The organism is Rhizobium sp. P1_C7 (genome assembly GCF_056406295.1).
In genome coordinates, this window is the sequence record NZ_JBFUAL010000024.1 from 1 (window position 1) to 57,671 (window position 57,671).

Annotated in this window: 46 protein-coding genes and 3 pseudogenes (1 of these 49 running past the window's edge); 33 read left to right on the forward strand and 16 right to left on the reverse strand. The window is 58.6% G+C overall.

The window, feature by feature from the left end; genetic code table 11:
• The 7 genes and pseudogenes from AC1D2R_RS26920 to AC1D2R_RS26950 all read left to right on the forward strand — a co-directional run.
• Positions 1 to 263 (forward strand): annotated as a pseudogene (locus AC1D2R_RS26920) (bifunctional methylenetetrahydrofolate dehydrogenase/methenyltetrahydrofolate cyclohydrolase); the annotation flags it as partial.
• Positions 264 to 376: 113 nt separating this feature from the next.
• On the forward strand, positions 377 to 1,510 hold the full coding sequence (locus tag AC1D2R_RS26925; RefSeq protein WP_477972172.1) for an aminomethyl transferase family protein: 1,134 nt from the start codon (positions 377 to 379) through the stop codon (positions 1,508 to 1,510).
• An 11-nt stretch (positions 1,511 to 1,521) separates the two neighbouring features.
• On the forward strand, positions 1,522 to 2,127 hold the full coding sequence (locus tag AC1D2R_RS26930; protein ID WP_477972174.1) for a dimethylamine monooxygenase subunit DmmA family protein: 606 nt from the start codon (positions 1,522 to 1,524) through the stop codon (positions 2,125 to 2,127).
• Complete coding sequence (locus AC1D2R_RS26935; RefSeq protein WP_477972176.1) at positions 2,124 to 3,089, forward strand: PDR/VanB family oxidoreductase; 966 nt, start codon at positions 2,124 to 2,126, stop codon at positions 3,087 to 3,089. Before AC1D2R_RS26930 ends, AC1D2R_RS26935 begins: the two co-directional genes overlap by 4 nt.
• A 20-nt stretch (positions 3,090 to 3,109) precedes the next feature.
• Positions 3,110 to 4,150: a heme-dependent oxidative N-demethylase family protein gene (locus tag AC1D2R_RS26940; protein ID WP_477972178.1), complete on the forward strand. Its 1,041-nt coding sequence runs from the start codon at positions 3,110 to 3,112 to the stop codon at positions 4,148 to 4,150.
• A 60-nt stretch (positions 4,151 to 4,210) separates the two neighbouring features.
• Positions 4,211 to 5,548, forward strand: coding sequence for an NAD(P)-binding domain-containing protein (locus tag AC1D2R_RS26945; protein WP_477972180.1), 1,338 nt, complete (start codon positions 4,211 to 4,213; stop codon positions 5,546 to 5,548).
• Positions 5,549 to 5,653: 105 nt separating this feature from the next.
• On the forward strand, positions 5,654 to 6,253 hold the full coding sequence (locus AC1D2R_RS26950; protein ID WP_477972182.1) for a PAS domain-containing protein: 600 nt from the start codon (positions 5,654 to 5,656) through the stop codon (positions 6,251 to 6,253).
• 3 nt (positions 6,254 to 6,256) lie between these two features.
• On the opposite strand, the gene AC1D2R_RS26955 is transcribed toward AC1D2R_RS26950, so the two are convergent.
• Positions 6,257 to 8,626, reverse strand: a complete 2,370-nt coding sequence (locus AC1D2R_RS26955; protein WP_477972184.1) for a DUF1989 domain-containing protein — start codon at positions 8,624 to 8,626, stop codon at positions 6,257 to 6,259.
• Positions 8,627 to 8,859: 233 nt separating this feature from the next.
• On the opposite strand from AC1D2R_RS26955, the gene AC1D2R_RS26960 reads away from it, so the two are divergent.
• Both AC1D2R_RS26960 and AC1D2R_RS26965 read left to right on the forward strand, forming a co-directional pair.
• On the forward strand, positions 8,860 to 10,644 hold the full coding sequence (locus tag AC1D2R_RS26960) for an APC family permease (RefSeq protein ID WP_477972186.1): 1,785 nt from the start codon (positions 8,860 to 8,862) through the stop codon (positions 10,642 to 10,644).
• 384 nt (positions 10,645 to 11,028) lie between these two features.
• On the forward strand, positions 11,029 to 11,952 hold the full coding sequence (locus AC1D2R_RS26965; protein ID WP_477972188.1) for a fatty acid desaturase: 924 nt from the start codon (positions 11,029 to 11,031) through the stop codon (positions 11,950 to 11,952).
• Positions 11,953 to 12,125: 173 nt separating this feature from the next.
• Here AC1D2R_RS26965 and AC1D2R_RS26970 read toward each other — a convergent pair whose 3' ends face one another.
• Positions 12,126 to 13,103, reverse strand: coding sequence for a putative bifunctional diguanylate cyclase/phosphodiesterase (locus tag AC1D2R_RS26970; RefSeq protein WP_477972190.1), 978 nt, complete (start codon positions 13,101 to 13,103; stop codon positions 12,126 to 12,128).
• Positions 13,075 to 14,364: pseudogene (locus AC1D2R_RS26975) on the reverse strand (diguanylate cyclase domain-containing protein); the annotation flags it as partial. The pseudogene AC1D2R_RS26975 and the gene AC1D2R_RS26970, both read right to left, overlap by 29 nt.
• Positions 14,365 to 14,792: 428 nt before the next feature.
• On the opposite strand from AC1D2R_RS26975, the gene AC1D2R_RS26980 reads away from it, so the two are divergent.
• Entirely contained in the window at positions 14,793 to 16,259 is a 1,467-nt protein-coding gene (locus tag AC1D2R_RS26980; RefSeq protein ID WP_477972192.1) for a hypothetical protein, read from the forward strand.
• On the opposite strand, the gene AC1D2R_RS26985 is transcribed toward AC1D2R_RS26980, so the two are convergent.
• Together AC1D2R_RS26985 and AC1D2R_RS26990 are read right to left on the reverse strand one after the other, a co-directional pair.
• Positions 16,253 to 17,185 carry a glycoside hydrolase family 16 protein gene (locus AC1D2R_RS26985; protein WP_477972194.1) on the reverse strand — a complete coding sequence of 311 codons (933 nt, stop codon included), beginning with the start codon at positions 17,183 to 17,185 and terminating at the stop codon, positions 16,253 to 16,255. The genes AC1D2R_RS26980 and AC1D2R_RS26985 overlap by 7 nt on opposite strands.
• A gap of 24 nt (positions 17,186 to 17,209) precedes the next feature.
• Positions 17,210 to 18,349 carry a glycosyltransferase gene (locus tag AC1D2R_RS26990; RefSeq protein WP_477972196.1) on the reverse strand — a complete coding sequence of 380 codons (1,140 nt, stop codon included), beginning with the start codon at positions 18,347 to 18,349 and terminating at the stop codon, positions 17,210 to 17,212.
• Positions 18,350 to 18,607: 258 nt separating this feature from the next.
• Between AC1D2R_RS26990 and AC1D2R_RS26995 the strand changes: the two genes are divergently transcribed.
• Both AC1D2R_RS26995 and AC1D2R_RS27000 read left to right on the forward strand, forming a co-directional pair.
• Positions 18,608 to 20,176, forward strand: a complete 1,569-nt coding sequence (locus tag AC1D2R_RS26995) for a GMC oxidoreductase (RefSeq protein WP_477972198.1) — start codon at positions 18,608 to 18,610, stop codon at positions 20,174 to 20,176.
• Positions 20,166 to 21,191, forward strand: a complete 1,026-nt coding sequence (locus AC1D2R_RS27000; RefSeq protein ID WP_477972200.1) for an NAD-dependent epimerase/dehydratase family protein — start codon at positions 20,166 to 20,168, stop codon at positions 21,189 to 21,191. The genes AC1D2R_RS26995 and AC1D2R_RS27000 overlap by 11 nt, the downstream gene beginning before the upstream one ends.
• 445 nt (positions 21,192 to 21,636) lie before the next feature.
• On the opposite strand, the gene AC1D2R_RS27005 is transcribed toward AC1D2R_RS27000, so the two are convergent.
• Together AC1D2R_RS27005 and AC1D2R_RS27010 are read right to left on the reverse strand one after the other, a co-directional pair.
• Positions 21,637 to 22,908, reverse strand: coding sequence for a polysaccharide biosynthesis/export family protein (locus AC1D2R_RS27005; protein WP_477972202.1), 1,272 nt, complete (start codon positions 22,906 to 22,908; stop codon positions 21,637 to 21,639).
• Between the two features lie 123 nt (positions 22,909 to 23,031).
• Complete coding sequence (locus tag AC1D2R_RS27010; protein WP_477972275.1) at positions 23,032 to 24,102, reverse strand: glycosyltransferase; 1,071 nt, start codon at positions 24,100 to 24,102, stop codon at positions 23,032 to 23,034.
• Between the two features lie 322 nt (positions 24,103 to 24,424).
• Here AC1D2R_RS27010 and AC1D2R_RS27015 point away from each other — a divergent pair, with 322 nt between their 5' ends.
• The 4 genes from AC1D2R_RS27015 to AC1D2R_RS27030 all read left to right on the forward strand — a co-directional run bounded on the left by AC1D2R_RS27015 (position 24,425) and on the right by AC1D2R_RS27030 (position 29,990).
• Complete coding sequence (locus AC1D2R_RS27015; RefSeq protein WP_477972204.1) at positions 24,425 to 25,150, forward strand: sugar transferase; 726 nt, start codon at positions 24,425 to 24,427, stop codon at positions 25,148 to 25,150.
• A 115-nt stretch (positions 25,151 to 25,265) separates the two neighbouring features.
• Positions 25,266 to 27,299, forward strand: a complete 2,034-nt coding sequence (locus AC1D2R_RS27020) for a glycosyltransferase (RefSeq protein ID WP_477972206.1) — start codon at positions 25,266 to 25,268, stop codon at positions 27,297 to 27,299.
• Positions 27,289 to 28,947, forward strand: coding sequence for a Wzz/FepE/Etk N-terminal domain-containing protein (locus AC1D2R_RS27025; protein WP_477972208.1), 1,659 nt, complete (start codon positions 27,289 to 27,291; stop codon positions 28,945 to 28,947). The genes AC1D2R_RS27020 and AC1D2R_RS27025 overlap by 11 nt, the downstream gene beginning before the upstream one ends.
• Positions 28,947 to 29,990, forward strand: coding sequence for a glycosyltransferase family 2 protein (locus AC1D2R_RS27030; RefSeq protein ID WP_477972210.1), 1,044 nt, complete (start codon positions 28,947 to 28,949; stop codon positions 29,988 to 29,990). Before AC1D2R_RS27025 ends, AC1D2R_RS27030 begins: the two co-directional genes overlap by 1 nt.
• A 10-nt stretch (positions 29,991 to 30,000) precedes the next feature.
• Here AC1D2R_RS27030 and AC1D2R_RS27035 read toward each other — a convergent pair whose 3' ends face one another.
• Positions 30,001 to 31,440, reverse strand: coding sequence for a lipopolysaccharide biosynthesis protein (locus AC1D2R_RS27035; RefSeq protein ID WP_477972212.1), 1,440 nt, complete (start codon positions 31,438 to 31,440; stop codon positions 30,001 to 30,003).
• A 435-nt stretch (positions 31,441 to 31,875) separates the two neighbouring features.
• On the opposite strand from AC1D2R_RS27035, the gene AC1D2R_RS27040 reads away from it, so the two are divergent.
• A complete protein-coding gene (locus AC1D2R_RS27040) occupies positions 31,876 to 33,198 on the forward strand; it encodes an NAD(P)-binding protein (protein WP_477972214.1) in 1,323 nt (440 codons plus the stop codon).
• A gap of 93 nt (positions 33,199 to 33,291) precedes the next feature.
• The gene (locus AC1D2R_RS27045) at positions 33,292 to 34,371 is read left to right on the forward strand and encodes a glycosyltransferase family 4 protein (protein WP_477972216.1); all 1,080 of its coding nucleotides are present in this window, start codon (positions 33,292 to 33,294) and stop codon (positions 34,369 to 34,371) included.
• A 267-nt stretch (positions 34,372 to 34,638) separates the two neighbouring features.
• Here AC1D2R_RS27045 and AC1D2R_RS27050 read toward each other — a convergent pair whose 3' ends face one another.
• Positions 34,639 to 35,115, reverse strand: coding sequence for a MarR family winged helix-turn-helix transcriptional regulator (locus tag AC1D2R_RS27050; RefSeq protein WP_477972218.1), 477 nt, complete (start codon positions 35,113 to 35,115; stop codon positions 34,639 to 34,641).
• Between the two features lie 284 nt (positions 35,116 to 35,399).
• Between AC1D2R_RS27050 and AC1D2R_RS27055 the strand changes: the two genes are divergently transcribed.
• From AC1D2R_RS27055 to AC1D2R_RS27065, 3 genes are all read left to right on the forward strand, one after another.
• Entirely contained in the window at positions 35,400 to 36,233 is an 834-nt protein-coding gene (locus tag AC1D2R_RS27055) for an alpha/beta fold hydrolase (protein ID WP_477972277.1), read from the forward strand.
• A gap of 243 nt (positions 36,234 to 36,476) precedes the next feature.
• Entirely contained in the window at positions 36,477 to 37,067 is a 591-nt protein-coding gene (locus AC1D2R_RS27060; RefSeq protein WP_477972220.1) for an ankyrin repeat domain-containing protein, read from the forward strand.
• Positions 37,068 to 37,145: 78 nt separating this feature from the next.
• A complete protein-coding gene (locus tag AC1D2R_RS27065; protein ID WP_477972222.1) occupies positions 37,146 to 37,637 on the forward strand; it encodes a YHS domain-containing (seleno)protein in 492 nt (163 codons plus the stop codon).
• Positions 37,638 to 37,657: 20 nt separating this feature from the next.
• Here AC1D2R_RS27065 and AC1D2R_RS27070 read toward each other — a convergent pair whose 3' ends face one another.
• Both AC1D2R_RS27070 and AC1D2R_RS27075 read right to left on the reverse strand, forming a co-directional pair.
• A complete protein-coding gene (locus tag AC1D2R_RS27070) occupies positions 37,658 to 39,874 on the reverse strand; it encodes an adenylate/guanylate cyclase domain-containing protein (protein ID WP_477972279.1) in 2,217 nt (738 codons plus the stop codon).
• An 84-nt stretch (positions 39,875 to 39,958) separates the two neighbouring features.
• Positions 39,959 to 40,235, reverse strand: a pseudogene (locus AC1D2R_RS27075) (non-homologous end-joining DNA ligase); the annotation flags it as partial.
• A gap of 37 nt (positions 40,236 to 40,272) precedes the next feature.
• Here AC1D2R_RS27075 and AC1D2R_RS27080 point away from each other — a divergent pair.
• From AC1D2R_RS27080 to msrA (AC1D2R_RS27100), 5 genes are all read left to right on the forward strand, one after another.
• Entirely contained in the window at positions 40,273 to 40,482 is a 210-nt protein-coding gene (locus tag AC1D2R_RS27080) for a hypothetical protein (protein ID WP_477972224.1), read from the forward strand.
• 154 nt (positions 40,483 to 40,636) lie between these two features.
• Positions 40,637 to 40,888: a hypothetical protein gene (locus AC1D2R_RS27085; RefSeq protein ID WP_477972226.1), complete on the forward strand. Its 252-nt coding sequence runs from the start codon at positions 40,637 to 40,639 to the stop codon at positions 40,886 to 40,888.
• A 563-nt stretch (positions 40,889 to 41,451) separates the two neighbouring features.
• Entirely contained in the window at positions 41,452 to 41,943 is a 492-nt protein-coding gene (gene msrB, locus AC1D2R_RS27090; protein WP_477972228.1) for a peptide-methionine (R)-S-oxide reductase MsrB, read from the forward strand.
• 149 nt (positions 41,944 to 42,092) lie between these two features.
• Entirely contained in the window at positions 42,093 to 42,827 is a 735-nt protein-coding gene (gene msrA / locus AC1D2R_RS27095; RefSeq protein ID WP_477972230.1) for a peptide-methionine (S)-S-oxide reductase MsrA, read from the forward strand.
• A gap of 60 nt (positions 42,828 to 42,887) precedes the next feature.
• Complete coding sequence (gene msrA, locus AC1D2R_RS27100) at positions 42,888 to 43,415, forward strand: peptide-methionine (S)-S-oxide reductase MsrA (protein WP_477972231.1); 528 nt, start codon at positions 42,888 to 42,890, stop codon at positions 43,413 to 43,415.
• A 771-nt stretch (positions 43,416 to 44,186) separates the two neighbouring features.
• Here msrA (AC1D2R_RS27100) and AC1D2R_RS27105 read toward each other — a convergent pair.
• Positions 44,187 to 45,263, reverse strand: coding sequence for a nucleotidyltransferase family protein (locus AC1D2R_RS27105; protein ID WP_477972233.1), 1,077 nt, complete (start codon positions 45,261 to 45,263; stop codon positions 44,187 to 44,189).
• 525 nt (positions 45,264 to 45,788) lie between these two features.
• Positions 45,789 to 46,505, reverse strand: coding sequence for a FadR/GntR family transcriptional regulator (locus AC1D2R_RS27110; RefSeq protein WP_477972235.1), 717 nt, complete (start codon positions 46,503 to 46,505; stop codon positions 45,789 to 45,791).
• Positions 46,506 to 46,821: 316 nt separating this feature from the next.
• On the opposite strand from AC1D2R_RS27110, the gene AC1D2R_RS27115 reads away from it, so the two are divergent.
• The 4 genes from AC1D2R_RS27115 (at position 46,822) to AC1D2R_RS27130 (ending at position 51,450) form a co-directional block, all read left to right on the forward strand.
• Complete coding sequence (locus tag AC1D2R_RS27115) at positions 46,822 to 47,805, forward strand: arabinose ABC transporter substrate-binding protein (RefSeq protein WP_477972237.1); 984 nt, start codon at positions 46,822 to 46,824, stop codon at positions 47,803 to 47,805.
• A 66-nt stretch (positions 47,806 to 47,871) separates the two neighbouring features.
• On the forward strand, positions 47,872 to 49,377 hold the full coding sequence (araG, locus tag AC1D2R_RS27120) for an L-arabinose ABC transporter ATP-binding protein AraG (RefSeq protein WP_477972239.1): 1,506 nt from the start codon (positions 47,872 to 47,874) through the stop codon (positions 49,375 to 49,377).
• A gap of 16 nt (positions 49,378 to 49,393) precedes the next feature.
• Entirely contained in the window at positions 49,394 to 50,344 is a 951-nt protein-coding gene (gene araH, locus AC1D2R_RS27125) for an L-arabinose ABC transporter permease AraH (RefSeq protein ID WP_477972241.1), read from the forward strand.
• Positions 50,345 to 50,673: 329 nt separating this feature from the next.
• The gene (locus AC1D2R_RS27130) at positions 50,674 to 51,450 is read left to right on the forward strand and encodes an SDR family oxidoreductase (RefSeq protein WP_477972243.1); all 777 of its coding nucleotides are present in this window, start codon (positions 50,674 to 50,676) and stop codon (positions 51,448 to 51,450) included.
• Positions 51,451 to 51,583: 133 nt separating this feature from the next.
• On the opposite strand, the gene AC1D2R_RS27135 is transcribed toward AC1D2R_RS27130, so the two are convergent.
• Together AC1D2R_RS27135 and AC1D2R_RS27140 are read right to left on the reverse strand one after the other, a co-directional pair.
• A complete protein-coding gene (locus tag AC1D2R_RS27135; protein ID WP_477972245.1) occupies positions 51,584 to 52,588 on the reverse strand; it encodes a porin in 1,005 nt (334 codons plus the stop codon).
• 502 nt (positions 52,589 to 53,090) lie between these two features.
• Positions 53,091 to 53,783 carry a FadR/GntR family transcriptional regulator gene (locus AC1D2R_RS27140; protein WP_477972247.1) on the reverse strand — a complete coding sequence of 231 codons (693 nt, stop codon included), beginning with the start codon at positions 53,781 to 53,783 and terminating at the stop codon, positions 53,091 to 53,093.
• A 160-nt stretch (positions 53,784 to 53,943) separates the two neighbouring features.
• Here AC1D2R_RS27140 and AC1D2R_RS27145 point away from each other — a divergent pair, with 160 nt between their 5' ends.
• The gene (locus AC1D2R_RS27145) at positions 53,944 to 55,242 is read left to right on the forward strand and encodes an MFS transporter (RefSeq protein ID WP_477972249.1); all 1,299 of its coding nucleotides are present in this window, start codon (positions 53,944 to 53,946) and stop codon (positions 55,240 to 55,242) included.
• A gap of 14 nt (positions 55,243 to 55,256) precedes the next feature.
• The gene (locus AC1D2R_RS27150) at positions 55,257 to 56,159 is read left to right on the forward strand and encodes a dihydrodipicolinate synthase family protein (protein WP_477972251.1); all 903 of its coding nucleotides are present in this window, start codon (positions 55,257 to 55,259) and stop codon (positions 56,157 to 56,159) included.
• A gap of 11 nt (positions 56,160 to 56,170) precedes the next feature.
• On the opposite strand, the gene AC1D2R_RS27155 is transcribed toward AC1D2R_RS27150, so the two are convergent.
• The gene (locus AC1D2R_RS27155) at positions 56,171 to 56,935 is read right to left on the reverse strand and encodes a FadR/GntR family transcriptional regulator (protein WP_477972253.1); all 765 of its coding nucleotides are present in this window, start codon (positions 56,933 to 56,935) and stop codon (positions 56,171 to 56,173) included.
• A 135-nt stretch (positions 56,936 to 57,070) separates the two neighbouring features.
• Here AC1D2R_RS27155 and AC1D2R_RS27160 point away from each other — a divergent pair, with 135 nt between their 5' ends.
• On the forward strand, positions 57,071 to 57,671 hold the start of the coding sequence (locus AC1D2R_RS27160) for an IlvD/Edd family dehydratase (RefSeq protein WP_477972255.1). 1,127 nt of this gene lie beyond the right edge of the window; the window shows 601 of its 1,728 coding nt (coding positions 1-601); it begins with the start codon at positions 57,071 to 57,073; its stop codon lies beyond the right edge, outside the window.

Here is a 57,671-nt window from a genome sequence, read left to right on the forward strand (position 1 = left end):
TCGTTCCCGAGATGGTGAGGGCAGGCTGGGTGAAGCCCGGTGCGACCGTCATCGATGTCGGGATAAATCGCATTCCGGCACCGGAAAAGGGTGAAGGAAAGACACGTCTGGTCGGCGATGTCGCCTTCGCGGAAGCGGCTGAGGTCGCCGAGGTGATCACGCCCGTCCCCGGTGGTGTCGGGCCGATGACCATCGCCATGCTCATGGCCAACACCATGATTGCCGCGCACCGGTCAGCGGGGGAGCGCGCCCTGAAAATCTGAAAATCGCGCTGCCGGGTCGGTGGAAAATTGACCTCGTCCCGCTTGCCACATGCAAAAACGCGATTATAGTCAAGAAACAAATATTCCATACAGTAAAACAAAGGGAACGGAATATGACTGTCACATGGCGTTTTTCAGCTCTTGCAGACCGGCACCGTGCGCTGGGTTCGAAACTGGAAGACTGGAGCGGAATGGGAACCGCTTGGACGTACGACAAGGACATCTCTGAAGAGCATATCGCCGTGAGAACCAAGGCTGGCCTCATGGACGTGTCGGGCCTGAAGAAGGTTCATCTGGTTGGACCGCATGCCATCACGGTACTGGACTACATTACAACCCGCGACATGAACAAGCTCTATCCGGGCAAGTCCGTTTATGCCTGCATGCTGAACGATCGCGGTCATTTCACCGATGACTGTATCGTCTACCGCACGGGTCCGAACTCCTGGATGCTGGTGCACGGCTCCGGTTCGGGGCACGAGGAGATCGTAAAGCAGGCGGCGGGGCGCAATTGCGCCGTTCTTTTTGACGACGACCTGCATGATCTTTCGCTCCAGGGTCCGCTGGCCGTCGACTATCTTGCCAGGCACGTCCCCGGCATTCGCGATCTGAAATATTTTCATCACATGCAGACAACGCTGTTTGGCGTTCCGGTGATGATCTCGCGCACCGGCTATACAGGCGAGCGCGGCTATGAGATTTTCGTGCGCGGACAGGATGCGCCGCTGGTCTGGGACCGCATTGTCGAGGAAGGCAAGGAGATGGGCATTGTTCCCGTCTGCTTCAGTGTTCTCGATATGCTCCGGGTCGAGAGCTATCTTCTCTTTTATCCCTACGACAATTCCCAGATGTATCCGTTTGCTGACCAGCCGCCGGGTGATAGTCTGTGGGAGCTTGGCCTGGCCTTTACCGTTAGCCCGGGAAAAACCGGTTTCCGTGGGGCTGAGGAACATGCGCGGCTCAAGGGCAAGGAGAGGTTCAAGATCTTCGGCCTGCTGGTCGATGCGGACGGTCCGACTAACCTTGGTGACGAGGTCTGGGCCGACGGCAAGAAGGTCGGTGTCATCACTTGCCCGAGCTATTCGAAACTGACGAACCGCTCCATGGCAATCGCGCGCCTGGACGTGGACAAGGCGGTGCAAGGCGTTCCGCTTGACGTGCGTGGAAAGTCGATGACTGCCAAGGCCATTGCTCACACGATCACATTTGACGATCCGGAGAAGAAGAAGAGAACGGCGGTCGGCTGAGGGAACTGGCCATGCTTGTTGAAGGTATCAAGAGCCGCCCGGTCTATGGGGGCATCAAAATCGATCCGTTTGCGCGCCGGCACATCTTTGCTCTGGAAGGGGAAGGGGCACACGCACTTCTCGAGCAGGCGCCGGCGCTCGACGCCACCTTGCTCGGTAGATGCGAAGTTCTCTATGTCGCCGCGGGGTCGAAAGGCCACGATCACGATCTGTCCCTTCAAGCGCTTGGGCCCTACGCATTCTGGCAGGGGCCAACCGTTGAAACGCTGCTCTTTCGGCTGAAGTCTTCGCTGGCCTCGGCGACGATGAGCACGCGTCTCTACATTGCCGGGCGTGAAGGCTTTATCGGTCAATGCATGCAGATCGCCCTTGATCTTGGCATGGACTTCCATTCGATCCCCACCGAGCATCGTGGGTCGCTTGCCCGGCGCGTCCAGTGCGTTCACTGCAAAGGCACCACGGACAACGTCACCGTCAGCCCGTTCAGTTGCAGCCACTGCGGCCTGAGCCTGTTGGTGCGCGACCACTATTCCCGCCGTCTCGCCGCATTCCAGGGGGTCAACATCGATGCCGAGGAACCCGGCACGGCACCGGCCTCACAGGAGCTGTTCTCATGAGCAAAGGTTCCGCAATCCCGGTCCGCGTCAGCAAGATTGATCGCGTCGCCAATGATATCAAGCGCTTTCGGTTCGAGCGGTTCGATGGTCAGCCGCTGCCGGTTTTCTCCGCCGGCGCACATGTCATCGTATCCATGCGTGATCAGGGCGTTGTCCGTCGCAACCCCTATTCCTTGATGTCGCCCCCGCATCAAACGTCTGCCTACGAAATCTCGGTGCTGCGCGTGACGGATTCGCGAGGCGGGTCGCGCTTTCTGCATGACAACGTCGCCGAAGGGGATGAACTCGCGATCAGCCAACCCGTCAATCTCTTTCATGTGGATCAGCGTGGCCGAAAGCACATCCTCTTTGCAGGCGGCATCGGCATCACGCCTTTCCTTGCGATGATGGCACAGTTTGATCGCGACAACGTCGCCTTCGAACTTCACTACGGGCTTCGTTCAAGGGAGCACGGCGCCTACTTCAAGGAACTGACCGAGCGATATGGTGCGCACCGTATCAAGCTCTATTTCAACTCCGACGACCAGATCATTCCTGCAGCTTCCGTTCTGGATAACCAGCCGCTCGGCACGCATGTCTACGTATGCGGTCCCGAGGGGATGATGAACTTCCTCCTCAGGACCGCGAAGGAATCCGGCTGGCCCAAGGAAAACATCCATTCGGAGCGGTTCCTCGCGCCGATACCGGGCAAGCCCTTCGACGTGGAGCTGGTGCGCTCGGGCGCCGTCGTCCATGTCGACGACCATCAAAGCATCCTTGAAGCGATAGAGGCGGCGGGCATAGACCCTCCCTATCTGTGCCGCGGCGGCGCATGCGGGCAGTGCGAGACGCCTGTGCTCGGCTGCAACGGCGCGCTGTCCCATCACGATGTCTATCTGTCGGAGGACGAAAAGGCCTCCGGCCGGAAAATAATGATCTGCGTATCGCGCATCGAAGGGGCGAGACTTTCCCTTGATCTCTAATCACGCCGAGGAGCCGACCTATGGCAATCGTGTTCAAGCAAGAAACATTCCGCGACGATTTTACCTACAAGAACAGCCCGGATAATATTCGCCGTTTTCCCTTTCCGTTCGATAGGGACGAGTACATGTACTCCGTCAACATGGAGCCCCATGTCCACGGCCAGAAGGGAACGATCTACGAAAGCCTCATCGATGTCGATGAGCACTACGTCGCCGAGATGCAGGATCGTGCGTTGGTCCTCAGGGAAGATCCGCTTCGCTGCCAGGCCTTGCCGCACATGATGACAGCGCAATGGGACGTGCTGGAACTTCTGATGGAAGAGCAGGCTGCCGGCTATCCCGAGCATTTCACCCTGATCAAGAATGGTGATCAGTGGCGCTGGATCAACCGCCCGCTCGAGATCGATGATACGTTCACGTTCGGAGACCGCTCCACCCTTGCCTACGAGCCGATGGAATATATTACCCGCCAGGCTCAGGGTGATTTCTGCATCGTCGATCAACGCAACGACAATCTCTGGATGGACGCGGGGATGGTGACGACGCAGGCAGACTGGTCACTCGATTTCGACATCGGCATGAACTTCATGGAGTGGCACGGTCCCGTCCCGCTCGCCCACCAGATCGGCATATTCGATCGGGCCCTCAACTTCCTCCTCAACCTCCAGCTCGGCAAGCCGACGCGCCGATTCAACTGGACGATGACCATCAATCCCCGGCTCGATACGAGCCCCGAGAAGTTTCACCTATGGGGGCCCGACCGGACAACGGTCACTCCCCAGAACGTTGGCGGTAAAGTGCATCTTCGTGTCGAGTTGCAGACGCTTTGGCGCCTTCCGCGTTCCAACGCGATCCTGTTTGTCATTCGTTGCTATCTGATCAGCATGGACGAGCTTGTAACCGTTCCCAAATGGGCGCGCAGGCTTCACCGCGTTCTTCAGACGTTGCCAGCCGAACTCGTCGATTACAAAGGGCTGACGCGGTATCGCGACGACACGATCAACTGGCTTTCCCGGTTTGACGACGGCGCGCCAACGAGCCCGGGAATATTCCCGGATTGAACGGCCCTGCAAGGCAAAGACACACGGCTGCATAACGACGCTTATAAAGGGGAATGCTATATGACACGAGTTGCCGTCATCGGTGCCGGGCCCTCGGGCCTTGCTCAGTTACGTGCGTTTCAATCCGCCGCCCAGAAGGGTGCCGAGATCCCTGAGATTGTCTGCTACGAGAAGCAGTCCGACTGGGGAGGCCTGTGGAATTACACCTGGCGTACAGGGCTCGACGAATACGGCGAGGCTGTTCATGGAAGCATGTATCGTTACCTCTGGTCGAATGGACCCAAGGAGTGCCTCGAATTCGCGGACTATTCCTTCGAGGAGCATTTCGGCAAGCCAATTGCCTCCTACCCGCCACGCGCGGTTCTGTGGGACTATATCAAGGGCCGCGTGGAGAAGGCCGATGTGCGCCATTGGGTGCGCTTCAATACGCCCGTGCGGATGGTCCGATTCGACGAAACAACGAAGAAATTCACCGTGACCGCTCATAACAGGGTCGAAGACCGGATGTATGACGAGGAATTCGATTATGTGGTCGTAGCAAGCGGCCACTTCTCGACGCCGAACGTACCCTACTTCGAGGGCGTAAAGACGTTTAACGGGCGCGTTTTGCATGCACATGATTTCCGCGACGCTGTTGAGTTCAAGGGCAAGGACATCCTCATCGTCGGACGCAGCTATTCTGCCGAGGATATCGGTTCGCAATGCTGGAAGTACGGGGCAAAATCGGTGACGACGAGCTATCGCTCCAAGCCGATGGGTTTCAAATGGCCGGAAAATTTCGAAGAGCGCCCGCTGCTTGTCAGGCTCGAGAACCGCACGGCGCATTTCCTCGACGGATCGAAAAAGGACGTTGACGCGCTGATCCTGTGCACCGGCTATCAGCACCATTTCCCGTTCCTGCCGGACGAGCTCCGCCTGAAGACGGCCAATCGGCTCTGGGCCGACAGCCTCTACAAGGGCGTGATCTTCGACCGCAATCCGCAACTGTTCTACATCGGCATGCAGGATCAGTTCTACACCTTCAACATGTTCGACGTTCAGGCATGGTGGGCTCGCGACGTGATGATGGGGCGCATAAAGCTGCCTTCCGAAGACGAGCTGAAGGCGAATTTCGACATGTGGCGCGCCCGCGAGGAGACGCTCGAAGATGCCGAGCAGATGATCTGGTATCAGGGCGACTATGTGAAGGAACTGCTTGCCGAAACCGACTATCCGAACTTCGACATAGAGGGCACCAACAAGACGTTCATGGAGTGGGAGCACCACAAGGCGGAAAATGTCATGGGCTTTCGCGATCACGCCTACAGGTCACTGATGACGGGCAACATGTCGCCGAAGCACCACACGCCCTGGGTAGAGGCGCTTGATGATTCCATGGAGGAATACCTGCGCAACTGATCTTGCCGCACGGAACCGGAAGGGTCGACGCCAGCGGCCCTCCCGATGTCCTTGGAACGATGCGAAGCAATCTCTCTGGAACCTCTTTCTTTGAACGTGATCGTCATGGATTTTCAAACAAGCATTCTCGGTCGAATGAGCGGTTTTCTCTATCGTTGCCGCGCCGACGAAAACTACACGATGCTGGAAATGACTGACGGGATCGAGCGGATATTCGGCTATCGCGCCGACGAGATCATCGGCAACAGCAAGCGAACCTTCACATCCACCATGTGCGAGGAAGACATTCCACTCATGGACGAGGTCGTCGGGCTTGCGCTCAATCAGCGAAGCGATTGGACGATGGAATACCGGATTCGCCATAGCGAAGGCCATTTGGTCTGGGTCACAGAGACCGGAGGTGGCGTTTGGGATGGCAATGGCGAACTGCTTTATCTCGAGGGCAGTATCATCAACATTGAATCGCTCTACCAGCGCATCGATGAACAGACCGCGGATATGCGTGTCACCGCTTCAAAGACCAACGAGATTTTGCAGTCTCTCCGGTACCTGAAGCTTTTGGCCGTCAACGCTGGTATAGAAGCTGCACGCGCCGGGACGGCCGGCTCAGGATTTGCCGTCCTTGCCGCCGAGATGCGGACGCTTGCCAACTCCTCGGAAGAGGCCGCGCGGGCCATCTCCAATGCCCAGCGCAGGGCTGATTGACGATCACGTCCGCGGCCGGGTCTTTTGCGGGTCGTAGTGCGAAAGCGGCACGATGACGGCCGGCAGTCGTTTCTGCTGACCGTCGAGCTTGCCGATCTCAAGTTCCGTGCCCGCTCCTGCGTGTGTCACATCAATACGTGCAAGGGCGATGGTCTTGCCAAGGATCGGCGAGCGCGTCGCGCTGGTGATGACGCCCACCTGAGCTCGACCGAGGTGTACACAATCTCCGTGACCGACAGCTTCGCTCGAGCGAACATCCAGCCCGACCATGATATGGCGCGGGTTTTCCTTGCGGCGGATGAGGGCATCGCGGCCGATGAAGTCGTCGGCCTTCGATTTCAGCGGCACGGTAAACCCGATGCCCGCCTCGAAGGGATCGGTCTGATCGGTGAATTCGTGATGGGCAAAGATCAGTCCGGCCTCGATGCGCACCATGTCCAGCGCCTCCAGACCCATGGGCCTCAGTCCATGCGGTTGACCGGCCTCCCACACCGCGTCGAATACGGTCAATGCATCTTTCGGGTGGCAGAAGATTTCGTAGCCAAGCTCACCAGTATAGCCTGTCCGCGATACAACGACGGGCGCGCCTTCGAAACCGCCGATGCGGCCTACCGTGAAACGGAACCATTCGAGTTCGCCGATCGTCGGCTGGCGTGGCGCGGTCCATATCATGTCCTTGAGGATGTCGCGGCTTCTCGGACCTTGAAGCGCGATATTGTGCATCTGGTCGGTGGAAGAGCGGACCCAGGCCCTGAAACCTTTCTTCTGCGCTTGCTCGCGTAGCCAGATTCCACTCAGATCGTCCCCGCCGATCCATCGAAAGTTCTTGTCGCCGAGCCGGAACAGCGTGCCATCATCGATCATGCCACCATGGTCGTAGCACATGGCTGAATAGACCACCTGCCCGGTGGAAAGCTTGCGCACGTCGCGCGTCAAGCAATACTGAAGCAATTCCTCGGCGTCCGGACCGGTCACTTCGAACTTGCGCAGCGGCGAAAGATCGATGACAACAGCCTTTTCCCGGCAAGCCCAATACTCTTCTACCGGACCGTCGGACGAAAAGCGGTTGGGCAGCCAATAGCCGCGATACTCGGTATAGTCCCGGGTCAGTGCCGAGAGGCGAGGATGGAACGCCGTTTCGCGTGTGAGTTCTACATCGGCATCAGGTGTCATGCGATAGGCCACCGCTCTTGAGAATTTTTCTTTACCGGAGAATGTCCGGACGTGGATATCTGTTGGATCCCAGCCATTTGCCGCGTCGATATCATCGGGGCACGAGGATGAAACGCAGACAAGGTCGGTCAGTGCCCGCATCAACACATAATCGCCGGGCCGTGACCACGGCTCGTCGAGATAGAGCTGGTTGTTGTGGTCTATGTTCGTGTTGTAGAAATAATTCAGCGCTTCCCAACCCTTGCGAGGAGCGATCCCGTAGGAAGACAGCACGGCATTGAAATTGTCCGTGCAGTTGACGTGGCCGGGATAGCCCATGTCGTCGTAGTAGCGTGAGTTACAGGCGGTGGCGAAGGCATCGTGGCGACCTACCGTATCCTGGACGACCTCCACCAGAGGTTCGAAGTCGCGATCGAAGGCCTTTGATGGCAGGCCAGGGATCGGATAACTACGGCTGAGCAATGTACGGGTGACTGTTGAGTCCAGTCCGAGGTCAAGTCCCTTGTCGATCTTTCGGGCAGAGAAGGCCTGGAAGTCCGTACATTGCCTGCCAAAGACGTCAATGATCTGGATGTACTCGCCCGCTCTGACGAAATAGGCGGACGCCGTCGCGGCCCTTATGCGAATATCTTGAAGGGGATCGGCAATGGGTTCGGGAAGGGCCGACGAATAGTCGCGGCTGAACTGGCTACGCCCTAACCTGATCTCGATCGGTGTTGCCGTATTCTGCGCGTCCGGCGTCATGGCGCTTGCTGGCGCGGCCGCGATCAACAGCCCCTTCAGCTTTATGGTGATCTCTGCCTGGCTTCCTGCTGTCGAGGTTTCGCCAAAGATGCGCAGGGATCCAGCTTGAGACAGATCGACGCTGCGTCGCTCAAGGGCGGCGCGTGTTCGCCTCGCGCTATCGTCGCCCGAAGCCAGAACGGACTTCAGCCCATCGGCCGCGTTGGTGAAGCCCGTACCCAATCCTGCAGCCTGAAACTTCGCGTGGTCGTCGATGAACGAAAGCTCGCAAGGCTGACCGCCCTCGAGATCGGTGACGGTCACGCGGTCACCCGGTTCGACACGCACCACCAGCGAACCGCCACCTCTAACCCGGTATCGTTCGGTGCCCGGTGGCAGCGCGAGAGTACCAGGGTAGCGTATGACGCTTGCTGATACAGGTCGTACCGCGCTGTGGATCGGACTGAACTCGCGCATGGTGTCCTCGCTCTATGCTCAAATCTGAGCCTACAAACTGCCAAAAAAAAGTAAAGCCAGATTGACTGCAAAGAAAAATAATTCACTATGCATAAACACTGGAGCGCTGACCGACCCGTGCGGGAACACGGGGCAGAAGGGCGGATGCCCCAGTGAAGCATGCCATGGGAGGCACACTGTAGGGAGACGTACAAAGAGACGTCCGATACGAATTATTGTGGGGAACTTCACCGATGACAGATGTAGTGAACGCCGGAGTCACATCCGGCACTGAAGGCAAGCTTATCCGTGCCCTGGACTGGAAGGGCGCTTTCTGGGTGGCGGCGGGCGTACCGCCGCTTGTACTTTTCTCGATCGGCGGCATTGCCGGGGCAACGGGCAAGCTCGCCTTCGCCGTCTGGATCATTTCGATGATCATGGGCTTTCTGCAATCCTTTACCTACGCGGAAATTGCCGGCATGTTCGGCAACAAATCCGGCGGCGCTTCGGTCTATGGCGCGACGGCATGGCTGCGCTATTCAAAGTTCATCGCGCCGCTTTCCGTTTGGTGCAACTGGTTTGCATGGTCTCCGGTGCTTTCGCTCGGATGCGCAATTGCTGCTGGTTACATCCTCAACGCCTTCTTTCCGATACCGGCGGCGGACTCGCAGGCTGTTCTCGATTGGATCAGCGCGCACGCCACATCGATTGCCGCCGACAGTCCTCGTGTGGCCGAATACATCGCGGCGCACGCCGGCACTGCACCGGCAGACGCCGTCAACGCGTTGCTCGGCGCCGATGGTGTCGCAGCCCTGACCCCTGCGATCCGCAACTGGTCGCTCTTCAGCTTCAGCATTCCCTTCCTCGCAACCGCCAACATCAATGCCACCTTCTTCATCGGAGGCATCCTGATGCTGATCATCTTCGCGATCCAGCATCGTGGTATCTCCGAGACCGCAAGCGTCCAGAAGTGGCTGGCGATTATTGTTCTGGTGCCGCTTCTCCTGATCGGCGTCTATCCGCTTGTCAGCGGGCAGATCAACTGGGCAAACGTCACGGGCCTGGTGCCGCCGACAGCTGCCTACTCCGGCGCTGATGGCACGTGGAGCAACGGCGGTTGGACGCTGTTCCTCGGTGGCCTCTACATCGCGGCGTGGTCGACCTACGGCTTCGAAACGGCGGTTTGCTATACACGTGAACTCAAGAACCCGAAGGCTGACACGTTCAAGGCGATTTTCTATTCTGGTCTTGTCTGCTGCCTGTTCTTCTTCCTCGTGCCGTTTGCCTTTCAAGGCGTTCTTGGTCACGCAGGAATGCTGGCACCGGGCATTGTTGACGGGACGGGCGTCGCTGAAGCGCTTGGGGGCCTGATCGGCGCCGGCCGGATTATTACCCAGCTGCTCGTTATTCTGATGATCCTGGCGCTCTTCCTGGCCATCATGACAGCGATGGCCGGCTCTTCTCGCACGCTCTATCAGGGATCGAAAGATGGCTGGCTGCCCAAATATCTCGATCATACCAACGAGAACGGTGCGCCAACCCGGGCAATGTGGACGGACTTCGCCTTCAACCTCTTTCTCCTGGCAATTGCGTCGGACGCCGGCGGATACTTCTTTGTCCTTGCGGTATCAAACGTCGGCTACATCATCTTCAACTTCCTCAATCTGAACTCCGGCTGGATACATCGCATGGATTCCGGTCACATCGAACGGCCTTGGAAAGCACCTAGCTGGCTCATTGGTATCAATACCGCCCTGGCTTTCGTAAACGCACTCTTCCTCGGGGCAGGCGCGAAAGTCTGGGGATATTCAAACGCTCTTTGGGTCGGGTTCTTTTTTGCAGCCCTGATCCTACCGGTATTTGCCTACCGTCATTACGTACGCGATGGCGGCAAATTTCCTGCAGGAGCAATGGAGGATCTCGGTCTCGTCGGACAAGATCTTGGCAAGAAGAAAGCCGGTATACTACCGTATCTGGCTCTTGTCGCCGGCCTGGCTATCGTCCTGATCGCCAACTACGTGTTCCAGCTGCCCTCTTAAGTTCGCAACATCCACGACACGAACGTGGCGTCGACCTGGTGTCGGCGCCACGCATGATGTGGTCACCACACCGATTTCAGATTTCTTCCGCCGCAGTGAAACCTATTCTTGTCGCCGCCGGACAATCAGCGATCAACGCGGGTTAGGCACCGAGAGCGGGCGCAAGGTCACCCAGCGACTTCATGGGGAGGATCTGACCTTCGATCCGCTCAACGTGGCCTCGGTGTCGTCTCCATGATGTTTCTCCTCTTCCCGTTTCCGTCAAGGCACAGAAGAAGGAGTTGCCGACCATTTTCCTGTTCAAATCCTCAAATCGCATAGGGATTTTTGCCTGTTTCGTCGGCGCTCTGCTAGATTCTCCTCGTTGATGGGGAAATCACACGAATGCTTGATAGGACTTCGCAGGTCGCTTTGACCACTGTTCCGGCACGTCCGACAGAATGGCCAACCGTGATTCTCGCCATCGTCATCCATGGTGGGTTCCTGGCTCTCACCTGGTGGTGGCAATCATTGCCAGTGTTCGTCCTTTTCATCGTTGGCGGCTGGCTGATCGCCTGGCACGGGTCGCTCCAGCACGAAGTGATGCACAATCACCCGACCGGCAATCGGCGGATCAACAACGCCATCGGATCTGTTCCGCTATCGCTCTGGCTCCCCTATCAGATCTACAAGTCGAGCCATCTTGAGCATCACCGCGACGAGTTCCTCACGGATCCGATCGAGGATCCGGAATCCTCATATTTCACCAGGGTTGCCTGGGAACGGCTTGGAGTTTTCGGTCGCCTCCTTGCGCGATGGAATACGACGCTGCTCGGTCGCCTGGTCGTCGGTCCCGCGGTGATGATTGTGAGCTTCCTGGCCCAGGAGAGCCAAATGCTCGTTTCGAACGAGCCGGGCCGACGGCGGACATGGGCCTGGCACAGCCTCGGTGTTCTGGCGGTTGTTGGCTGGGTGACGATCATCTGCGGCATGCCGCTCTGGCTCTATCTCCTCGGCTTCGTTTATGTTGGTGCCGCAATGACGCGCTTGCGGTCCTTTGCAGAGCATCGATACGCCGAAAGCCATGAGAAACGCACGGCGATTGTTGAAAACAGCCCAGTCTTCGGCCTCCTGTTTCTCTACAACAACCTGCACGTCCTCCATCATCGAAAGCCCGGTATCGCCTGGTATCGCTTGCCAGCGGTTTACCGCCAGCATCGCGAAACGCTGGTGCGTTCCAACGGCGGATTGGTCTACGACGGCTATTTTGACATTGCCCGCCGCTTCCTGGTGAAGCCGCACGACAAGCCGACCCACCCTCGACATTGACGACGCGGCGACGGACCCATGTCTGGCACAGCCGGTGGCGCGGCGTCGCGACGTTCTACGGAAGGAAGGGCTGAAACAGGTTCACCGGCGTTCTAGAGACATACATTGGACGAAGACGTTCGCTACGATCCTGCCGGGGTGCATCCAGACGCTCGCGCGAACCGGCGACCATCCTAGGCTCGAGGTGACGTTCGGGTGCCGGAAGACGGGAGAGGCCGCTGACCGGCGGGGAGCAGCGGGCTATTCGCGACATCAATTGACCGGATCGGCTGCATCATAAGCGGTATCTGCTCGGCCGGGACGGGTCTGCCGAACAGGTACCCCTGGACTGCGAAACACCCGGCGTCCGACAGGAAACGTGCCTGTTCGTCGGTCTCGACGCCCTCTGCGATCACATCGAGCCCCAGTGTCCTTGCGAGGGAGATGATCGCAGAGGTGATTGCCATGTCGTCGGCATCGCCCGGGATGTCGGCGATGAAGGACCGGTCGATCTTCAGTCTGGACAGCGGAAAACTCTTTAGCCTGCTCAGGCTCGAGTAGCCCGTGCCGAAGTCGTCGATGGCAAGGCTGACACCGAGGTCGTTCAGCTGGTTCATTTTCGCGACCGCGCCATGCACATCGCGCATCAGCAGGCTTTCGGTGACTTCGATCTCAAGCCACCTGGGTTCAAGCCCGCTCTCGGCGAGTGCGGCGGCGACCTGGCGTGTCATGCCCGCTTCCTGGAACTGCCGCGCCGACATGTTGACACCCATCGTCACCGCGGGAAGGCCCTCGGCCTGCCATTCCTTCGCCTGTTGGCAAGCCTTTCGCAAGACAGCCTCGCCGATGGAAACGATGAGACCCGACTCTTCGGCGAGCGGGATGAAGTCGGCAGGAAACAGCAGCCCATCCGTCGGATGGTTCCAGCGCACGAGCGCCTCCAAACCAATGAGCTGGCCCGTCCGCATGTCTTTTTGGGGCTGGAAGTGCAGGACGAACTCGTCCTGCTCCACCGCCCTGCGCAGCTCTTCGGTTCGGCCCAGTGTCAGCCGCGCGTTCTCGGCCATGGCGGGTCGGAAGACCTCTATCCCGTTTCGCCCGCTCTGCTTGACGCAATACATCGCCATATCTGCGTTGACGAACAACTCGGCGGCTGTCTTCCCATGCGCCATGAAGCGCCATGCCCATGCTGCAGGTAAGCTGCATTGCTATCCCGGCCAATGTGAGCGGCTGCGAGATGGCGTTACGGATACGCGTCAACCGCGGAAGAAAATCCTCGTCGGTCTGTTGCAGGGCGATGATGAACTCGTCGCCGCCCACGCGTGAAACCAGACCGCCCTGTCCGACCTCTGCGGATATCCGGTTGGCGACGACCTGGAGCAGCGTGTCGCCGGCTGCATGTCCAAGGCTGTCGTTGACGAGCTTGAAGTTATCGAGATCCAGAAAGACGACTGCAACCTCGCTGGCCGCCTCCATCGCGAGCGCCAGGATTACGGCAAGCTTGCGGTCAAGCAACGTTCGGTTCGGCAGTCCGGTCAGCGCATCGTGTTCGGCCAGGAAGGCAATGCGTTCGGCGTCATGTTGGCGGTCGATTGCGATGCCGATCGTCTGCGCTACACCCACAAGGAACTCGGAAAGGTTTGCGTCCTGACCCAGCGATCCGTGGATCGCCAACAATCCGTGCTGGTCGCCTTCGCCGGATGGAATTGCAAAACAGCGCCACAATGCGGGGACACCGACAATGTCCGATGGCGAAACAGCCGCCGCTAAGGTCGTCGGCGATGCTGCGGCGAGGTGTAACGCCTCGCCGCCCTCCCGGTGCAGCAGCACGGCGGCGGCGGCACCCGGGATTACCTCTTCGAGGAGGTCGGCAACCTCCTTCAGAAACGGGCTGAGGTCCACGCCTCTGGCCACCGTCTGGAGAAGCCGTGCCTGTGCCTTCATCAGGACCTCTGCCCGCTTTCGCGCAGAAATATCCCGGGACGCTCCTACGACGCCGATGACTTTTCCCGCCTTGTCCTTGAGCGGAACGCGCGACATCATCAGCCAACCGTTGCCTTTGAGACTGAGCTCCTCGACGCCAAGGTCCGGTTCACCGCTGTCCATCACGCGGCGTTCGATGGCGGCAATCTGTTCGGCCGACCTGGAGGGATGGAGGTCGAAGTCGGTGAGACCGATGAGCTCCTGCACGCTCTCCAGTCCATTGTTCGAGACAATCGCCTTGTTGGCGAACAGGAAGCGACCTTCGAGATCCTTCGCGTAGATGTAGTCCGGCACATGGTTGATCATGGCCTCCAGCCAATCATAACGCTCGGCAGGGCCTGGCCCATGTGATCGCAGCAGGTTTTCCGCGCGACGCAGCCGTGCAGTCAGATCGTCGGCATCCGAGAGTGCCGGCGCATGGTCGTCCGTGTCAACTGCTGCGTCCTGCATAGGTTCCTCGCCATCCCCAGGCGTCAAATTGCGAGCAAACCCTTATGTATCCGTGAACAAAGGAGTTCCGGACCCGATCGTGACCCATCTCTCTCGTACTATCGTAAATCGCTGGTTACGGCCCATGTCTTGTCGCAATCCTGAACATAGCGCCTTGCGCGCCAGTCTGCCGGCGATTGGGATGTCGAGGCCAGTTCGGAGATCAAAAGGCAGATGTTATATTTTCTTTGGAAAGCCAGTATAGATAGACAGAAAATAAATATTTATGAGGTCGTATCTATTCATTGTATAGATCAATTTGGTATCGGTGCCATTATATATTTCATATCGGTATCGATTGGATTTACGCGCTTTCCAAATAAGGCCGATAGTCATATCGTGCAACGCAGCGGAGGCAGTTCTATTCGAATTCTTCGGGTTTAAAGACGATGAGCATTGAACCGATAGGAATATTTACGGTATTGCTCGGGCTGTATGGTCTGGCGTCCGGATACGCCTCGACGGCCATCATTTTCGTGGTGATGACACTGTTGGGCTCGGCCGCAGCAATCGTGGCTGGCGCAGCGAATGTGCAGCCGGCTCATCTCTTTCTTCTCTTTCTTGCAATCGCCACGTTCGGGAGCGGGGCGCGCTGGCCAGCGGCGGCGACGATGCTTGGCTTTGGCAAGGCGGGCTTCTGGCTTGCCCTCCTCGCAGTCTATGGAGCGGTCTCGGCCTATTTTCTGCCACGGTTTTTTGCCGGCGAAAGCATGATCATCCCCTTGGGCGTTTCAGAATATCCTTCGAGCGGTGGAACGGTCCCTCTCGGACCGGTTTCAAGCAATCTTACCCAGACGATCTATCTCGCTGCGGATCTCGTGTGTTTCCTGATAATCGTATCGCTAGGCTCAACGCGAACCGGCTTCACCGCAATCGTGAACGGCCTCATCGCCTACGCGGCCTTCAATGTCTTCTTTGCAATACTGGACCTCGCGACAAGCGCGACGGGCACACAGGGCCTCCTCCAGTTCATGCGAAATGCCTCCTACGCTTTTCACGAAAACGACGTCGTTTACGGGATGAAGCGGATCGTCGGTTCCTGGCCGGAAACCTCTGCCTTTGCCGGGACGACACTTGGCGCTCTCGGGTTCACCGGTACTATGTGGCTTTGTGCGCGCGAAGGGGGCTGGACCGGCCCTCTTGCCCTGGCCTCGCTGCTCCTGATCATTCTGTCGACATCTTCGACGGGGCTCGCCGCAGCACCGATTTGCCTTGTGATCTTGTACCTTACTGCACTGATGCGCTGCGGTGTCACGCGCGGCAGCCGCCACAGTGCCGCCGTGGTGCTCCTTGCTCCCCTTCTTGCCATCGTCTGCGCGCTTGTCGTGATCATCCACCAAGGCCTCTATGACCGTGTGCACGAGTATGTCGATCTGCTGGTGTTGAGCAAATCGGGGTCGGATTCAGGACTGGAAAGGGGATCCTGGAACACTTTTGGGCTGCAGAATTTCCGGGACTCCTGGGGGCTTGGCGTCGGTTTGGGAACGGCGCGAACGTCAAGTTTTCCGGTCGCCGTGCTGTCCAATGTCGGCATTCCCGGCGCTCTCTTTTTTACGCTGTTCGCGCTGTCTGCGCTGAGGCCTGCACACGACGCTCGGGGGACGTTCGAGTCGGACGTTCGGTTGGCAGCCCGCAATGGCTGCCTGTGTCTCCTCGTCGGGGCAGTCGCGTCCGGGGCAACGGTTGATCTCGGATTGCTGTTTTTCATCTTTGCAGGCCTTGCAAGCAGCACGCCTTCAATGGATGAGGTGCCGCTTTTGTCAGCTAAAGGGGGCTCGGGGGGACCGCGTCCGATCACGGAGGCTCTCGGCCCGGCGGAAGTTGACGCCAGCCGGGGACCCGTCGACCGCTATTGATAGACCTGAAAATAGTCAACGCGCATCTGCGTGAGCAGCTCGTCCGGTTTTAGCTTCTGCGGGTGGGGAACGTCGTTGTGCAGTGCAAGCGTCAATAGCGGCCAGAACACGTCGGCATCCAGATCGAGGTCGGCGGAACGATTGATCGGCCAATTCGCGGGCAATCCGGTCCGAGTGTCAATTACGGGTTTTCTTTCGAAATACGGCACGCATCGTGTCTCATCGACGAAAATGCCATAGCGACAGTAGTCTTGGGTCATGTCGAGGTTCGTGGCTACCCCGGTACCCTCGTGGTGTTCTCCAGGCTGGCCCCACTCGTGCAGATAGGCGCCATAGAGGGTCGGCTCCCAACCCTTGTGTTCGACAACATCAAGTTCGATGCTGGTACTCGGGTTAAGGATGCTGCGACCATTCAGCAACCAGAATGCCGGCCAGCTGAGGGGGTGCTTTGGAAAAAGCATGCGTGCCTCAAAGTATCCCTGCCGCCAACCCTTGGTGACGATGCCGTCCCTGCTGGCGGTTTGAAGGCTACCCGAAATCCATTGGTAGTCGCTATGCGTGTTTCCATAGTAATTGGGAACGGACATCGTCCTGCCGATGTACTTGGCAGAGATCTGCAGTGCTTTGCCATTGACGGCGCGAGGATCGTCGACGACAGCATATGGGTTGAATCCCTCTTCCCCCGTTCGCCGGGCGAATGCCGATGCGCCATAGAAACCGGGTTCGGCTGCGGTGGGCTTCGGACCCGCATTCCAGACAGACCAGTCTATCGCATCGAAATTGTCTTCAAAGACGAGCTTGCGACCGACGGTGGGATCGTCGGCCGAGGCTTGCGCAGACGATGGACGCACCAGACCGGATCCAAGCCCCAGCAATCCGGCAGAGGCCTCGATGAAGCATCGTCGTGAAAGGACTGACTGGTTCATTGAAGCCTCCTGTCCGGCGCAGACCTATCCAGCGGCAACACGCAAGGCATCGGCATGAATGTCGACGACGTTCTCGGCGCTATATCGATCGATAAATTCCTTCCGGAAGCTCGCATTGGTTGTTTCGGCCGCAAGATTGTCACAATAGTAAATCATCGCGTCGACGAGTGCCTGGCCGCCATCAGGATCCACCAGGCGCCCCAGTCGCTCGTCGACCAGAATATCGCTTGGGCCAAATTCGCAATCCGTCGCGATAACCGGAAGTCCGAAGCGCAGCGCCTCGCATATTGCCAGCGACCAGCCCTCCCAGCGGGACGTCGAAACATAGACGTCACTTGCCGACAGTGCCGGTTGCGGATTGTCCGGATGGTGCTCGATCGCGACAATCGTACCGAGGCCGAGACGGCCGATCTCGTTTCGCAGTTCCCCCTCGCCCTTGCCGTGGCCGACAATTTTCAATCTGACGTTCTGGCGAAGCTTCGAGAGCTCGCAAAAGGCTCTCAGGAGGATGTCCTGGCCCTTCTGGTATGAAAAGCGGCCAACATTGACAAACGTCACGCATTCGTCGTCGCCGGCGCCTTTTTGGATGTCGGTTCCATCAAAGCTCCTCACCGGATTGGGAACCCAATATTGCGGCGTATAGCTGCCGAACATCGTCTTGAAGGACGCAAGCTGCTTCGGGGAGGTGCCAAAAACGTAAGAGGCTCGCTTGAGGAAATAGGTTCTCATCAGGAAGAACAGGATCCTTGCCTTCAGATGGCTTTTCTCACGCCACGGGTTGCCGTGTAGATGCACCACAAAGTTTCTCCGGATGCCGATGCATGAAGCCATCGCAATCACGGCTGGTTCGATCTGGGGAACGACGACAAGGTCATAGTCCTTGCTTCCGATGACCTCCCGAAAGTCACGCATCAACTCAAGGCGGCTGCGCGGACGCCGGTCGATCGAGTTGTAGTTCCGTCCGGACGGCCTGTTGATGTGGGCCGTGGTATGGAGAACGTCGATCTCGAAGTCGGACGGATACTTCTCGGTGAGCTTGGTGCAGATCGTGTCAACGACGTGCTCGATCCCGGCAAAGGAATGTGTTCCGGGTTGGACGTACAGGATCTTGCGACGGTGTGCCGCAGCATCCTTAGGTCTCGATGGGCCTGCTTGTACTTCCATTTATCGACGTCCTCTTGAACAGATCGATTTGCGTAGTATGGTATAGAAAACAACTTGCAGAAAATTCCTAGGAAACGCCCTTGATCGAGCCGGTGTCATTAGACTTTCGGAACGAAGAAATATTGTTGGCTCGCCGGAATAGTTATTCATGGCAATATGAAATGCAACAATAAAGGTGTGAATACGATGGCGATAATTGATTTACAGTCGGCCGATGCCGAAACTGTACTTCCTTTGCCGCGGTGTGACTTATGCATCGTGGGTTCCGGACCGGCAGGCAGCACGATCGCACAAGAACTCTCAAACACCGGCCTTCAGGTGGTCCTGCTCGAAAGCGGCGGATGGGAGCGAGATGCAGACGTCGATGCGCTCAATGATATCGAGAACGTCGGTCGGCCCCGCGTGCAGGACCAGTGGTCGGTTCGCAATCGGATAGTCGGGGGCAGTTCCCACACCTGGGGGGGCCGATGCGCGGGGTTTGACGAAATCGATTTCGAGGAGCGGCCCTGGGTTGCCTATTCCGGCTGGCCGATTGCCGTCGACGATATGGTCCCGTATCTGGATCGAAGCGCCGTCCATCTGGGCTTGGCAGTCGGCAGTGGATTCAGCGATGAGCGTTTCTGGGATATCGCACAGCGAACGGCTCCTCACGCCGAGGTGAATCCATCTCTTTTGCTGCCGTTCTTCTGGCAATTCAGCAGGGACGAACGAGAATCATACCCCTTCGAATACATGCGCTTCGGGCGGCATTTGCCTGGGCGTCTCGGGTCGAACCTCACGCTGGTGACCGGCGCCACCGTTTCGCGCGTGCTGACGGTCGAGTCCCAGGCAGGCGTTCGAGGCCTGGAGTTTGCGACACTTGACGGGCGCCGGCACACGCTTGCCGCGTCCGCTGTTGTCCTTTGCGCGGGCGGTATCGAGAATGCGCGCATTCTCCTGAATTCGGGCACGGGCGCTCACCCCGGCCTCGGGAACGATCACGATCAGGTGGGGCGCTACCTGATGGACCACCTGCGCGGCCCAGCCGCCTTCTTCGAGCTGGCCGGATCGGAAGTCCTGCAACGCCGCTTTGGGCGCTACAACGTCAGAAACCATTTTTTCCGAGCCGGTCTGCGGCTTAGCCCGGACGTCCAGAGAGGCGAAGGGCTGCTCAACTGCTCGAGCTGGCTGGGAGAGATCCTCGCGCCCGATGACCCATGGGACGCGCTGAGACGAGTAGCGGCCCGCAAGCCCCAGTTGCCACAGGACGTGGTCAATCTCGTAAAGAACAGTCCGCTGCTGCTGCGCGGCGCCAGGGACTATTTTGGCTCCCGCAACGGCCTCCCACGCAAACTGCGTGAGCTCACGCTGGAAACAATGTGCGAGCAGGTGCCGGACGCCGACAGCCGCGTCACCTTGTCGGAGCGCCGCGATCGCCTGGGGATGAGACTGCCGAAGGTCGATTGGCGCAGCCACCCCGACGAAGCGCGCACGATGCATCGGATGGCGGAGCTGGTTTTGGGCGAACTGGAAAGGATAGGTCTGCCAAAGCCGATCCTTGCCGACTGGGTGCGTGACAAGGCGCAGGTCCCGGCGAGCTTTGTCGATGTGGCGCATCCGACCGGAACAACACGCATGTCGAGCGATCCAGGCAAGGGTGTGGTCAATGCCGATTGCGAGGTTCATGGCGTGGAGGGGCTATTCATCTCCGGGAGTTCGGTGTTCCCGACGGCCGGCCATTGCAATCCAACGCAAATGATTGTCGCCATGGCGGTCCGTCTCGCCGACCACCTGAAGGCCCGACGCGTGAAATCCACGCCCGTCAAGGTGATGATGAATGTCGAGTAGGACGGTTCTCGTTACCGGCGCGACCGGGCGGATCGGACGGGTGGTAGTGTCCGACCTTATGGAGCGCGGCTATCGCGTGCGGGCAACCACGTCGAGGCCACGTGTCGGCATCGACGCCGATCGCGATGTTGTCGATTGGCGAACGGTCGATTTTCTGCGGGAGACCGACTTCGACGCTCTGGTTGCCGGCTGCGACGCCATCGTCCATCTGGCCGCCGAGCTCGGAGAAAAAGACCGGATGGTGCGCGTCAACGTCGACGCGACGCGGGAACTGGCAAAGGCGGCCGAACGTATGGGTGTGCCTGTCTTCTGCTATGCAAGTTCCGTTTCCGTTTACGGCAGTGGCCGCGTGATAGACATTGCCGAAGATTCCGAGGTTCTGACACATGATCGCGACGTGCCGTCGGAATACTGGGCGCTCGACTATGTGAGGGAGTATGGTCGCACGAAGCTTGCCGGTGAGCTCGCGCTTCGACAGGTTGCCGAGAGGGTACGATATGTCGTCTTCCGCCCGGCCGTTGTGGTCGATATCTCGCAGATCATCGCAGTCCGAGACTGGCCCCCCGTGAAGCGGATGCTTGCGGCCCATCGCCATGCCCACCACATCTACGTGCGCGACGTATCGGACGCAATGATCTGGTTCATGCAGCGCGGCCTGACGGAGCAAGGGCAACCCGGCAGCGTCAGCGTTTACAATCTTTCGGAGGACGACCGGCCCAATCCTCGCCATAGAGATTTCATGCGAAAGGCATTCGACGCAACCGGCGACCATCGCTATCGCACTGTCGCCGTGCCTTGGATCGCAGACTGGCTTCATGACTTCTTGCGCTTCCGCTCGCTTCCTTTCAGAAACCCGCTATGGCGCATGAGGTTTTCAAGCGAGCGGCTGGAGGCGGCAGGCTACCGTTTCCGGTTTGGAATGACACGGGCAGAAGAGCTCGCGCTGGAGACTCTGCGACAGGAAGTACCGCAACACCAGGAAAAAGGAGACGGCTTGTCTGAAAAACGAGCCTAGTCGGCCGGATACCTGGAATGAATTTTCCGCCACAGACGTCGGCGCCCGACCGCGGTGCGCCGCCGCGAATAGAGGCAATGGAGGATTCCATGGCCGGAGAGATAGCCTGCCTCAAGCACGCCCGCAAATGCCAGGGCCCATGCAATCGACTGCAGCAGAGAGCTTCCGACCGAGTAACTTGCGATTGCACAGGCAATCATCACGATGAGGACAATAAGTGTGAAAATAAGAATCGGCATACGCAGCGCACAAACGACGCCGGTCAAGAACGAAACAGCAATTGCCCACCCCATTAGGTTGATTTGACCTCCTGTCCGGCACGACCCGTAGCTGTCTATCATCAGCCATATGGAGGATGTAGGCAAGCCAAAATTAAATCGTCCACAGCATGATGCGTGTTGCGAAATGCCTGTCTGTGCGCAGGAGATGGACCTTATCTCTTAGACTAGTTGCTCGTGCGGTTTGGGGGCAGAGGTGCTTGTTCGCGCCGCTCAACGCGAATGACATCGCCTGGAGAGACCGGATCGTTGTCGGTAACAATCAAGCTTTCTACGGTGCCGCCCACGACGCGGTTGATCGTCGTTGAAAAGCTGTAGGTGTCCTTATTTTCTTCGAGCGCGGTGACTGCCATTGGCGCACGGATCTGCAGATTCCGGAGAAGGTCCTTTGCCGTTTCCGTCTTTTCGGCGTTTGACGCAAAACGATCGCGCAGTTCGGCGGCTTCGGTCAGTGCGTTGATGCGATAGCGGTTGCGCACGTTGTCAATGTCCTGGTCGACCCTGGCAACGTCCTGCTGGGTCTTGAGTATGGCGAGGGAGACATCGAGATTGCGGCTTTCCAGTTCGGCGACATTCTGGTTGGCCCCGAGCTGTCGGGCTGAAACGGTCAGTCCCTGGGTAACCAGCTTGTTGACGGAACTGAGGTCCTTGTTGGCGAGTTCGATCTGCTTCGCCAGGGAAGCAGCCTTTGCCTTGAGGGTCTCGATCTGGTTCGCCGCCAGCACCTTGGCCTGGTTGAGCGCTTCGATCTCCGTGTCCATGGACCTTTCGCGGGTATCGAAAAGCGCCTGCTCGTCCTGCATCATCCTTGAGACGCGGGGCTCGCTCGCATGCTCCATGATATCCGGCGGAAAACGAATTGCCGCGGCATTGTTCAATATAGCATCGACGCGCGCCTGGCGTGCGACAAGCTCAAGCCGTTCGGCCTCAAGACCGCGCAGATCTCCGCGGCCAGACAAGGCGTCACGCTGCAGGCTGATCAGGTTGGGATCGACGGGGCCGATGCCGCCGGCCATGCTCAATGCCTGGACGACAGTCAGTCCGGGACTGAAGCTGTATTTTCCGGGGGTGGTCACCATTCCGGCGACGAAGATCGGGCGGTACGAGGAAATCTCCACCGATGCGTTGGGACGCTTCTGCATGCCGACCTGGTTCTGGAGCCGCTCACCGATCGAGTCGGAAACCTGCTCGAGCGTCTTGCCTGCGGCTGGTATGATCCCGATGATGGGAAGGGACAGGTTGCCGGCGGCTGAAATGACGAAGTCGCCCGTCAGTGGAACCCATTCGAACGCGCTCCCCGTACTCGGCCGCCATTCGAAGACGCGGATCTTCAGTGTGTCCTGCGGTCCAAGGATGTAGTCCTGCGCTATCGCCTGGCAGGCGCCTGTCATGAAGGCCGCGGCCATGGCCGCCACGGAAAGTAGGATCGCCGCTTTCATATGTTGCCACAGGTGAGCCCTGACGGACCCGGCAGCCAAGGAACGTCGACGCCAGACAAGGGATCGCATGCTGTTTCTCCCATCATACGGATTGCAGGCGCCATCCGACGATTTATTTTGTTGTTACGCGGGAAGGGCGAGCGCTGTCCCGGTTACCTGCTCGACGTGGTTGCGGAACCGGTCGATAAAAATGTCTCGGCGAAACTCGGCGGCCCGCGAAACCGCATCGGCGGGATTAAAGTCCAGACGCTCCATGCGGTCAACGGCGTCCATCAATTCCTCTGCAGTTTGCGTTCCAAAGAACACGCCGGTCTTGTTGCCGATGACGGTTTCGGTCGCCCCTCCGCGCCCGAAGGCGATGACCGGGCGCCCGCTCGCCATCGCCTCGACAGGCACAATCCCGAAGTCTTCCTCCCCTGGAAACACCAGAGCCTTGCAGCGCGCATAGTGGTGCTTGAGAACGTCGAACGGCTGCGAGCCCAGGATGGTCACGGTGGGGCCTGCGATCTTCCTCAGCTGATTGAGCATCTCGCCGCCGCCTATCACCACCAGCTTGGCTTTCATTTTATTGAACGCTTCGACAGCAAGCTCGGGCCTCTTGTAGCTGACAAGTTCGCCGGCCATCAGATAGTAGTCGCCGAGCTCGGATGCCGGGACGGGACGGAAAGACGTGGTATCGACCGGCGGATGGATGACCGCTGCATCTCGGCGGTAGTAGCTCTTTATGCGGTGCGCGACCGTCGTCGAGTTGGCAACGAAGTCGTCGACACGATTGGCGGTCGCGACGTCCCAGGTTCGCAGATAATGCGCCATTGGCGGCATCATCAGGCGGGTAACGAGCCTGGAGCTGTCATAATATCTGTTGTACATGTTCCAGATGTAGCGCATCGGCGAGTGGCAATAGCAGATATGCAATGCAGGCGATGTCGGTATCACGCCTTTCGCCGGTCCGGATTCGCTGCTGATGACAAGGTCGTAGGCGCCAAGGTCGATCTGCTCGAGCGCCATAGGCATCAGGGGCAGATACTTCTTATACATCTTCCGTGCGTAGGGCAGCGTCCCGATGAACGTCGTGCGGACCGTGTGGGCCTTGATTGTCTCGGAAATGGCCGAAGGATCGAAGACATGCGTGAAGATATCGGCGGTCGGAAAGATATCACACAGGGCTTCCAGAACCTTCTCGCCCCCGCGCATGCCCACCAGCCAGTAATGTATGATTGCTACTCGCACGCAATGCTCCAAGATCGGACACAATCGATATTACTGTAGCGTGTAGGGCAGGAAAAATGATACACGTTTCCGTATTTTAATAGAAACGCTAGATAGTTCCTGATGCCGACTTTAGATAATAGCTGCGTTTTACAGTGCTGTCTCTCACATACGTCGCATTGATGTAGTGTGCAGTGCAATAAACGCATTGTCAAACCGTTTAATACTTGTTAGCTTCCTTGTGCATGCCCGTTCGGCATTTCTCTGTACGTGTAGCAATCCTATCTATTATGTGGGGAGTACGCAGATGAGGGAAATTGATCTCGGTCTGGATTTTGACAGGTTCAATGAGACACAACTGCACGCTCGCCGAGTAGCTTCCCGGAATAGTGAAGCGAAGAGGAAGACCTGGTCCTCCGTCGCCTCGGCATCTTTCAAATATGCGGTCGACGCCATACTGGCCGTCGTCGCACTGGTCCTTCTGTCGCCGATGATGCTGATGCTCACGGCGATGCTGCTCGTGTTGCAGGGCCGTCCGATTTTCGTTGCGCATCGGCGCATAGGCAAGAATGGCGAGACGTTCCCTTGCCTTAAATTCCGGACGATGGTCCCGAATGCAGAGGAGGTGCTTGCCAGACATCTCGACGCCAATCCGCGCCAGAAGGAAGAGTGGATGGCGACCCGCAAGCTCAGGGATGACCCGCGTGTCACGCCGTTCGGCGCTCTGCTGCGAAAGAGCAGCATCGACGAGATCCCGCAGCTCGTGAACGTCTTGCGAGGGCAGATGAGTCTGGTTGGTCCTCGCCCCATTGTCGGCAGCGAGGCCGAACTCTACGGCCCTCATTTTGCCGACTACATCAGGGTTCGTCCTGGCCTTACAGGATTGTGGCAGGTAAGCGGGCGCAGCGACACGACCTATAGCGAACGCGTGGCGCTCGATGTACTTTACGTGAGAGAACGCAGCTTTCTCGGGGATCTGGCGATCATGTTGAAGACCATCCCAGCGGTGCTGCGCTCGCGAGGCAGTTGTTGACGATCCGGTGGTGCTCATGACCGCGGCCGCCCATGTTTGAAACCCTTCCCGGCAACGTGTTTCGATTGTTCGATCGCGCCGCCAGGGTCAGACGCTGCGCCATCGGAGACATGCCATGAGCGCGTTGTCGGCGATCAACGGTCGTTTTCTCACGCAAAGTGTCACCGGCGTGCAGCGCTACGCCCATAAGGTCGTCGCCGCACTCGATGGATTTGCGCCAGCCGAGGGGATGACGGTGTTCGCGCCAAACGCCGCGGATGATGTCGAATTCAAGCGGTTGCACCTTACCAAGGGTGGATATACGGCGGGTCATGCCTGGGAGCAGCTTGAGCTGCCCCGCCTCAGCGATGGCCGCCGGCTCCTCAACCTGTGCAATACGGCTCCGGCGCTCAAGCACGACCAGATCGTATGCATTCACGACGCCAACATTTTTGCTGCGCCTGGCAGCTACAGTTACGCTTTTCGGTTTCTCTATCACAGGCTTCAGCCCGTTCTTGCCCGCCGTTCGGCGCGCATCACAACGGTCTCTTACGCCGCGGCCCGCCAGATTGCCCGTCATTTGCCTGTATCTTTGAAAGATATCACCGTCCTGCCAAACGGGCACGAACACGCCCTTGATTGGAACCCTGGCCTGGCGAAGGCGGCGCCCGACCTGCTGGCGGCACGCGACGCGCGGCGCCCCTTCGTGCTGGCTCTCGGATCGCGCGCCCGTCACAAGAATATCTCCCTTGTGATCGATATCGCCCCAACTCTTCATGAACTGGGCATTGATGTCATCATCGCCGGCGGCGGTGAGGGGATCTTCACCCCGGAGGCGTTGAATGGCCAGCCCAATGTACATTTCTACGGCAGGGTGTCAGACGACGATCTCGCCTACCTGCTCGACCGTGCCCTGTGCCTGGTGTTTCCTTCGCTGACAGAGGGATTTGGGCTTCCAATCGTCGAGGCCATGGCCCGAGGCTGCCCCGTCGTCGCGTCAAACTGTGCAAGCATGCCGGAGGTTTGTGGCGAAGCGGCCCTTTTGGCCTCGCCGTTCGATCCCGAGGAATGGATCCGTCACATTGGCGCCCTCAGTCGCTCGGCTGCATTGCGTGAAGATCTGATCGGCCGCGGCCGTGAGCAGGTTCGCCAATTCTCCTGGCACAGTACCGCGACAGGATATCTCGACTTGCTTGGGCGACCCGGTGCGGATGTCGCAACCTATAGGCCGGCAGTGCCGTTGACACCTCGCGTCGCCGTTATCTTCGCAACGCGCGGAAGGCCACATGTCGTTTCATCCACGGTTCGGCACTTCCTTGCGACACAGACGCTGAAGCCTGCGACCGTGATCGTATCCTGCGTCGATGCTGCCGATGCCGGCGATCTCATTTCGCATCCCGACGTGACGGTGGTAACAGGCCCTGCTGGGCTTGCAGCCCAGCGCAACACGGGTTTGGATCGGCTTGATCAGGATATGGAAATCGTGGCGTTCTTCGACGACGATTTCGTCGCCGACAGGAACTGGCTGGTTTCGGCTCATCGGGTTTTCCGCGATGAAAGCCAGGTGGTCGGCCTTACGGGTCGCGTTGTTGCCGACGGAATCAAGGGGCCCGGGATCGGCTTTGACGAGGCTGTGCGTCTCGTCGAGACAGCTGAGATCCAGCTACAGCCGGAATGGACGGAGCCCTACAGCCCGTATGGCTGCAACATGGCCTTCCGTGTGGCAGCCATACGCGGCACGCGGTTTGACGAACGGCTCGTTCTCTACGGCTGGCTGGAGGATAGGGACTTTGCGGCGGAGCTTGCAAAGCGTGGGGGCCGGCTCGTGAAATGGTCGCTGGCCTATGGGGTTCACATGGGCGTAAAAAGCGGCCGGGTGAGCGGCGAGCGCCTCGGATACTCGCAAATCATCAATCCTCTCTATATGATGGGTAAAGGGACAATGCCGCTCGCGAAGGTTGTCGACCATATCTTTGGCAATGCCGCCAGCAACTTCGGGAGAGCCGTGTGGCCCGAACCCTTCATTGACAGGAAGGGGCGTGCAAAGGGCAATCTTATTGCAATCGCAGACGTTTTGCGTGGTCGCCTCGAACCGGAGCGTGCCGCCGAAATTGCCCTGCCACAGACAGTGACGAAAGCGGACGGCGGCAGGAGCCACGATGATGTTTAACAGACCACGTCCCCTCGATGTCACATCGCGGCTCTGGCGACTGGATGAGGTGCAGACCGAAGGCGACGGACCGCTGGCGCTGCTTCGCTCCCTGATAGCACTTGGCTTTCGGCACAAGAACAGCCTCGTCGCATGCACGCTTGCGGGCCTGGTGATTGCCGGCCTTTACGCACGTTCATTGCCTCCAATCTATGGCGCGACCGCGACCCTCCTTTTGGAACCGCGGCAGTCGGCCGCCTCCGGCCAGGAATTTGGCTCCCAGCAAAGCCTTGACCTCTATCGTGCCGACAGCGAGCTGCAAACCATCAAGTCGGAGCAGTTGCTCTCGGCAGTCTTTCAAGGTCTCAATCTCAAAGACAATCCGGAACTCGCCCCGCAAAAACCGGGCTGGCTTTCCAGGATGGCAGCGGGCATTCGTTCGCTCCTCTCGCCCAATGGCCAAGCCGAATCCAACACGGTCGCGCGCCTGCCTGACAATGCAACGGGCAACCTTGCCAACGATACGACGCGCGCCGCCTTCCTCAATTTTGCCAGGCGCCTCAATGCAAGTCGCGTTGGGCAGTCCTTTGTCATCGAGGTCGCGTATTCGTCTTCGGATCCCTCCTTGCCGGCTCGCGTCGCCAATGCCGCTGTATCCGGGTACATTTTCCAGGCGGTTTCCTTCAAGGAGCAGACCGCGAGGGCAGGCACGGAGGCGTTGCAGGGACGCCTGGATTCTCTGGCCGCGCAGGTGGAAGCCGCCCGTATCGCCATGCAGAATGGAACGCTGCCGGCCATTCCGACGCCGGATGCCGATGCCCGCGTCATCGGCGCAGCACTTCCCCCCCTTGGCCCGTCGGCGCCACGCACGTCGCTGATAACTGCGCTTGGCGGCGTATTGGGGCTGCTCGGCGGCTTTGGGCTTATCGTGTTCAATCTTGCCCTCGACCGAAGGATCCGCAATGCAAGGGAACTTGCGCGCGATACCGGGATCGTCTGCCTCGGCTCCATTCCCGACACTCCCGGTGTCAATGTGGTGCCACTGCACGTCAACAGCGTACAGGAAAAGAGGTTCGTCGGGGCCATCCACGATCTTCGCACATCTGTCGAAATTGCCTGCACCAGCCTGCGCACCGAACGAAGCATCGCAATCGCCGTCGTTTCCTGGTCGGCGAACACGGGCGTTACAACACTCTGTTCGGCGCTTTCCCAGCTGATCATCAGGGGCGGCGGCTATGTAACCCTGTTCCAGACATCGGAAGGCAACTATCCGGTTGCGGCAGAGGGCCGGCAGTCCCCGCTGTCGCAATCGCTGGCTGACGCGGCATTCACCGGTCTGCCGCTCGAACAGATTTCCTTCGATCATGTCAACGGCGTCGCTGTCCTGCCTATCCACTCCCGCGATGCAAACGCAAACCTGTTTGCTGATTTCCGCAATCCGCGCGTCCGGCGAATTCTCGATGCGGCCCGCCTCAAGGGGGATGTGCTCCTCGACCTCCCGCCTCTTCATGGGTCGATGGACGCGTTGGCGCTCGCGGCGTTTGCCGACGCCGTCATCATCGTGGTGCGCGCAGAGGAGACGACAATCGAGGAAGTGGTCGATTCCGCCCAGCTTCTGCGGCGAGCCGGCGCCAATGTCGTTGGCGCCGTCATCAACAGGGTCCCGTGATGATCCCGGCGGAGCTCGCGCCAGGTCCAGGCGGCTCTGTCGCAGAACCGCGATTGGCAATCATCATCCCCTGCTGGAACTACGCCGACTACGTGGCATTGGCCATCCGAAGCGTCACTGCGCAGGGTCGGCAGGATTGCGAGCTGATTGTCATCGATGACGGCTCGACCGACGCATCCTGGGATGTTATCCAGCGCGAGGGTGTGACCGCTTACAGAACAGGCAATGGTGGACAGCGGGCCGCCTGTCTCTATGGACTCGGCAAGACACGGGCACCATTTGTCTTGTTCCTCGATGCTGATGACGAGCTCGTGCCGGGCTCGCTGGATGCCATTCTGAGCGAGCTCGACGACCGTGTTGCAAAGCTGCAGTTTCCATTGACGCGCATTGATTGGCGCGGTTCAGTCATTGGTGAAGCCGTTCCCAGACTGGGCGCCTTCCGCGACAACGGCATGCTCGCCGCCCAGGTGCTGGAGACCGGCGTGTATATGACGCCGCCCACATCAGGTAACGTGTTTCGCCGCGATGTCTGCCAACTCCTGGAGGCGGCCGAATACGACAAGGCGGTTGACGGCGTCATCCTCTTTGCGGCGCCTTTTTTCGGCGATGTCGTGAGCATGTCGCAGGCGCTCGGTCGATACCGGGTCCACGATCGGAATGATTCCGGACTTGGGCGCGCGCCAGATCCACAACTGCTGCGTCGGGAATTGAGCCGCTTTGTCGCTCGGATCGAGCACCTCAGACAGGTGCTGGTCCGCTTTGGAAAGTCCGCTGACCTGGTCGCTGCCGAAAAGACCTTCTACTACCTCGAGCGCTCGCTCTATGTCGCGATTGCGGAGGGTCGGCGCGTTCCGCTCGCAACACTCCTCCATCTCATCAAGCGGGTTTGGGCGGGCGACGGTTCGGTGAGGACAAGGAGTGCTCTGAGCGGTTTCCTGCTACTCTCCGGCCTTCTGCCGAACCGTCGCGCGCTGAGGGGCCTTGCATATCGACTTTCGCCAGGCGAACGTTCCGTAGCCGGCCTTTTCCGGGCTTTGTTCTAAGCCGCATCCGTCAACGGCGGTCGACGAGTTCCAGGCGGCCGCGACCCGCAATCAGTCGGATGCCAAGAACAAGCAGCATTCCCATATAGGTGACGGCTCCGGTCGTTCCAACGAACGCCAGTTCCAGAATGTGGTTCAGATCCCTGGTGGCAAGCGCCTCGCGCAGGAACCACACCGCCACTGCCATGGCGCCACCCGCCACGGCGATTTTCCATAGGTTTTTGCATTGCTCGCCGATCCCGAGGTCAAGCAGTCGGCGAACCTCAACCAGATAGAATATGAACATGAGGAATGAAAGTGCGACCCGAGCAAAGCTCGCGCCCATCACGGAACCCGCGTAGAAGCCGATCGGAACCAGCACGATGCGAAAGCAGAGTTCGGTCGCATTCAGCCGGAAAATGATGCTTGGCCGGTCAAGGGCGAGACTCACGGAGTAAAGGGTCTGAAAATAGGGGACGGGCGCCACGGAAAGGGCGAGAACACTCAGGAGTGGTGCGGCGGCTGCCCATTTCGGCCCGAGCAGGAGGTCGGTGACTAAGTCTGCACTCAACGAAATTCCTATGCATGCGGGCAGCGAGATCAACATCGCGAACCGCGCGGCCTTGAGAAAGGCAAGCTTCACGCGTTCCCGATCGGTATTGATCTGCGAGAAGGCAGCCATGATCGGCTGCAAAGCCGGCCCAATGATGCTCTGCGTCGGGATGACCGCGACATCGTTTGCAATGGCATAGCGACCAAGGGTCGGTCGATCGGCCAATGCGCCGACCAGAAAGCGATCGAACTGCCAGTTGAGTGCGGATATCAGCTGGGCGGAGCTGAACCAGCCGACAAAGCGTGCGAAATCTGACATTCGTGCAAGTGAAAGTGCGGGCCGATAGGGTGCAAGCACGTAGGACACCACGGTGGCGCCTACCGAAGCGATCGCATAGTTGACGGCGATTGCCCAATAGGCGCCGCCAGACAGGACAACGATCGTGGCAATCAAGCTGGCGCACAGCTTTCCGGAAACTTCCAGGATGAATGTCTGACGGAAGCCGAGCTCGCGTGCGAAGTAGACCATTCCCGGACTGGCGAAACCTCTGGCAATGGGTCCGATTACAAGGACTGCGGTCAGAGGTACGAGCACCGGTTCATGATAGAACAGGGAATAGGGCCAGGCAGCCGCCAGAACAATGAACGCGAGCAGGCTGCCTCGGATGAGGCTGAGCGTGAAGCCGGTATCCAGGTGGCTCTTGTCAACTGAGGGAAGGCGTATAAGGGCCTGGGTGACCGGCACTTCGAGCACCGTGTCGACGACCGCGACGAGTGAGGTGGCGAGAGCGGCCAGACCGAAATCGGCGGGCGTCAGGATTCTAGCGAGAACCAGGAGAGTGCCGAAATCGATGAGACGCCCGACAACGCGCGAGAATACGAGCCACCCGGCCCCCTTCACAGCCTTAAACGCCAGCATTCCGTACTCCGACTATCCTGCCCGCATGGCGGCGTGGTGGATCAGGCGCGCCGTGCACCAGGCTCTGCGACAACCTCCCTCGTATGATTCCAGCCTTGCGACCGCATACGGCCTGGTGCGCGATGAAACGACACCCCTCCCAACGCCGTTCATCGACAAAATCGCCGACACCTCGCGCGATCTGTGCCAGCCACCGCGAGCGACAGTCCAGCCATCAATCGGCTGGAACCCGCGAGCAACCGCCGGCACTCTAACAGCACCTGCTGATCTATATCAAGACCAAACCGCGTTCTGTTCTTTAGGCAATAAGTTTATGTCGGAAAGATACTCATGGTATCTTTTTCATGTTTTCCAGTTTGTTTCAGATATCGACTTCTAGTGGAATAAATTATACTATTGTCTCCTTCTGGGAGGGGCAGATAGGGGCGTATTTCTATGGATGACGTAAGCCATCAGACCTTACAGCTGTCCGCAGCCCAGGCATTTGATGTCATAATCCTTGGGGCAGGGATCTCGGGTCTTGTCGCCGCCTCCATTCTGGCGGACCGGGGCAACAGGGTATTGATCGTTGATGACTATGGCCACGTTGGCGGCAATCACATGGATTGGACGTCCAGCGAGGGATATACCTTCGATGTCGGCAGCTTGATTTTCCAGGATGATTCCCCCCTGCTGAGGCATTTTCCGGAGCTCCTGGCGCTCTACGTACCGATCGTTCCAACCTGGGGTCGGCTGAATCCGCAGGGCCAGATAACCGCTTATCCCATTTCGATCCGTGACGACATTCTGGCCGCCGGTCCCATCGGATTTGCCCGGATCTTCGCATCCGTCCTCTATGCGCGGTTCTTCCAGCGCCGAATGAGCAATGCCAAGGATTTCGCGCGTTACTGGATCGGCGCTTACCTGCTGCACCGATCCGGCCTCGAAACCTACATGAAGCGGTTCTACGGGATTGCGGCAGAGGAAATCGATCTGGATCTGGCCAACAAACGCATGGGCTGGATCAGCGAGTATGCGTCGCTGATCCGTCTCGGAAGGCGCGCGCTGAAACCGAGGCGAGCTGCCGGGCCGATGAACCGACAGATGGCGCGCCCGAAGGAGGGGTTTTCCGTCCTGTACGGAGCAGCCGTCGAGCGGCTTGTGCGGGACGGCGTTACCTTCAAGCTGTCGGCGGGAACGCGCAAGATTGAAAGGACGACGGACGGATTCGAAGTGTATTTGTCCGATGGAGTGCTTTCGAGCGGGCGGGTAATCTCAACCATCCCGATTGCTACGGCAGCAAGATTGTGCGGGACGACGCCGGTGTGCGGGCTTGATACGATTACGCTCATCACGCTCTATTTCAGTTTCTCAGGAGAGCGCGGCTTCAAACAGTCGATCATCTACAATTTCTCGCACCTGGGCGCCTGGAAACGACTGACGGTCTATTCCGATTTCTATGGACGCGTAAATGCGCGAGAGTATTTTGCTGTCGAGGTTGTTGCCGGTCAGGTTCGAACGGTCGAGGAGGCTGAGGAGGATTTCCGGCGGCACGCGTCGGCCAATGGCCTGTTTGCAGGTGATCTCAAGTTGGAGAATGGCCAGATACTCGAGAATGCCTATCCGATCTACAGCAAGGGTGCCGCGCAAAATGCGGCGCAGGCCATCTCGACGCTGCGTGCCTATGGAATTGAATCGCTTGGACGTCAGGGCGGCTTCAACTACCAGCCGACAGCCAGGGTCTCGACGATCGAAGTCGAGCAAGCGATGCGTGAATAATAGGGCACGGGGGCAAACGCACGCTGCTTGGCGCCGATGGATCGTGAAATGCGGGCATGTCCCGTTAGCCAAACGAATGACGAAAGGTCCGTGATGCGCATCCTGCATATCCTCAATCATACCCGGCGCCTCAATGGCCACGTCCATGCCTGCGTGGATCTCGCCTGCGCTCAGGTTACGCTCGGCCATCAGGTGTGTGTCGCAAGCGGAGGGGGGGATTTCGACAGCCTTCTACAAAAGAACGGCATCAAGACCGTAATGGTTGATCATAGCCGCAAGTTGCACAGCCTGGCCAAGGCGCTGGTGGATCTGCGACGTCATGTGCGCGAATTCGAGCCGGATGTGGTCCATGCGCACATGATGACGAGTGCTGTCCTTGCCTTTCCGATCAGCAAGCTCGCGGGCATACCTTTGATCACGACGGTGCATAACGAATTTGAAAAAAGTGCGATTTTGATGGGGCTTGGCACGCGCGTGATCGCTGTCAGCGATGTTGTCGGGGCATCCATGCGCAGACGTGGCGTGCCGAAATCAAGGCTGGCCGTCGTTCTCAACGGCACGATCGGATCCAGCCGGTCGGAAGGACGTCTGGCGAAACCGGCAGCATTGCAATCGCCGAGCATTGTGTTCGTCGGAGGGCTCCACCCCCGCAAGGGCTTGCCGGATTTGTTCGAGGCGTTCGATACGGTATACCGGAGCTTTCCTGCGGCACGTCTGTACATCGTCGGCGACGGTCCGTTTAGGCAAGCATACGTCGAGTTGGTTTCGTCCCTGGGATGCGCGCCTGCCGTTACCTTCGTCGGTGCGACAGAAGATCCCTATCCCTACATGCTGGCCGCAGACATCTTCGTGCTCCCCTCCCACGCCGATCCGGCGCCGCTGGTCCTGTCGGAAGCGCGGGAGGCACGGTGCGCTGTGGTCGGCACTGCGGTCGACGGAATTCCTCAATTGCTTGAATATGGCGAGGCGGGAATTCTCGTACCGCCGCGCGACCCGGCGGCGCTTGCCGGGACGCTGTGTCACCTGTTGGAGGCACCCGACCAGATCGCAGCATGGAAGGCCAAAAGTCAGGTGCGGATTGACTACATGACAATCGACCGGGTGGCGCGCGAGACGATGCAAGTGTATCTGGCAGCCATCCCTAAAGGCAAAAAATTGGTGGTTGCCGCATAGCTGCCAGGACCACCGTCGCGCGCCATCCCCCCGGCTTCTCGCCTTCCCGCGTTGTCCGAAAAGGTGGCTATCCCGTTTGACCTGGGAGAGCAGGGAGAATGCGATGGCGATAGGACGCGCCTGTGCCAAGAGCGACGCCAGCCCGGTGGCAGGGCGAGGCACGCATGGAAGGGCGTTTGCGTGGCCATTGAACCATGGTCGGTTGCAAACACGTTGGCCCCCTCAGAAGTTCGGGTGTAATTCCCACCAAAGGCGATCGTATCCGGATCAAACATTGCCTCGGCCGGATGTGACTGATCCCGGCTTGTTGGAATCACCCAATGCGTCGCGCAAAGCGCGGACCTGCTCGTTGAGCGCCTCGACCTGTTTCATGGTCATGCCTGAGCGCTCCACCAGTGTCTCGCCAAGACATCTGCTCTTCGCAAGCAGGTCGCGCCCCGCGTCGGTGAGCCATACATGAACCAGGCGTTCGTCAACGGTACTGCGCCGCCGCTCTACAAGCCCTGCCTGCTCAAGGCGCTTGGCCGGCGGTGTGATGGTGCTGGACTCCAGGGAGAGCCTATCGGCGATCGAACCGATCGTCATTCCTTCTTCCTCCCCCAAGGCATTGAGCACCAGATATTGCGGATAGGTGATCCCCATCTCGTCGAGCATGGGCTTGTAGGTTCGGTTGATAGCGATGCTGGCCGCATACAGCGAGAAGCAGAGCTGATCGTCCAATGCGAGGGGCTGAGAGCCGGACATGGAATGCCTCCTGAAATCTCCGTTTTCTTTTGATACCACGAAAAATGATATCGCGATAATATTGTTATGGACAGATCCGAGGAGATGCGCTAGCAGTATCGTTATCGCGATAATAGATATCGCGGAATAAACAAATGGAGAGCGAAATGAGCGAACCGATCAACAAAGCCACCCGCCGCGGCGTGATGACTGCAGGTCTTGGCCTTGCCGCCGCAACCGCCGCGATTCCTTTTGCCCGCTCAGCTCAAGCCGCAGCCAAGCAGTCTTCAAAGGGCAAGGCTCAAATGAGCAGCGGCACGATCACAACTGCGGACGGCACTTCGATCTTCTACAAGGACTGGGGAACGGGCCAGCCGATTGTGTTTCACCATGGCTGGCCCTTGAGCGCTGACGACTGGGATGCCCAGATGCTCTACTTCCTCAATCAGGGCTACCGCGTCGTCGCCCACGACCGCCGTGGCCATGGTCGGTCGAGCCAAACGGCGGAAGGCAACGACATGGATACCTATGCTGCCGATGTCGCAGCTCTGGTAAAGCACCTCGATCTGAAGGACGCTATTCATGTGGGTCACTCGACCGGCGGCGGCGAAGTTGCGCGCTACGTGGCACAACATGGCGGCGGCGGCCGCGTCTCAAAGGCCGTGCTGATTGGCGCCGTGCCGCCCATCATGGTCAAATCCGACAAGAACCCCGGCGGTCTGCCGATTGAAGTATTCGACGGATTCCGCACCGCACTCGCGGCCAACCGTGCGCAGTTCTTCCACGATATTCCTGCCGGCCCCTTCTATGGCTTCAATCGCAAGGATGCGAAGGTCTCCGAGGGCATCATCGACAATTGGTGGCGCCAGGGAATGATGGGCGGCGCAAAAGCCCACTACGATTGCATCAAGGCCTTCTCGGAGACCGATTTCACCGATGACCTGAAGAAGATCGACGTGCCGGTCCTCGTCATGCATGGCGACGACGATCAGATCGTTCCAATTGCCGATTCCGCGCTGCTGTCTTCCAAGCTGCTAAAGAATGGCACCTTGAAGATCTATAGTGGTTACCCGCACGGTATGGCGACCACGCATGCCGATACCATCAACGCCGATCTCCTGGCGTTCTTCAGGGCCTAGTCGGCGAGCAAGGAACGCTTGGACACAGTTGGACGATGGGGCCACCGCCGCCCCATCGTCTTTTCCATAGACCCGGCACCCCTCTCGCCAGAGTTACCGTCCCCGAGGCCGCTCCTGTGGGCGACGACGTCTGCCAACAGAGGCCCTGGTACTTTAGCGAATTCTTGTTTGAGGACGGCGTGCATGGTATAAGCGCCTCCATAAACGGCGCATGCGAACCCTAGTCGAAACCGAGGTCGTGCCGTGAATATCTTTATCGCGACTGTGACTGCGCTGCTGTTCGGCGTCTCGTCTTCATGGGCAGGTCCTTTGCACGACGCGGCCAAGGACGGCGATGTCGCTCGCGTCAAGCAACTGCTGAATCAAGGCTCCAATGTATCGGAACCCAATGAGGCCGGAGAGCCGGCGCTGATCATTGCGTCATTGGAAGGCCACGCAGATATCGTTACTCTTTTGCTGGAGCGCGGCGCAGACATCGAAGTTCGCAACAAAGGTGGGCTGACCGCATTGCATGCCGCAGCCTATGCAGGGAATCTGGAGGTCGTGACACTGCTCGTCGCAAAGGGTGCGGCAGTCAACGACAGGAAGAATTTCTATCAGATGTCGCCCCTGCATGGCGCTGCCGAGGAAGGCCGTGCCGACGTCGTAGCCTTCCTGTTGACCAAGGACGCAGAGGTCGAAGCGACGGAAAGGAACGGTTATACGCCTCTCACCCAGGCCGGGTGGCGGGGGTATTGGGATACTGCCACGTTACTCATGAAAGCAGGAGCAGTTTGCCAGAAAGCCGAGCTGGTTGGCGAGCCGCTCTATAACGAATGCACCAAACGGCAATAACGCTCTCTGGGGTAAATGGCTGCGTCCGGAAAACGGAGCAATACTATGTCTTGCTATGTGCAAAAAATCGGAAGGCGTGTGGGAAAAACGCTTGGCGCTGCCGTCATGCTGCTTGTCTTCATTCAGCCTGCAGCGGCTGAAGATTTCGTCAATACCGGGTATTTCGGCGATATTGCGATCAAGGGCTACGACCCGGTTGGCTACTTCACCCAGAACGCTGCTGTCGAAGGCAGTCCGAAATATTCCTACCACTGGCTTGGAGCGACCTGGTATTTCTCGAGCGCCGAAAATCGCGATCTGTTTAAAGGCGATCCGTCCAAATACGCGCCGCAATATGGGGGCTACTGCGCCGATGGCGTCTCCTTTGGGACGGTGACGACCAACATCGACCCCAAGGCTTGGCGGATCATAGATGGCAAACTGTATATAAGCTACGATCCCGGGGCGGCGGAAGGCATGGAGAAGAACCCGACCAAGGTGACGGACTCTCAGAAGCATTGGTCCGAGGTACAGCAGACGCTCATATCGCAGAAAATGCACACCGATTGGCAGCAATCAGCGCCGAAATGAAACCACGCTGCCAGGCGTGATCAGGGTGCAATCGAAAAGAACGTCAGTGCCCGTGGTGTCACGTGGACGTAGTCGCTGTCACGTTGCTCGTCGGAGGTGTTCCGATAGACGTGGCCACACACCATCCGGTCCAGGAAATAGCCATCGAATTTTTCGCACAGGCTGTCGCTCCGCACCTCGATAACGCCCGTGATGCTGGTATTCGTGCTGCGATAGGCGGTATTTCCGGCTTTGTCGAAATATTGCATGAAATCGGTGCCGTTCTTGTGTTTTCCGGTCCAGCTCTTGCCGTCGACGAGATTGCGCAGGTCCGCCTCGCCGAGCCTGTCGGCTTCCTTGCCCATAAAGCCGAAGGGCCATTCGGGAATGCCGGCCTTTCGCAGCCCCGCCAGATGACGTTGCAGGTCACCATCGCGCCAGTAGTCGTAGAGATAGCTGTAGTAGGAGAGGTTGCTTTCCGGAAAAAGCTCCAAGAGCTTTGCCGTCTCCACTGCGGCCCGGCTTTCGTTGCCCTGGTCGGCGTAGGCTGCGGCCAGATATTCACGCGCCGGCTCAACTTTCGGCAAGGTGTCGAGCGTCGACTCCAACAAGGAAATCGCTCGCGGATCGTCGCCCGCGGTGTAAAAGACGATCCCGGCCAAGAGTTGAAAGCTTGGCGCGGGCGAGGGATCCAACCGCAAAGCTCTCTCGATTTCGGCTACCGCCTTTTCTCGACTTCCTGTGTGAACGAGAATAAGCGCGAGGTTTGCGGCCGCTTCCGCATCGTTTGGCTGCGTCGCGACCGCAATATTGGCCGAATTCCTTGCCTCGGCCTCTCGGCCGTCAACCCACTGCAACAGGGCGAGCACCGTATGCGCCCGGGCGTTGTTGGGATCCAGTTTGAGGGCCTGTCCGGCGGCATCATAGGCGATCTTGCGAGCGACGGCGGCCGACCAGAGATAATTGTAGTCATTGCGCCACACATCCACGGCCACGCGTGCAACTCCCGCGTGAGCATTGGCAAAGCCCGGATCGAGATCGATTGCTTTTTGATAGAAGGACAGGGTGCGGCGATAGGTGTCGACATCCCTGTAGATGAAACCCTCCTGCTCGCCCCTCATGTAATAGTCGTAGGCTTCGAGATTTTCGGTCGGTATTCGCGCCAACTGGTCGCGCTCGTGCGCGCTGAGCTTGACGGAAAGGGCCGAGATGATCTTGCCGATCACATCGTCCTGAACGACGAAGAGGTCGGCATATTGGCGATCGTAGCGTTCGGCCCAGAGCGAGAGGCCGCTGACTGCGTCGATCAGTTTGACATTGATCCGCAGCCGTGACCCTGCGCGCTGCAATGTGCCTTCCAGGACGTACTGAACACCGAGTTCGGCAGCGACGTCCTGGATCTTGCTGACGGAGCTCTGGATGGCGAAAACCGAATGGCGCGCGATGACAAAGAGACCGGACACTTTGGACAGTTCGGTGATGAGGTCGTCAGTCAATCCCTCTGCGAGATGGTCGTGCTCGGTGTCGCCGCTGACATTGATGAATGGTAGAACGGCAACCGAGGGTTTGTCCGGCAGCGGGTAAGCGAAACGTTGGACAACCTGCGTGTGTTTTGCGAGCGGCCAAGGCTGCCACCACAGCGCCGCACCGGCAAGAGCCAGGACAACGGCCGCAGCTACGCCCGCAACAAGGCGGCGAGGTGACAGGCGCTTGCGAGTTTCGACCGTTTTTCCGGCGGCACTCGGGTCAAGCAGGACGCGATATACCCTGACCGGCTCGGCGATGCTTTTTACCCGTTGCTCGCCGAGCGAAGCAAAGCCAACCGGGACTTTCGATTTCACCTGATCGTATGTCGTGCCGGAGATGGCGATGCCGCCGGGTTCTGCCAGGACTTGTATTCGATCCGCAATATTGACGCCATCCCCCTGGATGTCTTCCCCCTCGACGATGACGTCGCCGAGATTGATGCCGATTCTGAAATCCAGCCGGAGATTCTCGGGCGCAGCGGCATTGTTGACGCCCATGAGTTGTTGAACCTCGACCGCACAGCGCAACGCATCGACAACGCTGTGGAATTCGACCAGCAAACCATCGCCCATGGTCTTGACCAGACGGCCGTGGTGACGATCGAGCGCAGGCTCGAAGACGTTATTCTGATCCGCCTGGAAACGCGCGCGGGTACCCTCCTCGTCGGTGTGGCTCAGGCGGCTGTAACCGACGACATCGGCGATCAGGATTGCTGCAAGACGGCGCTCCATCCCGGTCTTTCTCGGAGGGCGATGTGTTACGGTCAATATCCTACAGCAGGTCCCGCGACGAAGCCATCGCCAGGTCTGAGCGATATCATAGCCGCCCCGGGTGATGATTTTGACGCCAGAGGCTTCAGCGTGGACCGCGAGCCGGTATCCGTCCCATTTGATTTCTACCACGCCCATTCGTCGCCCGAACGCGGCTTTTGCTTGAGTGCGGCAAGTGCCGGTTCCACAAGGGCAGGCATGGGATCAAAGGGGAGGGCCAGCTAAGCGGGATTACGCTTGCGGACGGGCGGCTTTGCAGCGGCCGGCCATCATCGCGAAGCAACGGCTTGGATCGAGAAGGGCGCGACGGCGTTTTAATCATCACAACATGACAGCACCAATTCGTTTAAGAGTCTCCCATGGACCGTTTCGACCAAATCAGAACCGCTATTTTCGCCCAACTCCGAACACTCAAAGCCGACCCATCCACGCCGATCAACCTCTTGGACATCGGTCCCTCGCTTGTCGCAGCCGGTTTCGAGCAAAACGAGATCGTAAGCGCCCTTTTCCAGCTCGAGGAGATCGCTTTGATGCCGGCGAACCGGATCAGGCTCAAGACGTCTCTGTAGCCTCCCCACGCGGCTAGTCTCGACCTGCGGGATCCACCCAAATTTGGTCGATCTCAGACCTGTGAACATGGTTTCTACTTACTTACCGTAGGTGAAGCGAGTGTATATATGAGCTATACGGAATAGTCCGTAGTCTAGGGGAAGAATAAACATCATGAAGAAGTTTGCATTGGCAGCATTTCTCTCGCTGCTTGCCACATCGGCGTTCGCTGGCGCGACTATGACCAACAACGACAACGCGAAGTCGAACGGTTCGACCATCGGCCAACTATCGTCTCAGGTCAAAGGCAATGGCGACTGGGTCGGGGGCAATGGCACGGGCGCCGGGCCGTATGGCGCTGGCGACCAGACCAACGCCCCTGGATCTCGCGCTTCCGAGGTGCACTCGCAGCAAGATAAGAAATAATAAGAAGAGAGCGGTCGGCAGCATCGCTGCCGACCTCTCGATATTTGAAGCTTATCTGTTGACCGCCTTTGTCTCTCCCACTGCCAGACGATCCCTTCAAGTGGCCTAGTGCTTGGCGTGGCTGAGCTGCTCTACTGAGAGTGTAGCCAGGCGGTTCTCTTCCTCGAGGGCCCGGCGTGCGAAGGCGGCGAGCTCCTGTAGGGCTTGGGTTGCTTCGTTCGGCAATGGCAAGCCATGGGATGTCTTCCTGACAGTGAGGCTGCTATTCCGGTTGATAAGCGCAGGCAGCACTGTCGCAGTAAGCTGCGGGTTTGTCCTGATGGTCTGCAGGAAATTCCGGGCTCTCCAATGAGCAGCATCGATCACGACAAAATGAGATCGATGTTGTTGTTGTGAACGGTGGTGCGGAATAGAAAATATTCCGGAAGGTACACTGACTCGGCTGGTCGGGTGCTCCAAGCGCCAGCATCGCATTCCAGGATTTGTTGCGGTCGCTGTAACAAAAAGCGTTTCGGATTCGTAGCTGGTAAGGTGCCATGCTGATTTAGGTGCGGAGCAAGAACGTGTTAAACAGACGTCGCCTACTTCTGGATGCTGGAGTTGCTGCGATCGGTTTGCGGCTCGCGTTCACAGGCGTCAGCGCAAACGCTCGCGAAACGTTTGCCGTTACACACACAGATAACGAATGGAAGAAACTGCTGACGGCTGACCAATTTGCGGTTCTTCGACAGGCGGGAACCGAAAGGCCGTTCACGAGCCCGCTGCTTCACGAAGAACGCAAGGGCAATTTCGCCTGCGCAGGTTGCGAGCAGAACGCCTTCGCTTCGAGCACGAAGTTTGACAGCGGCACCGGCTGGCCGAGTTTCTGGGCGCCGCTTGACAATAGGGTCATCGGCACGACGCGAGATACCACGCTTGGAATGGTACGTGAGGCGGTCCATTGTGGCCGTTGCGGCGGACATCTCGGGCATGTCTTTGACGACGGGCCAAAGCCGACTGGCCTGCGCTACTGTCTGAATGGGGTCGCGTTGAAATTTCATCCGGCTTCGGCCTGATCAAGGGCATAGACGATGATCCTGTTTGCGCCGGCAGACGATGCATCCCGTCGTTCGAAGCTGGCTGGTCCGGGAGATACGTTTGAAATCCGCTTTCTCGATCCTGGCGTTCAGGCTTGCAATTCACTTTCGGCTGAGAGGAAATCTCTATGAACGAGCTTCAGCAATCACGTCAGCGTCAACGTCCCGTGCACTCTATCGCTCTTGGCGCGGCCGTCATGCTGGCGGCATATTCGGCATTTTCCTTCACCCCGTCCGCGGCGGAGGAGGCACGCATGATTCCGGCTCCTGCAGTGGACGAACGGGCAGCGTCAGACAAAGAGACTGCCATTTTCGCGGGTGGGTGCTTCTGGGGCGTCCAGGGTGTCTTCCAGCACGTGAACGGCGTCATCAGTGCAAAGTCAGGGTATGCGGGCGGAAACAAGAACACCGCCCAGTACGAGATGGTGAGCAACGGCGATACCGGTCATGCGGAATCCGTGCAGGTCGTCTTCGACCCGAAGCAGGTGAGCTACGGCCGCCTCCTGCAGATCTACTTCTCGGTCGCACACGATCCGACCGAACTCAACCGGCAGGGACCCGACACCGGAACGCAGTACCGATCTGCCCTGTTTCCGGCCAACGACGAGCAGGCGAAAGTCGCAAAGGCCTATATCAGCCAGCTTAATCATGCCGGTGTCTTCGATGCTGCGATCGTCACCAGGATCGAACCGGGCACGTCATTCTACGCAGCCGAGAATTATCATCAGGACTTCCTGACAAACAACCCGACCTATCCCTATATAGTGGTCAACGATCTGCCTAAGATCGAAAACCTCAAGAAGATTTTCCCGAAGGATTATCGCGCCAAGCCAGTTCTCGTTGCAAACGCCGGATCGAATTGATGGCGGCGGGAACGGATCGGAACGATAGAACACCAGGGATGCTAAATGGAAGGAAGTTCGATGACAACTGAACGCGCAGTTCTCGCCGGTGGTTGCTTCTGGGGCATGCAAGACCTCATTCGTCGCTATGATGGCGTCATTGCCACTCGCGTCGGCTACACCGGCGGCGAGGTGGCCAACGCGACCTACCGCAACCACGGCAATCATGCAGAGGCCATCGAAATCATCTTCGATCCCTCGAAAATCGCCTATCGCGATCTTCTGGAGTTTTTCTTCCAGATCCACGATCCGACGACCATGAACCGTCAGGGCAATGATCGCGGCGCGAGCTATCGTTCGGCGATATTCTACACCGGTGGCGAACAGAAGCGTGTGGCAGAAGAGACGATCGCCGATGTAGAGGCCTCCAATCTCTGGCCAGGTAAGGTCGTGACTGAAGTGACGCCGGCCAGTGATTTCTGGGAAGCCGAACCGGAGCATCAGGACTATCTGGAGCGTATTCCGGACGGTTACACATGCCATTTCGTTCGGCCAGGCTGGAAGCTGCCGAAGCGTCAGGCATCGGGAGCAGTGCGTCAGGCCTCGTAAGCGGCTGCAAGGGGAGGACGAGCCTGCCGTCCTCCTTTCCGATCGGACAGGTCAATTGTGTCCGGTCGTATCCTGCCCTCGTTCGTCACTCTTCCCATTGGGCGGCCAAGATTTTCATGGTCTGACGGTGCATTTGCGCTCAGGCATTGCGCGAGGGTATCGCTTCCCCGGCGAGATTATCAAGGTTCTTCCGCGTGCCGGTCACAGCCATTTTTTCGACGAGGCCCGTGGTCAGCGATGCAACGTCCCGACATCGATGAAAACCAGGCATATCTCGCGCGAAACCGGATGTCTCCACCGGGCACAAGGTGTCGCGACCGTGCGCTCTCATCAGGTCACCGCCCGAGGAAAAATTATGTCGACTGGTCGCTGTCCTGGCGGGTCGATGCTGGCAAGACGTTGGCAATTGCAGGCGGCAACCGTCGGATGTAGGAGGGTGCGGAATTTCTCATGGGCGTGCCGCTCGCCGGCCTGCAACCCTTTGATCCATCACGCTCTTTAGGCGTTCGTGCCAGCAAAGGAATAGTCAATGAACGGGTCATCAGCTGTGAACCGCCATTTTGGCGGGTAAGAAATTCGAATTCAAAACGGGGAAAATGGGACGGTTGGATCTGACGGGAGGAAACAGGTCAAGGCATCAAGTCACCCGAGATGCGTGGGCATGGTCCCGATGGACGAACGCCAAACGCGTCTATCGGGTGATGGAGCCGTCTTTCCAGCATAGGCTCGCCAGACCCAAAAATTCGTTTGGCACGATCATCATCTGCCCGATCACCTTTTCACCGAGCCTTCCACCACCTCGGGGCCGAGAGCCTTGCCGAGCGCTTTGACACCATTGTCAGGCAGTCGCAGGAGGCCGTTGGTCATACCTTCCTTCCACGAATCCCCACGATCCCATGCCTCCGCCCAAGCATCGGCCAGCTCGTCGCCGTGGCGCGTCTCTATGAGTGCTTCGAAGAGCAAGCCCGCCTGCAATAGGTCTTTGTCCGCTTTCACGCGTCCCAGCGTGTCGGTGAGCCTTCTGGAGGACACGATCAGCTTATGGACGGCATACCGTTCGGGAGCGGGGACTAGCACGTTCACGCCTTCGCGGTGGAGAAGCACCGTGCGGACAGGCTCATAGATCAGGTAATCGAGGAACCGCAGGTTTTCCGCCGACGCGCCGCCGAGGGCGGGCATGGGCGACGGCTTCCCCGTGTGTTCGTCCGATCCCCGGTTTCCCGTCAGGAATTCCACCCGGTAGCCCTTGGTGTTCTGGAAGGCGACCACCTTGGCTTTGTCCGCTTGGTGCGGAACCGCCCGAAACTCGGGATCGACCGATTGGAGGACCTCCAACACGGGCGGCAAACTGTCTTCGACCCCGGCTGAGATCGCGAAGTCCTGCGCGAAATCCGCATCGCCAGTCTGCATTGCCGCCGCGGGCAACCGGACCCCCAGCATCCCCGCATAGGTGCTGAATGCCACCGACCCTATCAGGACAGCTCGCAGTCGGAACAATCCGGCGTCGGCGAGGGCTTTTGTAACGTCGCCTGCAAATTGATCGGGGCCGGGGAGGCCAGCACGGCGCAGCGTGCTGACCATGCGCCTCCGCTCCCGGATGTTGTCCTTAATCGCCTTGTGGGCCTTCACCCGCGCCGTGATTGCCTCGTCGCTGTGTGGACCGACATAGCTTCGCTTGTCCTTTCCCTCGGGAGTAGGGAGATCGAAATACCAGTAATCGCGGGCCTTCACGGTGACGGTTACGAACCATCCCTCCATGGGAAAGTCTGCTGCGAATTGTGCGTCGAGCGTCCGCTGCGCCAACTCCGCGAACATCGTCCGATAGCTGATGTCGATCTCTTTCATCATTGGCATTTCTTCCTTCTGGAGTGCGGCAGCTCTCGGCGACAAACTCGGCTCCGTTCATTTTCACAGGGCGTTATAAGTCTCTGCCACTACCTTATAACTCGCCCCTCTAATGTCAACGTTATAAGCTTCTGCCAAAAACTTATAACAGAGCCCACCTGATGCTATGGCACAACAAAAAAAACCGGTTCTGAACTGACCCCGTAAAGTTGGACGGTTCATGGATGATTTAAGGTGGGTCCTTTATTTCACGGGGCTCAGCCCTTTGAGTTTCAACCTGATGCGCTCGATGTTGTAACATCGCCCAAAGCATGCCACGCAAGGGAAACTGCTTCGACAACGCAGCCATGGAAAGCTTCTTCGCACCACATGAACAGGTTTGCATGGGCATGATCGCGCAGGCGCCTGTGGGCCTGGGCCCGCCCTCGTCGCGTTCGACGGGATTGAGCTTGTTGGTGGGGTCGCCCTTGATGTGCGAAATGGCAGCTAGCCATCAGATGCAGGACTAATCCCGAACCGGGCTTCTCACTAAGGCTGCTGAAGTGCGTTAACGTCGCTGAGCAATTCCATCATATGGGCGCGAGCCGTTTCCGGCTCTCGCCTGGCGATCGCCTCGTAGACATCCTGGTGACGCCTGATCCAATGATCGTCGTCACGCGTCGTATTCGCGAGATCGATCGTAAACACTTGTCGAAGCGCGGTGGAAATCAGCGTCCCCAATGCCTGAAACAAGGTATTTCCGGTGGCAGCCAGGATTGCCTTGTGGAATGCCAGGTCGTGTTCGATCATTTCTTCGCAGTTCGAGGCGAGCGCCATGCCGAGGAGCGCATGCTTCATGCGCTGGTGATCCTGAGAATTTGAGCGCCGCGCAGCAAGTTCGGCGGCACTCGGCTCAAAGTAGGCCCGGAGTTCGTAAAGGTCCTGCCGGGCTTTTCTATTGTGCCCGGGGCTGTCCAGTCGCCATTCGAGGACCTGCGGGTCGAGAAGGTGCCACGAACTGGGCGGCATCACGCGTGTCCCGCTTCTCGGTATGCTTTCCAGAATGCCTTTCGCTGACAGAATTTTGACTGCCTCCCGAATAACGGTTCGGGACGTTCCAAACTCGTCGCAAAGAACCTGCTCGGGTCCTATCAGCGAGCCGGGGGGTGACTCTCCGCTGATTATTCGCCGCCCCAGAGCATCCACTACGACGTCATGGAAACGTTCACGATAGGAGCTTCCGTCATCATCTTCCGTCTTTTTCATTTCAGATTCCCCATCGTCGCCACCTTACGCTCTAAAGCGCTAAAGGCAGCGGTTCAAGATGTCGTAATGCTCATAAAATGGCGCAGACAGTGAAATCGCCGCCCCAAACAAGTTGGAATTAGGGGGCAGCCTATCCAAAATCAGGGGCATTCGAGGGTGCGCGTCGACCGTCCGCAGGGCCGTTGCCCGTCCAGCAGGAAGCCCGGCTGATTATGAAACTAATCATCATACAATAACTTGACTGATGCGATGAAATACCCTAGTCCGATTGTTGCGACCTGGGAGGCAGGTCGATTAGATTTTTTGGGAGAGAAGAATGCGCGTATTTAAAGCAGCGATTCTTGCTGGCACGCTTGCCGTCATGGCGGCGGGATCAGCGTTTGCCGAGGATGTGAAGATCGGCTTCATCGTCAAGCAGCCAGAGGAGCCATGGTTCCAGGACGAATGGAAATTTGCAGATCAGGCGGGCAAGGAAAAGGGTTTTACCGTCGTCAAGATCGGCGCGGAAGACGGTGAGAAGGTGCAGTCTGCAATCGACAACCTCGGTGCGCAGGGCGTGCAGGGGTTCATCATTTGCACGCCTGATGTGAAACTCGGTCCGGGTATCGTCGCTAAGGCGGCAGCCAACCAGCTCAAGCTGATGACGGTTGATGACCGGCTCGTGGGCGCCGACGGCAAGCCCCTTGAAGATGTGCCGCATATGGGCATCTCCGCCACGAAGATTGGCGAGACCGTCGGACAGGCGATCGCCGATGAGATCAAAAAGCGCGGCTGGGACATGAAAAATGTCGGCGCGATCCGCGTCTCCTACGACCAGCTTCCTACGGCTGTCGATCGTGTCGAAGGTGCGATCTCTGCACTGAAGGCTGCCGGCTTCCCGGCTGCCAACATCTACGACGCCCCGCAGGCGAAGACGGATACGGAAGCGGCGCTCAACGCGGCAACGACGGTTCTCAACAAGCATTCGGACGTGAAGTACTGGGTTGCGTTCGGTCTGAACGACGAGGCAGCGCTGGGTGCCGTCCGGGCTTCCGAGAGCGTTGGAATTCCAGCAGATAACGTGATCGCCGTCGGTATTGGCGGCGCGGAGTCCGCGATCAACGAATTCAAGAAGCCGTCTGCAACGGGGTTTTTCGGGTCCGTGATCATTTCGCCGAAGCGTCACGGCTATGAAACCGCGCTCAACATGTATGACTGGATTGCCAACAACAAGGCGCCTGAAAAGCTGACCCTGACTTCGGGTTCGCTGGCGCTGCGCGGTGACTATGAGAAGGTCCGCAAGGACCTTGGAATCCAGTAATCATTACCAGGATCATCCCACCCGGCGGCGCGCGACGTGCCGCCGGGTTTTCTCGGCGGAGTGATGATGGCCTTCCTAGAATTTAATGGCATTTCAAAAGGTTATCCTGGGGTCCAGGCGCTTTCAAATATTTCCTTCAGCGTTGGGAAAGGGGCCGTTCATGGCCTCATGGGCGAAAACGGTGCGGGCAAATCCACTCTCATCCGGATTCTCTCTGGCGACCAGTCTGCCGATAGCGGCGGCATCGTCATTGACGGAGAAGAGCAGAAATATGGCTCGGTTCGCGATGCCTTTCATTCCGGCGTCGTCGTCATTCACCAGGAATTGCAGCTCGTACCCGAGCTGACCGTTGCAGAAAACCTGTGGCTTGGGCGGTTCCCGGCAAAGGGCGGCGTCATCAATGGAAAGACGCTGGTCGAAACAGTGAAAGCCAAGCTCGATGAAATCGGTATCGAGGTGGATCCGTCGGCAAAGGTTTCGTCGCTTTCCATCGGCGCACGGCAGATGGTGGAGATTGCCAAGGCGGTCATGCTCGATGCGCGGGTGATCGCGCTCGACGAACCCACATCATCGCTTTCCTCCCGTGAAAGCGAGATCCTGTTTTCCATGATTGCGACGCTCAAGACCAAGGGGACAGTCATCCTCTACGTCTCGCACCGCCTCGACGAGATCTTCCGTCTCTGCGATAGCCTGACTGTGCTGCGCGATGGCAAGCTTGCCGCCCATCATGATCGGGTCGCCGATACGTCCCGCGAGCAGATCATCGCCGAGATGGTCGGTCGCGAGATCAGCAACATATGGGGCTGGCGGGAACGCTCGCTTGGCGACGTACGGTTGGACGTCAAGAGCCTTTCCGGCTCAAGATTGGCCGATCCGATAAGCTTCTGCGTCCGCAAAGGGGAGATCCTCGGTTTCTTCGGCCTCATCGGGGCCGGGAGAAGCGAGATGGCACGGCTGCTCTATGGCGCCGATCACCGTCGACAGGGAACCGTCTCGATCGACGGTGTTGGCGTATCTCCCAACAATCCGAAGGCGTCAATCAACGCCGGCATGGTACTTTGCCCCGAAGACCGGAAATTTGACGGGATCATTCAGGGTCGCTCGATCGAGGAAAACATCGCCATTTCCTCTCGCCGGCATTTTTCCCCCTTTGGTGTTCTGAGCCTGAAAAAAGAGGCGGCGGTCGCAGATCAATTCATCGCCAAACTGCGAGTGCGGACACCGTCACGCAAGCAGGACATCATCAACCTATCGGGCGGCAACCAGCAGAAGGTCATTCTCGGCCGCTGGCTTTCCGAGCAGGGCGTCAAGGTTCTCGTCATTGACGAGCCAACGCGCGGGATCGACGTCGGCGCAAAATCCGAGATCTATGACATTCTCTACGAGCTTGCGGCGGGCGGCATGGCGATTGTCGTGATTTCGAGCGAGTTGCCGGAGGTCATGGGCATCTCCGATCGCATCATGGTCATGTGTCAGGGAAAGGTCGTGGCGAATGTCGCCCGCCCGGAATTCGACGAGCGCAGCATTCTGACGGCGGCGCTGCCGGACCGAAACGCTGCGGGCGTAATCTAATCAGGAACTTTAAGTGATGAACTCGTTGAAAAAAATCCTCCTCGGCGAACAAGGTCTTGTCGTGATCTTCGCGCTTGCGTTCGTCGTCGTCTCGCTTCTCGTGCCGAACTTCCTGACCGAACGCAATATGCTCGGGCTCCTGCAATCCGTCGTCACGATCGGGATCGTCTCCTGCACGATGATGTTCTGCCTCGCTTCCCGCGACTTCGACCTTTCCGTCGGTTCGACCGTCGCCTTTTCCGGAATGGTGGCCGTCATGGTCTCGAACGCCACTGGTTCTATTCCGCTCGGCCTGCTGGCTGCGATCGTCTGCGGCGGCATTGTCGGCTTCGTCAACGGCATCGTGATTGCCAAGTTCCGCATCAATGCTCTGATTACCACGCTCGCCACCATGCAGATCGTCCGCGGGCTGGCGCTGATCGCTTCGGACGGCCGCGCGGTTGGAATTAACGATCCTGCCTTCTATCAGCTGGCGCTGTCGCGGTTGCTGACCGTTCCGACGCCAATCTGGATCATGATCCTTCTCTTCATCATCTTTGGTTTCATCCTCAACCGCACGGTGTTCGGGAAGAACACTCTGGCGATCGGCGGCAACCCGGAGGCATCGCGTCTTGCCGGCGTCAACGTCGTCAATATGCGTATCTGGATCTTCGCCCTTCAGGGCATCGTCTGCGGGATCGCCGGCATCCTGCTAGCTTCGCGCATCACCTCCGGACAGCCGAACGCTGCGACCGGACTGGAGCTTTCGGTCATCTCTGCCTGCGTTCTCGGCGGCGTTTCCCTTGCGGGCGGAAGAGCGGCGATGACCGGCGTGATCGTCGGCGTGCTGATCATGGGTATCGCGGAAAACGTCATGAACCTGCTAAATATCCAGGCATTCTATCAGTATGTCGTGCGTGGCCTCATCCTGTTGGTCGCCGTCCTCCTGGACAACCTGCGATCTTCCGCTGCGGGGCGGCGCGGGTGATCAAGGGCCGCTGCACGGACAAGATCGGGAGCTGGTATCAGCGTCTCGCTATCTTGTCTGAGCAGTGCGCTCGCCCAGTCGAGGCCGTGGGACGCAAGGCAGGTATTCCATTCCGCGATATTGGGATGCCGGATCGCCGGCTGTGGTCGCGGATTTAGCGGTCGTCAGGTTTCAGCTTTGCATGCCGTCAGAGCCGGCGGTACTGCGAGACAGCATCCGCCAAGCGGCGACATTTGGCGGATTGAAGCGGCTTGTGCCAGGTGAGACCCTGCCGGGAAGAACAGAGATTTGCCTGTCGCAGACACGGGCGTTAGCAAGGAGAATTGAAGATGGCCAACCGGCTAGTCGGCAAACGCATCCTCATCACTGGAGCGGCGCAGGGCATTGGTCTTGCCATAGCCAGGGCCTGTGCCCGGGAGGGAGCCCGCCTTTTTCTCGTCGACAGGGATGCGGCGCTTTTGAGAGAAACTGCGGACGCCTTGCGAGCAGATGGTGCAGAGCTTGGGAGCCTGGCTGCGGATATCACCGATGCGAGTGCTATCGCGATCGCGGTCAAGCGCGCTGGTGATGAAATCGGTTCGCTGAACGCGCTCGTGAACAATGCGGGGGTCAACGTCTTTGCAGAGCCTTTGAAGTCGTCCGATGAAGATTGGGATCGCTGCTTCGACGTCAATGTTCGCGGAGCATGGAATTGCTGCAAGGCCGTGCTGCCGGGGATGATCGAGCAAGGCGGCGGCGCAATTCTCAATATTGCGTCGACGCATGCCTTCACCATCATTCCGCACACGTTTCCCTATCCGTTGGCAAAGCATGCACTTCTCGGCCTGACGAAGTCGTTAGGGATCGAATACGCATCAAAGAACGTTCGCGTGAACGCGCTTGCTCCCGGCTATGTGCTGACGCAGAAAGCCACGGAATACTGGAACAGCTTTCCCGACCCTGTGGCCGCCGAGGCTGAGACCATGAAGCTTCACCCGGCAGGGCGCATCGCGACCTCGGAAGAGATTGCAATGGCTGCGGTCTTCATGATTTCCGACGAGTGCCCTTTTATGAATGCCACCTGCCTGACCGTCGATGGCGGTCTGAGCGTCCAACAGCATCCATAGGACGGCGATCAGGTTGAGCCTGCGCAGGTTGCTCCGTTCCTTCTAATCTACGCGATTTTGGTATTATCGAGTGCCTCAAATCCACGAACAATATCGCGCCTGACCTGGGCCAGGCGCGGAGTCTTGGATGAGCTTAGAACGCGCGCTGCAGCCGGAAATAGCCGCTCGTCACGTCGGTGTCGACATCCGGATCAAGGTATTGAACCGAAGCCTTGGCGTAAAAGTTATCGACAATCTGGTATTCAACCGCGACACCGACCTTCCACGCACTGTTGTCCGCGAACTCAGTGCCGCTGATGCCGTAATTGCCGTAGTACTGAACACCCGGGGTGATCTTGAGCCTGTCGGTGGCCTTGATTGCGTACTCTGCTGCGACGGCCCATTCCGCCGCGTTATAGTAGGCGTTTGGACCACTGGCATAAACGGCGCCGAGGCCGAGTGTACCCGGACCAATTGCAACGGTTCCCATGGCGCGAACGGCACCTTCTTCGTTGTCGGTGTCATAGCCGGCAGTCACCTGATATGTGAAGGCACCGGCTTTGCCGCCGACGCCGACAGCAACGCCTACGTTATTCGCAGCTTTACCCTTATAGTACTTGCTATCCTCAAGCTCATCGAGACTGACGCCCGCATAGAAGCCATCGACCTCGTATTGATATCGCAGCGAGTTGTGAAGCGTCGGGCCAGATGCCAGATCGTCGGTTTCGCCGGACAAACCGGCGTCCCACCAGCTGTAGAACAGGCCGGCGCGGATGCCGGCGATATCGAGGTAGGCGGAGTCGAGCTTCGCTATCTGGCTGTTTGCGTTGTCCGCATTGGTCTGAAGCACGATTACGCCCGTGAGGGGACCATACTCGGTATCGCTCTTGGCGGTAAACTGGACCTGACCGCGTGTCGTCGCATCCCAGTCAGAAGTGGTATTGGTCGGGCCGCCGTTCACCTGGAAGCGAACGTAGCCTTCGATTTTAAGGCAGGTTTCAGTGCCCGGGATATAGAAATAGCCGGTGCCGTATGCATCGCAAACGCGCACATACTCGACCGCTTCTGGCTCAGCTGCAGCAACTGCATCAGTAGCGAAAACGCCGGAAATTGGCGCGAAAGCGGCGACAGAGCCGAGTAAAATACTTTTGAAATTCATTGAATGACCCCCACAATGTAAATCTCGGTAGGGTAACAAGGTCTGTCGCTACAGTCCTGATATCCAAACCGAAGGTTGCTGAAAAGCAGCGACGCAACTACGCCTCGGCTCCGGTGGCCACAGTATTTCGTGGGGTGTCTGCAGCAATCCGTCAAATGTGTCACATCGTTTTTGGCGTATGTGCCTCGGGTCGTCCTGAGCCCTCCTTTATTCGCTTTGGAAAGGTGTTTGTGGAATGCGACCGGTGACGGTCGATAGCCCGTCAGTTCGATTGCGACCGCCGCTTGCACGTGATGATCGCGACGAGATCAGATTCGCACCAAGGATGTCGGACTGGGGCCGCTGCAGCACGCGGCCGTGATGGAGGAATCGACCGCTGCGGGCCAGACCGGCGGGTGACCGGAAAGGGCCATGGGGACGCGCTCCGCTGCTTGCGGCTTAACTGGTTCAATCGACATGGTAGGATGCGAGCGATCTGTCAGATCGCGGTGGGGACCGACGATTACTCTATATTGCAGTTTTCAAGAAACTGGGTCGTTTCGCCCAGCAGAACTTGCATATGGGCGCGCGCCGCGACCGGGTCGCCGCGCTCAATCGCGCTTGCGAGTTTCTGGTGGCTTTCCAGATTGTGCGCGAAGGCTCCGACCGTGTGTGGAAAAACGGCATCGAGAATCGATTCGATCGCGTGGCGCAGACTCTGCAAGACGGGGTTTTGGGTCGCTTCCAGAATGGCCAGATGAAACGCCTTGTCGGCCGCGACGGCCCTTCCGGGATGCGTTTGTTCGGCCTCCATCCGGTTGTAGGCTGCGACGATCGCTTTTCGCTGCTCGACGCTCGCCCGTGTCGCTGCGAGCGCTGCCGCTCCTGGTTCTATGATCTCTCTTGCTTCCGCGAAGGCGAGCAATTCCGCCTTGGCAATCCGTCCATTCGAAAGCCAATCGATCAGCTCACCGTCGAGCCAGGTCCATTGCTGACGAGGGTTGACGCGCGTGCCGTGGCGCTGGCGGACAGTGACAAGCCCTTTGGCCGAAAGCATTTTGGTCGCCTCGCGAATCACCGTCCGGCTCACGGAGAATTCCTGCTCGAGTTCTGTTTCAGAAGGCAGCAGTGCGCCGGGCGCGAGTTGGCCGCTTGCTACTCGAATGCCAAGAGCCTCGACCACTGTCTTTGTTCGGTTCGGCTTGCTGCTTTTCATGTCGTTCCCTGTGGCCCGTGCCAGTCACGGTGCGCTCCCACACGTTTTCATCAATGGCACCAAAAAAAGCAAAACGTAACTTGAGAATCAAACATCATATGTTAAACATATGATGTTTGATGAGGCGGAATGCAGTGGCATTCGGCCGCGGAGGAGAGAAATGACAACGGACAACAATGCCGAGGCGATCCGGCGCATAAACTTTCGCATTCTACCTTTCCTGATGTTGCTCTACCTGGTCGCCTATATCGACCGGTCGAACATCTCGGTGGCCGCGCTGGGCATGAATGCGGAACTGCAGCTCACTGCGCAGATGTATGGACTTGCAGCGGGCCTTTTCTTCGCCACCTACATCGTCTTCGAAATCCCGAGCAATATTCTCCTGACAAAGTTTGGCGCGCGTCGATGGATCGCGCGCATCATGATCACCTGGGGTATCGTGGCGGCGGGCATGGCATTCGTGGCCAACGCCCATCAGCTCTACGGGATGCGTCTCCTCCTCGGCGCTGCAGAAGCGGGCTTCACGCCTGGCATTATCTACTATCTCGCGAAATGGTATCCGTCGCGCGACCGGGCGAACGCCATGTCGTTCTTTTACATCGGTGCCGCACTGGCCTCCGTCATCGGTTTGCCGCTTTCCGGCCTGCTGTTGAACGCTCACGGCCTGTTGGGATTGTCCGGCTGGCGCTGGGTATTCCTGATCGAAGGGATCCCCGCGATCCTGCTTGGTTTCGCGGTTCTTCGCTTTCTGCCAGACCGACCATCGGATGCGGCGTGGTTGACGCCGACTCAACAGTCGCGTCTTGAAAAGACGATTGCGACGGAGCAGGCCGGGGCTCCCGTCTCACACAATGCCGCGTGGCATGCCGCATTCACCAACGGCCGCGTGTGGCTTCTTGCCGTATTCTGGTTGCTGCAGGCATTTGGAACGATCGGCATCACGCTGTTCATGCCGCTGATCGTCAAGAACCTTTCAGGTGGCGGAGATCTTGCAGTGAGCCTTCTGTCGGCTCTGCCGTTCCTCGTCGCGTGCGTCTTCATGTTCTTTAATAGCCGGCATTCCGATGCAAGGCGCGAACGGGCGCTCCATCTGGGAATTCCGCTGGCCCTTGCCGGAGGCATGCTGCTAGGTGCCGTCTATGCCGGCAATGCCTATCTTTCCTATGCACTCATCGTATTATCGGTCGGTTTGAACTGGGCCGTCATTCCGATCTTCTGGGCGGTCACGACAGAACATGTCTCCGGTGTCGCCGCGGCGGTTTCCATCGCGCTGATCAACGCTCTGGCAAATGTGGCCGGTCTGGCTCTTCCCCCGGTGATCGGCTGGATCAAGGATTCCACCGGCAGCTATGACGTTGCTCTGACATTGGTTGCGTCAGCGCTGATCATCGGGGGCCTCCTGGGGATGGCGCTTGGTCGGCATCGGACGAGCCCAGTTGCTCAATTTTCCGGTCAATGAGAGAGGGAACGTCCATGACTTTCGATGCAGCGAGCCTTCACGGCATCCATTCGATCCTCTACGCGTTCTTCGATCGAGACGAACGGCTCGACCGAAATGCGATGCGCCGGCAGACACAGCTGGCAATTGATGCCGGCGTGCACGGGCTTGCGGCGTTAGGTCTTGCGACAGAAGTGGCGAAGCTGACGGAAACGGAACGGCGCACTGTCATGGACTGGCTTGCCGAGGACAACGCCGGACGGCTTCCCCTGGCGTTCACGATCTTCGGCACTTCGGTGGGCGAACAAATCGGGCAGATCCGTCACGCGGAGAAGAGTGGAGCCGATTGGGTCATCATCCAGCCTCCGATCGCCGGTACCTTCGGCGCGCAGGAATATATTGACTTCTTCGGCCGTGTTGCGGACGCGACCGATCTTCCCGTGGCCATACAGAATGCCCCCGCCTTCCTTGGGCGCGGGTTGAACGGGGCGGATATCGCAGCGCTAACGGTCAAACACCGCAATATCCGCCTGGTTAAGGCCGAAGGCTCGGCAATCGACGTCAAGGCCTTGATGGATACGATCGGAGGCCGGGTGCCTGTCTTCAACGGAAGAGGCGGCCTCGAGCTTGTCGATGGCCTGCGGGCGGGATGCGCGGGGTTCATCCTGGCTCCCGATATCATCGACTATGCCGTTCGCGCCTATCAGGAATTCCGTGCAGGGGACGTCGAAAAGGCGGAGGCGACCTACACGACGATGTTGCCGGCTGTAACCGCAATCATGCAGGGGATCGAGCATCTCATGTGCTACGGAAAGAGGCTGTTTGCCGCACGTGCCGGGCTAGAGGTTTTCGACCGCGCTCCGGCGATGCGTCCGACATCTTTTGGGGAGGACCTTGTACGCATTCATGCCGGGCGCCTGGGACCGCTCGGCCGTTGAAGCCCAATCTACTATTCCGGCATCGCTCCTGCCTTGGAGCGGTGCCAATTCAGCTTTTGCACTTCCTGCCCTTCGTTGAGCAGCTTGACCATCTGGCCTCTCGCAGCATCCGGCAGCCCGCTCGCGATCGCCTCGTAGACGTCCTGATGCCACCTGATCCAACGCTCGTCATCGGCAGGCGTCCTCTCGAGGCCGACGTGAAAAATGTGTCTCAGCGCGGCAGAGATCAGCGCTCCGAACGCCTGAAACAGTACATTTCCGGTCGCTGCCAGGATCGCGTTGTGGAATGCCAGATCGTGCTCGATCTTCTCCTCGATGTTGGTAGCAAGCGCCATCCCGAGAAGGGCGTGCTTCATGCGCTGGAGGTCCTGGGGGCTCGATCGATGGGCTGCAAGCTCTGCTGCCGTCGGCTCGAACGATGCTCTCAGCTCGTAGAGATCCGCACTGGCTTGCTCGGCGTGATCGCGGCTGCCGAGCCTCCATGCGAGAACCTGGGGATCGAGGAGATGCCAGGAACTGGGATGCGTGACGCGTGTGCCACTGCGGGGTCTGCTGTCGATGATGCCCTTGGCGGAGAGGATTTTCACGGCCTCTCGTATCACCGTCCGTGACGTGCCGAACTCCGCGCTCAAATCCTGCTCGGTTCCAACAGACGCTCCGAAGGCCAACGCACCTCCGACAATCCGTCTCCCGAGGGTTTCAACGACGGCATCATGGAATCGTTCACGGCCCGAACCTGCACGGCCTTCGCCCATTCCGTTGCTCGCGCTTGTCATTTTTGCGGTCCCCGTCTGTCCCGATAGACGCTCTAAGCTGTTGCGACAAACCAATCAAGACGGCTTGGCACTTGACGTCCGATCATTTCATAAAATATATAACAAATGATATAATCATCATACAAATAGGAAGCAATGGTGTCGAACGGTAAAATGCAGCGACGGTCGCAGGCCTGGTTCGGAGGAATGGACAAGGACGCCTTCATTCACCGGTCGTGGATGAAAAATCGCGGCTTGCCGGATGACGCATTCGACGGCCGTCCGATCATCGGAATCTGCAATACCTTCTCCGAGTTTACGCCATGCAACGCGCATTTCAGAGAACTCGTCACGGACATCAAGGCCGGCGTACTCGAAGCGGGTGGCCTGCCACTGGAGTTCCCCGCATTCTCGTGTGGCGAGTCCAATCTGAGGCCGACGGCAATGCTGTTTCGCAACCTGGCCTCCATGGATGTGGAGGAGGCCATTCGTGGCAACCCGATGGACGGCGTCATCCTGATGGCTGGCTGCGACAAGACCACGCCCTCGCTTCTGATGGGGGCCGCAAGCTGTGACTTGCCGACCATCGTGATCTCAGGCGGACCCATGCTCAACGGTCACTACCGCGGCAAGACCATTGGTTCTGGAACCGACGTTTGGAAGTTGTCCGAAGACGTTCGTGCGGGTGTAATGAGTCCACAGGAATTCATGGAAGCAGAAGGGGCGATGTCGCGCTCGGCCGGCCACTGCATGACGA

Bases quoted from the DNA above. Each gene is read 5' to 3' on its own strand.
- AC1D2R_RS26935 (WP_477972176.1), top strand. From the start codon at position 2,124: ATGAGCAAAGGTTCCGCAATCCCGGTCCGCGTCAGCAAGATTGATCGC.
- AC1D2R_RS26960 (WP_477972186.1), top strand. From the start codon at position 8,860: ATGACAGATGTAGTGAACGCCGGAGTCACATCCGGCACTGAAGGCAAG.
- AC1D2R_RS27045 (WP_477972216.1), top strand. From the start codon at position 33,292: ATGCGCATCCTGCATATCCTCAATCATACCCGGCGCCTCAATGGCCAC.
- msrA (WP_477972230.1), top strand. From the start codon at position 42,093: ATGAACGAGCTTCAGCAATCACGTCAGCGTCAACGTCCCGTGCACTCT.
- AC1D2R_RS27010 (WP_477972275.1), bottom strand. From the start codon at position 24,102: ATGCGCGGGGGCGAGAAGGTTCTGGAAGCCCTGTGTGATATCTTTCCG.
- AC1D2R_RS27015 (WP_477972204.1), top strand. From the start codon at position 24,425: ATGAGGGAAATTGATCTCGGTCTGGATTTTGACAGGTTCAATGAGACA.
- araG (WP_477972239.1), top strand. From the start codon at position 47,872: ATGGCCTTCCTAGAATTTAATGGCATTTCAAAAGGTTATCCTGGGGTC.
- AC1D2R_RS26945 (WP_477972180.1), top strand. From the start codon at position 4,211: ATGACACGAGTTGCCGTCATCGGTGCCGGGCCCTCGGGCCTTGCTCAG.
- AC1D2R_RS27025 (WP_477972208.1), top strand. From the start codon at position 27,289: ATGATGTTTAACAGACCACGTCCCCTCGATGTCACATCGCGGCTCTGG.
- AC1D2R_RS27145 (WP_477972249.1), top strand. From the start codon at position 53,944: ATGACAACGGACAACAATGCCGAGGCGATCCGGCGCATAAACTTTCGC.
- AC1D2R_RS27040 (WP_477972214.1), top strand. From the start codon at position 31,876: ATGGATGACGTAAGCCATCAGACCTTACAGCTGTCCGCAGCCCAGGCA.
- AC1D2R_RS27150 (WP_477972251.1), top strand. From the start codon at position 55,257: ATGACTTTCGATGCAGCGAGCCTTCACGGCATCCATTCGATCCTCTAC.
- AC1D2R_RS26970 (WP_477972190.1), bottom strand. From the start codon at position 13,103: ATGGCGCATGGGAAGACAGCCGCCGAGTTGTTCGTCAACGCAGATATG.
- AC1D2R_RS26925 (WP_477972172.1), top strand. From the start codon at position 377: ATGACTGTCACATGGCGTTTTTCAGCTCTTGCAGACCGGCACCGTGCG.
- AC1D2R_RS26985 (WP_477972194.1), bottom strand. From the start codon at position 17,185: ATGAACCAGTCAGTCCTTTCACGACGATGCTTCATCGAGGCCTCTGCC.
- AC1D2R_RS27050 (WP_477972218.1), bottom strand. From the start codon at position 35,115: ATGTCCGGCTCTCAGCCCCTCGCATTGGACGATCAGCTCTGCTTCTCG.
- AC1D2R_RS27135 (WP_477972245.1), bottom strand. From the start codon at position 52,588: ATGAATTTCAAAAGTATTTTACTCGGCTCTGTCGCCGCTTTCGCGCCA.
- AC1D2R_RS27005 (WP_477972202.1), bottom strand. From the start codon at position 22,908: ATGAAAGCGGCGATCCTACTTTCCGTGGCGGCCATGGCCGCGGCCTTC.
- AC1D2R_RS26930 (WP_477972174.1), top strand. From the start codon at position 1,522: ATGCTTGTTGAAGGTATCAAGAGCCGCCCGGTCTATGGGGGCATCAAA.
- AC1D2R_RS27070 (WP_477972279.1), bottom strand. From the start codon at position 39,874: ATGGAGCGCCGTCTTGCAGCAATCCTGATCGCCGATGTCGTCGGTTAC.
- AC1D2R_RS26990 (WP_477972196.1), bottom strand. From the start codon at position 18,349: ATGGAAGTACAAGCAGGCCCATCGAGACCTAAGGATGCTGCGGCACAC.
- AC1D2R_RS27115 (WP_477972237.1), top strand. From the start codon at position 46,822: ATGCGCGTATTTAAAGCAGCGATTCTTGCTGGCACGCTTGCCGTCATG.
- AC1D2R_RS27140 (WP_477972247.1), bottom strand. From the start codon at position 53,783: ATGAAAAGCAGCAAGCCGAACCGAACAAAGACAGTGGTCGAGGCTCTT.
- AC1D2R_RS26940 (WP_477972178.1), top strand. From the start codon at position 3,110: ATGGCAATCGTGTTCAAGCAAGAAACATTCCGCGACGATTTTACCTAC.
- AC1D2R_RS27105 (WP_477972233.1), bottom strand. From the start codon at position 45,263: ATGATGAAAGAGATCGACATCAGCTATCGGACGATGTTCGCGGAGTTG.
- AC1D2R_RS27110 (WP_477972235.1), bottom strand. From the start codon at position 46,505: ATGAAAAAGACGGAAGATGATGACGGAAGCTCCTATCGTGAACGTTTC.
- AC1D2R_RS26955 (WP_477972184.1), bottom strand. From the start codon at position 8,626: ATGCGCGAGTTCAGTCCGATCCACAGCGCGGTACGACCTGTATCAGCA.
- AC1D2R_RS27030 (WP_477972210.1), top strand. From the start codon at position 28,947: ATGATCCCGGCGGAGCTCGCGCCAGGTCCAGGCGGCTCTGTCGCAGAA.
- AC1D2R_RS27000 (WP_477972200.1), top strand. From the start codon at position 20,166: ATGTCGAGTAGGACGGTTCTCGTTACCGGCGCGACCGGGCGGATCGGA.
- araH (WP_477972241.1), top strand. From the start codon at position 49,394: ATGAACTCGTTGAAAAAAATCCTCCTCGGCGAACAAGGTCTTGTCGTG.
- AC1D2R_RS26980 (WP_477972192.1), top strand. From the start codon at position 14,793: ATGAGCATTGAACCGATAGGAATATTTACGGTATTGCTCGGGCTGTAT.
- AC1D2R_RS27020 (WP_477972206.1), top strand. From the start codon at position 25,266: ATGAGCGCGTTGTCGGCGATCAACGGTCGTTTTCTCACGCAAAGTGTC.
- AC1D2R_RS26965 (WP_477972188.1), top strand. From the start codon at position 11,029: ATGCTTGATAGGACTTCGCAGGTCGCTTTGACCACTGTTCCGGCACGT.
- AC1D2R_RS27055 (WP_477972277.1), top strand. From the start codon at position 35,400: ATGAGCAGCGGCACGATCACAACTGCGGACGGCACTTCGATCTTCTAC.
- msrA (WP_477972231.1), top strand. From the start codon at position 42,888: ATGACAACTGAACGCGCAGTTCTCGCCGGTGGTTGCTTCTGGGGCATG.
- AC1D2R_RS27155 (WP_477972253.1), bottom strand. From the start codon at position 56,935: ATGACAAGCGCGAGCAACGGAATGGGCGAAGGCCGTGCAGGTTCGGGC.
- AC1D2R_RS27085 (WP_477972226.1), top strand. From the start codon at position 40,637: ATGAAGAAGTTTGCATTGGCAGCATTTCTCTCGCTGCTTGCCACATCG.
- AC1D2R_RS27080 (WP_477972224.1), top strand. From the start codon at position 40,273: ATGGACCGTTTCGACCAAATCAGAACCGCTATTTTCGCCCAACTCCGA.
- AC1D2R_RS26950 (WP_477972182.1), top strand. From the start codon at position 5,654: ATGGATTTTCAAACAAGCATTCTCGGTCGAATGAGCGGTTTTCTCTAT.
- AC1D2R_RS27130 (WP_477972243.1), top strand. From the start codon at position 50,674: ATGGCCAACCGGCTAGTCGGCAAACGCATCCTCATCACTGGAGCGGCG.
- AC1D2R_RS27035 (WP_477972212.1), bottom strand. From the start codon at position 31,440: ATGCTGGCGTTTAAGGCTGTGAAGGGGGCCGGGTGGCTCGTATTCTCG.